Raw genomic sequence first — 55,675 nt, 5'->3', positions numbered from 1 at the left:
GCGGCTGATGACCTTGGCTGTATAATCCACAAGCGGGATGATCCGGGCATAATTGATGCGGGTCGGGCCGATCACGCCGATGGCGCCGATCACCTGCTCGCGGCTGTTCTGGAACGGCGAGATGATCAGCGAACAGCCGGAATGGCCGAACAGCACATTCTCCGCGCCGATGAAGATCTGCACCCCGTCGCCCTTCCCGGTGGCGTCGAGCAGGCGCAGCATGGTCTCCTTGGTCTCCAGCGCCTCGAACAGGGCGCGCACGCGCTCCAGGTCCGACAGGGCGGTGACGTCCTCCAGCAGCTTCGCCTGGCCGCGCACGATGAGCTGGCCGCTGTTCTGCCCGCCGCTGCCCGCCCAGGTGGCGAGGCCGGCGGAGACCACACGCTGCGACAATTCGTCCAGCTCGGTCTTCTGGTCCTCGATCTCGCGCAGCACGGCCTGCCGCGCCTCGTCCAGCGTGCGGCCGACCAGCTTCGCGCTGAGGAAGTTGGAGACCATCTGCAGCGTCGCGGCGGGCACGCCGACCGGCACCTCGATGACGCGGTTCTCGACCAGCCCGTCCTCGTTGACCAGCACGACCAGCGCCCGGCCGGGGGCCAGCGAGACGAACTCGATGTGCTTCAGCGGCCGGTCGGTCTTCGGCGCCACCACCAGCCCGGCGCAGTGCGACAGGCCGGACAGCAGGGTGGAGGCCTCGCCCAGCACGTCCTGCAGCGACCGCCCGGAGGAGGCGCATTTGGCCTCGATGGAGCCGCGCTCGTCCTCGCTCAGGCTGCCGATCTCCAGCAGGCCGTTGACGAACAGGCGCAGCCCCGCCTCGGTCGGGATGCGGCCGGCGGAGGTGTGGGGGGCGTAGAGCAGCCCCTGCTCCTCCAGGTCGGCCATGACGTTGCGGATGGTCGCGGGCGACAGGGCCATGCCGAGCCTCCGCGAGATCGTGCGCGAGCCCACCGGCTCGCCGGTCGCCACATAGGCGTCGACAATCAGCCGGAAGATCTCGCGGGACCGTTGGTTCAGCTCGGTGATCATGCGGGGCGGGGACCGGACGATGCTGTTGAAGCGCGGAGGCGGCGTCCCGAATTTAGGCAGGTGTCCGCGCCGAATCAACGTGCGCCCCGGTTGCGCGCTGGACGGCGGGGGCAGCGGGCGCTAGCTTGCCGCCGATTTCAACAGATTTGCGGATCATGCCCGATGCGTCCCTCCGGCCGCGCCCACGACCAGTTGCGCACCATTTCCCTTGAGCCCCATTTCAGCAAGCACGCCGAGGGGTCCTGCCTGGTGCGTTTCGGCGACACGCACGTCCTGTGCACCGCCAGCGTGGACGAGGGCGTTCCGCGCTTCCTGAAGAACACCGGCCTCGGCTGGGTCACCGCCGAATACGGCATGCTGCCGCGCTCCACCCACAGCCGCACCGACCGCGAGGCCGCCAAGGGCAAGCAGTCGGGCCGCACCCAGGAGATCCAGCGCCTGATCGGCCGCGCGCTGCGCGCCGTCACCGACCGCGCCGCCATGGGCGAGAAGCAGATCAAGATCGACTGCGACGTCATCCAGGCCGACGGCGGCACCCGCACCGCCGCCATCACCGGCAGCTTCGTCGCCCTGCATCTCGCCTTCCAGCATCTGATGCAGATCGGCGCCCTGAAGACCATGCCGCTGACCGACCATGTCGCCGCCGTCTCCTGCGGCATCTACAAGAACACCAGCGTCCTCGACCTCGACTACGCCGAGGATTCGACCGCCCAGGCCGACGCCAACTTCGTGCTGACCGGCAATGGCGGCATCGTCGAGGTCCAGGGCACCGCCGAGGAACGTCCCTTCAGCGAGCCGCAGTTCATGGAACTGCTGGCGCTGGCCCGCAAGGGCATCAACGAGCTGGTGGCCTTGCAGAAGGCGGCGATCGCGGTGAAGTAAAGGCGCGGCTGCGCGTTGCCCCCACCCTCCCGCTTCGCGGGTCCCCCCTCCCCCGCCCAGCGGAGGAGGGTCGGGGTGGGGGCAACGGTCTGTGACAGAAGGAACTCCCATGACCACGCCTCCCCGCCGCTTCACGGGCGGCACGCTGGTGATCGCCAGCCACAACAAGGGCAAGGTCCGCGAGATCGCGGCGCTGCTCGGCCCCTACGCCGCCTCCTTCGTGTCCGCGGGCGAGCTTGGCCTGCCCGAGCCGGAGGAGACGGGAACCACCTTCGTCGCGAACGCCGAGCTGAAGGCTCTGGCCGCCGCCAAGGCCGGCCACGTCGCGCTGGCCGACGACAGCGGGATGGTGGTGCCGGCGCTGAACGGCGACCCCGGCATCTACTCCGCCCGCTGGGCCGGGCCGGCCAAGGATTTCCAGATGGCCATGGGCAAGGTCGAGGACGGGTTGAAGGGCCAGACCGACCGCCGCGCCTGGTTCGTCTGCGCCCTGTCGCTCGCCTGGCCGGACGGCCATGTCGAGACGGTGGAGGGCCGCTGCCCCGGCACGCTGGTCTGGCCGCCGCGCGGCGCGCATGGTTTCGGTTACGATCCGATGTTCAGGCCGGACGGCCACGACATCACCTTCGGCGAGATGGACCCGGCCAGGAAGCATGAGATGAGCCACCGGGCCGACGCCTTCCGCCAGCTTGTGGAGCGGTGCTTCAAGTGACCCCAATCCCTGAATCCATGGGGCCTGGCTTCGGGATCTACATCCACTGGCCCTTCTGCAAGGCGAAGTGCCCGTACTGCGACTTCAACAGCCACGTCCGCGACCGGGTCGAGCATGACCGCTGGCGCGCCGCGCTGGTGCGGGAGCTGGATCATTACGCGGACGCAACGCCCGGCCGCCGGGTCACCTCGGTCTTCTTCGGGGGTGGCACGCCGTCGCTGATGGAGCCGGCGACCGTCGGCGCCGTGCTGGAGCGCATCGCCGCCCGCTGGACGGTGGGCGACGATCTGGAGGTGTCGCTGGAGGCCAACCCGACCTCGGTCGAGGCCGACAAGTTCCGCGCCTTCCGCGCCGCCGGAGTCAACCGCCTGTCGATGGGCATCCAGGCGCTGGACGACGCCGCGCTGAAGTTCCTCGGCCGCCAGCACAGCGCGGCCGAGGCGACCGGCGCCATCGCGCTGGCCGCCCGGACCTTCCCCCGCTTCAGCTTCGACCTGATCTACGCCCGTCCCGGCCAGTCCGTCGCGGCGTGGGAGGCGGAGCTGACCCGCGCGCTGGACCACGCGGTCGGCCATCTGTCGGTCTATCAGCTGACCATCGAGGAGGGCACGGCCTTCTTCCCCCTGCACGCGCGGGGCGATCTGGTGCTGCCCGACGAGGATCTGGCCGGCGACCTCTACGAGGCGACGCAGAGCCTGCTCGACCGCGCCGGGCTGCCCGCCTACGAGATTTCCAACCACGCCCGCCCCGGCGAGGAGAGCCGCCACAACCTGACCTACTGGCGCTACGGCGATTACGTGGGCGTCGGCCCCGGCGCCCATGGCCGGCTGACCCTGGACGGCGAGAAGTTCGCCACCCGCGCCCACCGCGCCCCGGAAATCTGGCTGGAGCGGGTGGAGCGCGACGGCCACGGCGCCGCCGCCCCCGAACCGGTCGCCCGCGAGTCGCGCGGGTCGGAGCTGCTGATGATGGGGCTGCGCCTGCGCGAGGGGGTGGCCCGCGCCCGGCTGGTCGAGGAGACCGGCCGCGACCTCGACGGGCTGGTCGATCCCGCGGCGCTGGAGCGTCTGGTGACCGGCGGTTTCCTGGAGGTCGGCAAGGACACGTTGCGCGCCACCCACGAGGGACGGCAGCGGTTGAACGCCGTGCTGGGGGCTCTTCTCGCCTGACCGCAGGAATACCCGGAAACGTGGTGTGACAAAGGCGCCCACTCCCCGGCGCGCCCCGCATTCTTATACGTCCGTTTATAAGTTTCCTGTGACTGTCGGTCATCCTTGAAGTCCTGGCGAAGGACAAGGGCAAACAATCGCCGCTTGCCGGGACACAGGGCAGGGCAGACAGTTTCAGGCAGACATCCCATGATCCTCACGAGGCTTTCCATTCGGGCCAAGCTGTGGGCGCTCGTCGTCGCGGCTTCGGTCGCATCCTTCGCCATCGCCGGCGCCGGCCTTTATCTCAATTACAGCCGTATGCACGCCGACCGGCTGGAAACGCTGCACAGCATCGTGGAGACCGGGGTCACCCTGGCCGCCACGCTGGAGGCGGACGCCGCCGCCGGCAAGATCACCCGCGACGAGGCGCAGGCCCGCTTCAAGGCCGCGGTGGCCGGCATCCGCTACGCCGGCGGCAAGGAGTATCTCTTCGCCCACACCATGGACGGCTACGGCTTCGCCCACGTCAACGCCAAGCTGATCGGCGCCGACGTCAAGCCGCTGAAGTCGGCCAACGGCGTCCACATGATCGTGGAGTTCATCCGCATGGTCCGCGCCAGCGGCGACGGCCTGCTGGAATACGACTGGCCGCGCACGGTCGGCGGCAGCGATCTGGCGGTGAAGCTGGGTTATGTCCGCGGCTTCGAACCGTGGAACATCTTCATCGGCACCGGCATCTTCATCGACGACATCCGGGCCGCCTTCCTGGACCAGCTGCGGACGCTGGCCTTCGTCATCCTGGCGCTGGCGGTGCCGGCCGTCGGCCTGATCGCCTGGGTCGGCACCGACATCAGCCGGGTGCTGCGCGGGCTGGGCGCCAAGATGCGCTCGCTGGCCGACGGCGACCTGTCCACCCGCTTTCCGGAGGCCGAGCGCGGCGACGAGATCGGCGCCATGGCCAAGGCCGTGCTGGTCTTCCAGAACAACGCCCGCGACAAGCAGCGGCTGGAGGCCGAGCAGGCCGCGTCGGCCCAGCGCGCCGAGGAGGACAAGCACCGCGCCATGCTGGCGCTGGCCGCCAGTTTCGAGCAGAGCATCGGCGCCGTCGTCCGCACCGTGTCCGACGCGGCGGCGACGATGGAGGAGCGCGCGGCCGAGATGAGCCGCGCCGCCGCCCAGACCGACGAGCTGGCGACCTCGGTCGCCGCGGCGACGGAGCAGACCTCCGCCAACGTGCAGACCGTGGCCGCCGCGTCGGAGGAGCTGGCCGGCTCGATCCAGGAGATCAGCCGTCAGGTCGCCGAGTCGTCGCGCATCGCCGGCGAGGCGGTGACCCTCAGCGGCCGGGCCAACGACAAGGTCGGCGGGCTGGCCGAGGCGGTGCAGAAGATCGGCGCGGTCGTCCAGCTCATCAACGACATCGCCAGCCAGACCAACCTTTTGGCGCTCAACGCCACCATCGAGGCGGCGCGCGCCGGAGAGGCCGGCAAGGGCTTCGCCGTGGTGGCGAGCGAGGTCAAGGCGCTGGCCAACCAGACCGCCAAGGCCACGGAGGAAATCGCCGCCCAGGTCGCCAACATCCAGTCCGTGACCGGCGACGCGGTCGGCGAGATCCAGGGCGTGACCCAGGTGATCCTTCGGGTGAACGAGATCGCGACCTCCATCGCCTCGGCGGTCGAGGAGCAGGGGGCGGCCACCCGCGAGATCAGCCGCAACGTCCAGGAAGCGGCGGGCGGCACCCAGGAGGTGTCGGCCAACATCACCGGCGTCACCGGTGCGGCGACCCAGAGCGGCGCCACCGCCCGCGACGTGCTGGAGATGTCGCGCCAGCTCGGCCACCAGCTCGACACGCTGCACCGCGAGGTCGGGGGCTTCCTCCAGCAGCTTCGCGCGGCGTAAGGTGGGGTGAACGGTCCGGGAGAGGGGTTGGGATGCGCATCAGTCTGGTGGTGGCCGCCGCGCGCAACGGCGTGATCGGCCGCGACGGCACCCTGCCCTGGTCCCTGCCCGGCGACCTGAAGCGCTTCCGGGAGCTGACCATGGGCAAGCCGGTCCTGATGGGCCGGCGCACCTGGGAGTCGCTCCCCCGCAAGCCCCTGCCCGGCCGCGACAACCTCGTGGTCAGCCGCAGCGCCCCGCCGGGCGAGCGGGACGGGGCGCGCTGGTTCGGCGGCCTCGACGCGGCGCTGGACTGGTGCCGCGGCCGCGGCGTCCCGGAGGTCGCCGTGATCGGCGGCGCCGAGCTGTTCCGCGAAACCCTGCCGCTCGCCGACCTCGTCCACCTGACCCGCGTCGAGCGGGATGTGGAAGGCGACACCGTCATGCCGCCGCTGGGGCCGGAGTGGGTGGAGACGGAGCGCGGCCCGCTGCTGACCGAGAACGGGCTGGATTACCGGTACGTGGACCTCGCACGGTGCCCCATCAGCGCCGGCCCGTGACGGGTCAGGCCAGCAGCGCCCGCACCCGCTCGGCGTCCTCAGGGGTTGCCGGGTTGTAGACGAGCATCGTCAGGTCCGGCCGGCCGTCCACGGCGAAGGCCGAATATTCCAGCTCCAGGGTGCCCAGCGTGGGGTGGCGCAGACGTTTGACGCCCTCCCCGAAATGGCTCACGTCGTTCGCGGTCCACAGGGCGGCGAATTCCGGGCTCTGGCGCGACAGATCCTCGACCAGCGCCCGCACCGCGTCGTCAGCACCGGCGCGCGCCGCGTCGGCGCGGAAGGCGCCGACGACGAAGCGCGCCACGCCCTCCCAATCGAACTGGGCGGCCCGCACGCGCGGATCGCAGAAGATCAGCCGCAGGATGTTGCGCCGGGACGCCGGCAGCGCGCCGTAGTCGGTCAGCACCGCGGCGGCGGCGCGGTTCCAGGCGACGACGTCCCAGGTCGCCGTCTTGATCAGGGCCGGGCTGGGGTTCAGCGCGTCCAGCACCCGCTGCAGGCGCGGCGTGACCGCCTCCCCCACCGGACAGCGCAGCGTCGGCAAGCGGTTGAGGCCGAGGAGGAAGAGATGCTCGCGCTCGGCGTCGGTGAGCATCAGGGCGCGGGCGATGCGCTCCAGCACGTCGGCGGACGGCGCTCCGCCGCGCCCCTGCTCCAGCCAGGTGTACCAGGTGGTGCTGATGTTCGCGCGCTGGGCCACCTCCTCGCGGCGCAGGCCACGGGTGCGCCGACGCTCCGCCGAAAAGCCGAAGGCCGCGGGATCGAGCTTCGCCCGGCGATCCTTCAGATAGGCGCCCAGCCTGCTTTCCCCCGATCCGTTCTCCGCCATGGCGCGCCGGCCCGTCCTGTTGGTCATTATACCCCGATAACGTCACGACTTTACCAGGATAAGCCCCACACCGACAGTGGCCTCCAACCCTGACCGGAAGAGGTTTCCCATGCGTGTCTTCGTCACCGGCGCCACCGGCTTCGTCGGTTCGGCCATCGTCCAGGAGCTGCTCGCCAACGGGCACCGCGTTCTCGGCCTCGCCCGCTCCGACGCGGCGGCGGCATCCCTCGCCGCGGCCGGCGCGGAGGTCCACCGCGGCTCCCTCGACGACCTCGAAAGCCTGCGCGCCGGTGTGTCCGCGGCCGACGGCGTGATCCACACCGCCTTCAACCATGATTTTTCGCGCTTCGCCGACAACTGCCGGGAGGACCATCGGGCGATCCTGGCGCTGGGCGAAGCGCTGGAGGGCAGCGACCGCCCTCTGCTGGTGACGGCCGGCGCGGTCGTGGACGCGCGCGGGCCGGTGGCGGTCGAGAGCGATCCGCACCGGCCACCGTCCGACGCCCTGCCCCGCCGGACCGAACTCGCCGCCGCGGAACTGGCCGCCCGTGGCATTCGGGTCAGCGTCGTGCGCCTGCCGCCCTCGACCCACGGCGTGGGCGACCATGGCTTCGCGCGCATCCTGCACGACATCGCCCGCCGGACCGGCGTCTCGGCCTTCATCGGCGACGGTGGGAACCGCTGGGCGGCGGTGCACCGCCGGGATGCGGCGCGGCTGTACCGGCTGGCCCTGGAGGGCGGCGCCCAGGGCGGCCCGTTCCACGCCATCGCTGAGGAGGGCGTGCCGTTGCGCCGCGTCGCCGAAGCCATCGGCGCGCGGCTGGGCCTGCCGGTGGTGTCGAAGACGCCGGACGAGGCCGCCGCCCACTTCGGGTGGTTCGCCTTCTTCGCCGGCGTCGATTGCCCGACCTCCAGCGCCCACACCCGCGCCCTGCTGGGGTGGGAGCCGCGCGAGACCGGCCTCGTCGCCGACCTTGGCCAGTCCGGCTACTTCACCGAGTGACCGGCCGGCGGGGGGCGCATAGGTGCCAACTCACGGTATGAAAGCAGTTTCCGACACACGACCGCTTTGCTTTTCGTCACCCCCGCGAAGGCGGGGGTCCAGGAAACCTCGCAGACAAGTGCATGAACAGGCTGGATTCCCGCTTTCGCGGGAATGACGGGTGAAGAGAGATCACGGCGGTGGGATAATGAACGGAATCGACAAAGCCGGCGACCAGGGTGCCGGGGGCTCCGGCCCTCAGGCCTCCTTGTTCTCGCCCGTGTTCTCGCCCTTGTTCTCCCGGTGGCGGCGCTCGATGGCGTCCCACAGGGTGGCCTCCAGCGCCGACCCGTCGAGCCGGTTGATCTCCTGGATGCCGGTGGGCGAGGTCACGTTGATCTCGGTCATGTAGTCGCCGATCACGTCGATCCCGACGAAGACCAGACCCTTCGCGCGCAGCACCGGGCCGATGGCCTTGCAGATCTCCTGCTCACGCGGGGTCAGCTCGGTCTTCTTGGCGCTGCCGCCGGCGTGGAAGTTGGCGCGCGCCTCGCCCTCCTGGGGCATGCGGCTGACGGCGCCGGCGGGCTCGCCGTCGATCAGGATGATGCGCTTGTCGCCCTGGCGGATCTCCGGCAGGTACTTCTGCACGATCACCGGCTCGCGGTAGAGCTGGGTGAACAGCTCCAGCAGCGAGCCCAGATTCTCGTCGTCCGGCTTCAGGTGGAAGACGCCGGCCCCGCCGTTGCCGAACAGCGGCTTGACGATGATGTCCTTGTGCTGCGCCCGGAAGTCCAGGACGGCCTGCTTGTCGCTGGTGATCAGCGTCGGCGGCATCAGGTCGGGGAAATGGGTGACGAACAGCTTCTCCGGCGCGTTGCGCACCTCCGCCGGGTCGTTCAGCACCAGCACCTTGGGCTGGATGTGCTCCAGCATGTGGGTGGCGGTGATGTAGGCCATGTCGAAGGGCGGGTCCTGGCGCATCAGCACCACGTCCATGGTCGACAGGTCGACGATCCGCGGCTCGCCCAGCGTGTAATGGGCGCCCTTCTGGCGGACCACGGTCATCGCGCGCACACGGGCGGTCAGGACGTTGCCGGTCAGGCTGAGGTCGCGCGGGTGGTAGTGGTAGAGCGTGTGCCCGCGCTTCTGCGCCTCAAGCGCCATCATGAAGCTCGAGTCGGTGTCGATGTTGATGGACTCGATGGGGTCCATCTGGAAGGCGACGGCGAGGCTCATCCTGCGGGTCTCCGAAACGGGCTTTTGAAAGTGGGATCAGTTCAGTTGGTTCTTGAGCTGCTGGATCAGCGCGGCGACCTGATGGCGGTGCCGTTCGCTGGCGGTCAGCTCCAGGAAGCTTTCCAGCGCGGCGATGGCGGCGGCGAGGTTGCCGTTGTGGGCCTCCAGAAGGCCGGTCTCCCGCCACAGCGACGCCTCGGCCGGGGCGAACAGCCGCATCGCCTCCAGCACCTCCAGCGCGCGCGGCACGTCGCGGGCGGAGAGGTGGCGCAGCTTGATGTTGTTCTGGAGCCGCAGCAGGATCTCGCGGTTGGACACCGTCTGGTAATGGCCGGGCTCCAGCTCCGCGGCGCTGCCGGCGGTGGCCTTCAGCAGGTCGCGCAGGTCCACGGCGCTGCGCACCTGCCCCTCGTTGAAGGGGTCGAGGATGGCGCGGGCGCCGTCGGCCTCCAGCCGCACCAGGAAATGGCCGGGGAAGTTCAGCCCCAGCATCGTCCAGCCCTGCGAGCGGGCGGCGTGCAGATACAGGATGCCCAGCGCCACCGGCAGGCCGCGGCGGCGGTCGATGACGCGGAGCAGGTTGGCGTTCTGCAGGTCGTCGTAGGTTTCCTGGTCGCCGGCGTAGCCGTGCCGCTCCACGATGACCTCGTGCAGCCAGGAGATGCGGGCCTCCAGCCCGTCGAGGGTGGGCGAGACGCGCTCCGCCAGATCGTGGGCGATGTCGGCGAGGTGGCGGCGGTAGTCGGCCAGCGCGGCGCCCGGCACCTCCAGCGCGCCCAGCGCCAGGGCGGCTTCGGCCAGATCGATCTGCTCGTCCGGCTGCTGCCCCACGCGGCGCAGGATGTCACGGGCCTCGGCGCGGCTGGTCACGGGCGGCGTCCTTCCTCTTCTTCAGCCTTCGCGTCAGGCCCGCCACGCGTCCGGCACGTGGCGCGGCCAGGACCAAGGGGTAACGAGCATGACGTCGAAGCGCAAGACATAGCCGGCATACTGCGGGTTGGCCCCCAGATAGGCGTGGGCGGCGCGGGCGAGGCGGCCCCGCTGGCGGGCGTTGACCGCCTCGTTCGCGGTGTCCCAGTCGCCGCGGGCCTTGACCTCGACGATCGCCAGAGTGTCGCCCCGCCGGGCCACGATGTCGATCTCTCCCATGGGTGTGCGCAGGCGGCTTTCCAGGATGCGGTAACCCTTCAGCCGCAGCGCCAGCCGGCAGAGCTGCTCGGCATAGCGGCCGTAACTCTCCGCTCGGCGGCGCAGCGCGCCCGGCGCGCTCATGGTTTCCCCTCCCGCGCCAGCTCCAGCGCGCGGGCGTAGACGGCGCGCTTGTTCTGGCCGGTGCGGGCGGCCACGTCGGCGGCGGCGTCGCGGACCGACAGGCGGGTCAGCGCCTCGCGCAGAAGGGCGTCCACGTCGGCCTCGGTCGGGGTGGCCTCCTCGCCGGGCGGGCCGATGACCAGCACGACCTCGCCCTTCGGCGGGCCGGCCTCGGCGTAATGGGCGGCCAGCTCCGGCAGGGTGCCGCGCCGCACCTCCTCGTAGAGCTTGGTCAGTTCCCGCGCCACCGCGGCCTCCCGCGCGCCGAGGATGTCGGCGAGGTCGGCCAGCGACTCGGGCAGGCGCTGCGGCGACTCGAAGAAGACCAGCGTGGCGGGAACGGTCTTCAGTTCCCCGGCGGTGGCGCGCCGGGCGCTGCTCTTGTTGGGCAGGAAACCGGCGAACAGGAAGCGGTCGGTCGGCAGGCCGGACAGCACCAGCGCCACCAGCGGGGCGGAGGCGCCGGGCAGCGTGGTGACCGCCACCCCCTCCGCCACGCACTCCCGCACCAGCTTGTAGCCGGGGTCGGAGACCAGCGGCGTGCCGGCGTCGGTGACCAGCGCGATGGATTCGCCCGCTTTCATGCGGCCGATGAGGACCGGACGCATCTTCGCCGCGTTGTGTTCGTGATAGGAGACGAAGGGCGTGTGGATGCCATGGATGCCCATCAGCTTCGCCGTCACCCGCGTGTCCTCGCAGGCGATGGCATCGGCGCGGCGCAGCGTGTCGAGCGCGCGCAGCGTGATGTCGGCGGCGTTGCCGATGGGGGTGGCGACCACATAAAGGCCGGCGCCGAGTTTACTTGCGGCCCTCGGCTCGCTACCTTCAGCGTCACCAGAGACGCCGGGCCCGGAAACGGGCTCGGGCGCCGGACCGGATGTGGAGATCGTTGGTGGCACGCTTGACGACACCTTTCTCGCGCGCTTGGGGGCAGCAGGCTGCCGCCGCCCTGTTGGTCGTTGGCACGCTTTCGGCCTGCTCGACTGTAAAGGCCCCGGCGCCGCCGACTCAAGCGCCGCAAGCGCCCGTCGCCGCCGTTCCGGCCGCCCCGCAGACCTTGAAGGTGGCGATCCTGCTGCCGCTGTCCGGGTCCAGCGCCGCCATCGGGCAGGCCATGCTGGAGTCGGCGCAGATGGCGCTGTTCGATCTGGCCGGCGACCGCTTCGAGCTGCTGCCCCGCGACACCAAGGGCACGCCCACCGGCGCCGCCGACGCGGCGCGGCAGGCGATCGCCGAGGGGGCGAGCCTGATCCTCGGCCCGCTGTTCGCCGCCGACGTGGCGGCGGTGAAGCCGGTCGCCCAGTCCGCGGGCGTGGACGTGCTGGCCTTCACCAACGACTGGACCCAGGCCGGCAACGGCACCTATGTGCTGGGCTTCGTGCCCGCCGATCAGGTGACCCGCGTGATCGGCTTCGCCCGCTCGCGCGGTGCGACGCGCTACGTCGCGCTGGCCCCGCGCACCGCCTATGGCGACGCCGTGGTCAACGCCGTGCAGACCGCCTCGCGCCAGTTCGGCGGGCAGGTGGCGCAGGTCGAGCGCTACGACCCGGTGGTGACCGACCTCGCCCAGCCGGCCCGGCAGGTGACCCAGGCCGGCGTGCAGCCGCAGGCGGTCATGCTGGCCGAAGGCGGCCCGCGCGCCCAGGGTCTGGCGGCGGCGCTGTCGGCCAATGGGCTGAACACCCAGCAGGTCAAGCTGCTCGGCACCGGCCTGTGGGACGAGCCCGGCCTGGGCCAGGAACCCGCCCTGGCCGGCGCCTGGTTCGCCGCCCCGGCCCCGCAGAGCCGCGCCGACTTCGAAGCGCGCTTCGAGAGGACCTATGGGCGCAAGCCGCCGCGCATCGCCACCCTGTCCTACGACGCCACGGCCATCGCCGCGGTGTTGGCCAAGATGCCCGACCCGTCGGGCCGCTTCGACCGCGCGGCGCTGAACAACCCCAACGGCTTCGAAGGCATGGACGGCATCTTCCGCCTGCGCGCGGACGGCGTCGTGGAGCGCGGTCTGGCCGTTCTGGAGGTCACCCCCGGCGGCCCCCGCGTGCTCGATCCCGCCCCATCCAGCTTCGAAGTGCTGGGGCAGTGATCGCAAAGCGCTGAAACAGAAAGGTCTTTAACCACAAGGGCACAAAAGCACGAAGGAGTTCGTGTCTTTGTGCCTTCGTGGTGAACCGCAAACTATCCGTGCTGCTTCGCCAGACGACGGGCGTTGGCGCGGACGGTGCGGTAGGCGGGGGTCATGCCCGCATGGGTCAGAGCCGTGGCCGACTCGACCATGTAAAGCGCGGCGTGGATGCCGGCCTCGACCGTCTCGGTGACGGTACGGCGCTGCAGCTCCATCAAATCGGCGGGGTTGCGGCACTGGCCGAGGCCGGTCACCATCACCATGGCGGCCTGAAGCTGGCCCTGCATCAGGGTCATCCAGGCCTGCTGCATCTCGCCGATGCCCTTGGCGACGGCGTGGGTGGCCTCCACCATCGCCTCCACCTTCTCGGAGCCCATGCGGACGAACTCCGGGTTGGCGAGGTCGATGGGGTTGTTCATGGCCGCCGCCATCATCGCGGTGCGGTAGCCGATCGTCTGGGCCGCCGCCACCCCCATCTCGCCCGTCTTGACGCCGGTCCGGGTCAGATCGCCCGCCACCGTCAGAAAGCGTTGCGTCGGTTCGCCGTTGCCGGCCTTGCGTCTCGCCATTCGCTCCACCTCACCAAAGGACCCTACCGGACCAAAAGCCCCGGCCGGGTCGAAAAAACCGTGACCCGGACGCCAACGCTGCACTGCAGCATTTGGTTCCGGGTCCAGTCTTTACAGGGAAGCGAGCGCGCGGTCGAGATCTTCAACGATGTCCTGGGCGTCCTCCAGCCCAACGGACAGGCGGAGCAGGTTCGGACGGATGTTCGCCGCCGCCTTCTCCTCCACCGTCAGCTTGGAATGGGTGGTGGTGTCGGGGTGGGTGACCAGGCTCTTGGAGTCGCCCAGATTGTTGGAGATCAGCACCATCCGCAGGTCGTTCAGGGCGCGGAAGGCCTCCTCCTTGCCGCCCTTCAGGAAGATCGACAGCATGGTGCCGCCGCCGGTCATCTGGCTGCGGCAAAGGTCATGCTGCGGGTGGCTGGCCAGACCCGGATAGAGCACCCGCTCCACCTTCGCGTGGCCTTCCAGGAACTCCGCCACCGTCAGGGCCGACGCGCTCTGCGCCGACACGCGCAGTTCCAGCGTCTCCAGCCCCTTCAGGAGAAGCCAGGCGTTGAAGGGGGAAATGGTCGGGCCGGTGTGGCGCAGGTAGGGGTGGATCACGTCCGACCCGTACTGCTTGTCGCTGGTCAGGATGATGCCGCCCAGACAGCGGCCCTGGCCGTCGATGTGCTTGGTCGCCGAATAGACGACGACGTCGGCCCCCATCTCGAACGGGCGCTGCAGCACCGGCGTGGCGAAGGCGTTGTCCACCACCACCTTGGCCCCGGCCTTGTGGGCGAGGGCGCTGACCGCGCGCAGGTCGACGACCTCCAGCCCCGGATTGCTGGGCGTCTCCAGGAAGACGACCTTGGTCGGCTTGGCCAGCGCCTCTTCCCACTGGGACAGGTCGGTGCCGTCGACGAAGACCGCCTCGACCCCGAAGCGGGCCGACAGCTCCTTGATCACCCAGTAGCAGGAGATGAACAGCGAGCGCGGCGCCACGATGCGGTCGCCGGTGCGCAGGTTCGACCACAGGGCGGCGTGCACCGCGGCCATGCCGCTGGTGGTGGCGTAGGCCCAGGCGGCCCCCTCGTACTCGCACAGCCGGTCCTCGAACATCGCCGTGGTCGGGTTGCGGAAGCGCGAATAGACGTGGCGGGAGCCGTCGTTGACGAAGGCGCTCTCCGCCTCTTCCGCCGAGCCGTAGACGAAGCCGGAGGTCTGGTAGAGCGCCTCGCAGGTCTCGTCGAAGGACGAGCGGCGGACGCCGCCATGGACCAGACGGGAACGCGGGCGAAGCCCCGCGACGTTCGGATTGCGATGATCGGTGCGCGCCATGGCCGCTTTGTCTCCTCTGTCCGCCGGCGGGGCAGACCGGCACAACAAAAAACGCCCCGACCGATCGGGTCGAGGCGCGGACGCGGCTCGGACCTTTTTAGCGGGTTGTTTTACGTGGCCCGCAAGCCGGTCGACCAAATCACCACGTGCCCTCGCTTTTAGGACCGCCGCGGCGCGCCGTCAAGGGACAAGGAAGCCGTGACAAAAAGAGGCCGCCCTGCGTCAACATCGCGCAGCACCCGATGCCGCCGCCCGCTTGCCCCGCGAAGCCCCGGCACCGGATCATGGCCGCAAGGCGTCGGGAAGGGGGGTAGGGGTCGTGCAGTATCGCAAGGAGCAGGAGCGGCACTTCGCCCGTCTGGTGCTCACCGGCCGCTTCACCAGCCAGGACGCCGCTCCGGTGCGGCAGGCGATCGCCGACGTGAAGGGCGGGACGGAGCGCCGTCATCTCCTCGACCTGACCGGGCTGGAGTTCATCGACAGCGCCGGCATCGGCCTGCTGCTGGTGATGAACGGCGAGGCCCTGTCGGCGGGCAAGGCGCTGTCCCTGCTCTGCGCGTCCGGGCAGGTGCGCAAGGTGGTGGACCTGACCCGCATCGCCATGATCATCCCGGTGCACGAGACCGTGGCTGACTATCTCGCAGCCAGCGTGCCCGAGGCCCTGCTGGCCGCCACCCATCCCTGCGCGCCGGGCGAGGACCCGATGGCCGTCGCCGTCCGCGCGCTTCACGCCAAACCGGTCCTGCCGCCCGCGATCGTACCGCCGGACTCGCTCGGTCGGGGCGGCGCTTCCGGGTAGGCCGCTCGCAGCGCGGGCGCAGGCTTCCCATCTGAAGCACCGGACAGAGTCCGTTCCGCGTTGGGGAGGCACCGAATGGTTCATCTGCACAAGTCGCTGGAATCCGAAGCGTCGAAGGCCGCCGAGCGGGAGGGCCGTTCGCTCGACCAATTCGTGAACGAGGCGGTGGAGGAGAAGCTGCGCCACGCGCAACGCCCCGCCACCCAACGCCACGTTACCCCTATCCATGACCGCGGCGCCCCGCTGGACGAGGACGCCGTGGAACGGGCGTGATCCTGACCGGTGGGATCAACGCCATCGCATTTGGCGTCCCAACCCTCTCCCGCCCCGGGAGAGGGTGCCCGCGCAGCGGGCTCTCGCGCTGGCTGAAAGCCAGCGCTGACGCGGCAGGCGGACCTTCGGTCCGCCGAGAGCGGGTGAGGGTCGCACGAGGATCAGCGCACCAATCCTTGGCAGCACCCTCACCCTTCCCACGCTTCGCGCGGGCCCCTTCCCTCTCCCGGGGCGGGAGAGGGGGTATCGTTTCCGTTCAGAGAAGCAGGCCTCTCAGACGGTACAACTCGTCGAGCGCCTGACGCGGCGTCAGGCTGTCCGGGTCGATGGACTTCAGCGCCTCCTCCACCCGCGACGGTTCCAGCGGAGCGGCGGGCGCCGACACCGCGGGGGCCGGCGGCGGGCGCTTCAGGGCGGCGCTGAACAGCGGCAGGTCCTCGGCCAGACGGTGGATGGCCGCGTTCTGGTCGCCCGATTCCAGGATGGTCAGCACCTCCTCGGCGCGGCCCACCACGGCGCCGGGCAGGCCGGCGAGCTTCGCCACATGGATGCCGTAGCTGCGGTCCGCCGCCCCCGCCGTCACCTCGTGCAGGAAGACGACGTCGCCCTGCCATTCCTTGATGCGCATGGTGTGGCAGGACAGGCCCGGCAGCTTGCCGGCCAGCATGGTCAGCTCGTGGTAGTGGGTGGCGAACAGCGCGCGGCAGCGGTTGACGTCGTGCAGATGCTCAACGCAGGCCCAGGCGATCGACAGGCCGTCGAAGGTCGCGGTGCCGCGCCCGATCTCGTCCAGGATGACCAGCGCGCGGTCGCCGGACTGGTTCAGGATGGCCGCCGTCTCCACCATCTCCACCATGAAGGTGGAGCGGCCGCGCGCCAGATCGTCGGCGGCACCCACGCGGCTGTAGAGCCGGTCCACCACCCCGATGTGCGCGCTCTCCGCCGGTACGAAGCCGCCCATCTGGGCCAGCACGGCGATCAGCGCGTTCTGGCGCAGGAAGGTGGACTTACCCGCCATGTTCGGGCCGGTCAGCAGCCACAGCCGGTTGTCCGGGGCGAGGTCGCAGTCGTTGGCGACGAAGGGCCCGGCGTTGCCGGCGTCGAGCACCGCCTCCACCACCGGGTGCCGCCCGCCCTTGATCGAGAAGGCGAGGCTGCCGTCCACCACCGGCCGGCGGTAGCGCCGCTCCGCCGCCAGCTCGGCCAACGAGGCGGCGACGTCGAGCGCGGCCAGCGCGTGGGCGGCCTGGGCGATGGCCTCGGCGCGGCTGGTCACCTCCTCCACGAGGTCGTTGAACAGCTCCAGCTCCACGGCCAGCGCCTTGTCGGCCGCCTCGGAGATGCGGCGCTCCAGGTCCGACAGCTCCACCGTGCCGAAGCGCACGGCGTTCGCCATGGTCTGGCGGTGCAGGAAGACCTCGCGCCCCTTCTCGGACATCAGCTTGTCCGCGTGGGTCGCCGTCACCTCGATGTGATAGCCCAGCACGTTGTTGTGCTTGATTTTCAGCGCCGGCACCCCGGCGATGCCGGCGTATTTGACCTGAAGCCCGGCGATCAGCCGCCGGCTCTCGTCGCGCAGGGTCACCAGCTCGTCAAGCGCGTAGGAATAGTCGCGCGCGATGAAGCCGCCGTCGCGGGCGAGCAGCGGCAGCTCCGGCGCCAGCGCCTGGGTCAACTGATTGACCAGCTCGCTGTGCTCGCCCAGCCCCTTGGTCACGGCGCCCAGCCCGTCGGGCAGCGGGCCGCCGGGATGGCCGTTGAGCAGCAGGCGGATGGCCGAGGCCTGGGCCAGACCGTCGCGCACGGCCGCGAGGTCGCGCGGGCCGCCGCGCCCCAGCGTCAGGCGGGACAGGGCACGCTCCAGGTCCGGGCAGCGGCGCAGCGCCTCGCGCAGGTCGCCACGCAGCCGCTCCTCGTTCAGCGCGAACTCGACCATGTCGAGCCGCTTGGCGATGGCCGCGGGGTTGGTCAGCGGCGCCGAGAGCTGGGCGGCGAGCAGACGCGCCCCCGCCCCGGTCACCGTGCGGTCGATGGTGGCGAGCAGGCTGCCGCGCCGGTCGCCGGTCAGGGTGCGGGTCAGCTCCAGGTTGCGGCGGGTCGCCGCGTCGATCTCCATGACGGCGCCGGGGCCGAGTCGGCGCGGCGGCGACAGGCGCGGCACGCGGCCCTTCTGCGTCAGCTCCACATAGGCGACCAGGGCGCCGGCCGCCGCCACCTCGGCGCGGGAGAATTGCCCATAGGCGTCCAGCGTGCCGACGCCGTAGAGGGTGAGCAGCCGCTGCCGCCCGTTCTCGCTGTCGAAACGCGGGGTCGGCTGCACGGTCAGGCGCGATTTCCATTCGCCCCACAGCTCGTACAGGTCGGGGCTCTGGCACAGCTTCTCGGAGACCAGCACCTCCTGCGGGTCGAGGCGTCCGAGCGCGGCGCCCAGCCCGGCGCGCTCCACCGGCTGCACGACCAGTTCGCCGGTGGACAGCTCCAGCCAGGCCAGCCCGAGGCCGCCCGCCGCCTCCGCCACCGCGGCCAGCCAGTTGGAGGCGCGGGAGTCGAGCAGGCTGTCCTCGGTCAGCGTGCCGGGGGTGACGATGCGGATGACGCCGCGCTTCACCACCGACTTGGAACCGCGCTTCTTGGCCTCCGCCGGGTCCTCCATCTGCTCGCAGATGGCGACGCGGAAGCCCTGGCGGATCAGGCGCTGGAGGTAGGATTCATGGCTGTGGACCGGGACGCCGCACATCGGGATGTCCTCGCCCAGATGCTGGCCGCGCTTGGTCAGCGCGATGTCCAGCGTCCGGGCGGCGTTCACCGCGTCCTCGAAGAACATCTCGTAGAAATCGCCCATCCGGTAGAACAGCAGGCAGTCGGGATGGGCCTGCTTGATCTCCAGATACTGCGCCATCATCGGGGTGGCGTCCGGGGGAATGGTGGCGGGTGAAATGGCGGCGGGCGCGTCGGACACAGGTCTTCAACCGGTTGCGTTGTGGCGGGCAAGGTCGGGCCGGCACCCTAGCACGCCCGCGCTGGTGCCGCGATGACCGCTTCGTTAGACTGTTCGATGCCCGTAGAACGAGCAAGCCGAAGCCGAAGGAGACCGCCGTGACGCAAGCGCCCGAGAACACAGATGGCCCGACCACGAACGGCCAGGACACCGTCCGGGAGGTGCGCGAGGTCGTTGCCCTGTTCAAGACCCGCGAGGCCTTCGACAAGGCCGTGTCCGCCCTTCTGGACGCCGGATTTGACCGCGACGACCTGTCGGTGCTGGCCAGCCACACCTCGCTGGAGGCCGCCGACCAGCGCCCGCAGGCCCCGACGGACGAGGCCCTGACCGGTCTGGTGGGTGAGCTGAAATACGCCTTCCCCCTGACCACCGCCGGGCTTCTCGCCATCGTCGGCGGCCCGATCGCCGCGCCGCTGGCGGCCATCGTCGCCGCCGGCCTGGGCGGCGTCGCCATCAAGGACTACCTGGACGAACTGACCAGCCACCCCGACACCGACGAGTTCGGCCGCGCGCTGGAGGCCGGTGGCGTCATCCTGTGGGTGCGCACCGCCGAGGTGGAGGACGAGGTGGAGGCCGCCGAGATCCTGGAGCGCAACGGCGGCGCCAACATCCACCTGTCGGTGCGCGAGGAGTAAGACGGGAAGAAACGCCGTGCGTCAGGCGGCGCGGGCGCGCCTCTCGCCGCCGCCGCCCACCACGGTCAGGCCGCGCAGGCGGAACTGCGCCCGCACCACCGCGGCCCAGCCCTTGCGGATCTGGGCGATCTTGTCGGCGTCGGAAGCCCTGGCGTCGGTGGCGGTGCCACAGATCTCGAACAGAAGCGCGTCGCCGATGGAGCCGGGGCACAGCGCCAGGGCGTGCACCAGCCAGGCCATCAGCTCGGCCGGGGTGTGACGCGGCAGGCCGCGCTCCGCCAGGGTCAGGGCGTTCCCGAGGTTCGCCAGCTCCCGCCGTGCCGTTCCGGGGTTCGGGATCATCAATGGCCTCCCTCGCGCGTGTCTCACGGATGACTCCTTATCTCTTCGGAACGGAGCGCGTCAGTGACGGCCATCACAGCAGCGTTCCAAGGGGATCATGCAGGAAACAGACGGCAGCCTCTTTTGGTGTGCCGCGTGCGAATTATCCTCTTTCCCGTTATAGTCGGGACGCCGCACGGTTCGTCGCACCCCATCGCATTCCTGGGAAGGCTCACGTTTTGTCGATGCTCTCCACCCGCGCCGCCTCCGCCGACGCGTCCGACACCAAGGACGCCGGCACCGCCAACATCCCCAACAAGCGCGCCATCTTGTCCCGGCGCAAGCTGGCGGAGGACCTGGAGAAGCTGGTGGCGGAGCATGGGACCGGCGACAAGCTGCGCCCCGCCCTGATCGCCCGGCTGCGCGGCGCGCTGAACGACGGACGGGCGGAGGTGCGCGCCCGCTTCGAGGCCAAGGGATCGGGCGAGGACTGCGTGCGGCAGAACTGCTACCTCGCCGACGGGGTGGTGCGCTCGCTGGCCGACCTCACGGTCACCCACATCTTTCCAACCCCCAACCCGACCGCCGGCGAGGTGTTCGACATCGTCGCCACCGGCGGCTACGGCCGGGGCGAGCTGGCGCCCTTCTCCGACATCGACCTGCTGTTCCTGCTGCCCTACAAGCGCACCCCGCGGGTGGAGCAGGTCGTGGAGTACATGCTCTACATCCTGTGGGATCTCGGGCTGAAGGTCGGCCACGCGGTGCGCAGCGTCGACGACTGCATCCGCCAGTCCAAGGCCGACGTGACCATCCGCACGGCCATCCTGGAATCGCGCTACCTCTGGGGTCCGCGCAAGCTGTTCACCGAGCTGCGCCGCCGCTTCGACCGCGAGGTGGTGGCCGGCTCCGGGCCGGAGTTCGTCGAGGCCAAGCTGGCCGAGCGCGACAACCGCCACCTGAAGCTGGGCGACAGCCGCTATGTGCTGGAACCCAACCTGAAGGACGGCAAGGGGGGCCTGCGCGATCTGCAGACCCTGTTCTGGATCGCCAAGTATCTGTACCGGGTCGAGGACGTCGACGATCTGGTCGGCAAGAAGGTGCTGCTGCCGGAGGAGGCGCAGCGCTTCGCCAAGGCGCAGAACTTCCTGTGGACCGCGCGCTGCCACCTGCACTACCTGACCGGTCGCATGGAGGACCGGATGACCTTCGACGTGCAGACGTCGATCGGCAACCGCATGGGCTACACCGACCACGCCGGGACCAAGGGCGTGGAGCGCTTCATGAAGCATTATTTCCTGGTCGCCAAGGACGTCGGCGACCTGACCCGCATCTTCTGCGCGGCGCTGGAGGCGGAATCGAAGCGCCCGCCCAAGTTCAACATCCTGCGGCTGGCGGCACTGGCCCGCCGCAAGGACGTGGACGGCTTCGTGGTGGACGGCGAGCGGCTGAACGTCCGCAGCGACCGCCAGTTCAAGGACGAACCGCTGGACATGATCCGGCTGTTCCACACCGCCCAGCAGAACGACATCGACATCCACCCCAACGCGCTGCGCGCCATCACGCGCTCGCTGTCGGTGGTGGGGCCGAAGCTGCGCGCCGACCTGGAGGCCAACCGGCTGTTCCTGGAGATCCTGACCGGCCGCAAGGACCCGGAGATCACGCTGCGCCGCATGAACGAGGCCGGCGTGCTGGCCCGCTTCATCCCCGACTTCGGGCGGGTGGTCGCGCAGATGCAGTACGACATGTACCACGTCTACACGGTGGACGAGCACACGCTGTTCGCGCTGGGCATCCTGCACAAGATCGAGATGGGCGAGCTGACCGAAGAGCTGCCGCTGTCGTCGGAGGTGATCCACAAGGTGGTGTCGCGGCGCGCGCTCTATGTCGCCGTGCTGCTGCACGACATCGCCAAGGGCCGCGGCGGCGACCATTCCATCCTCGGCGCGCGGGTGGCGGAGAAGCTGTGCCCGCGGCTCGGCCTGACGGCGGAGGAGACGGAGACGGTGGCTTGGCTGGTGCGCTGGCACCTCGCCATGTCCTACACCGCCTTCAAGCGCGACCTGGAGGACGACAAGACGGTGCGCGACTTCGTCTCGCTCGTCCAGTCGCCGGAGCGGCTGCGCCTGCTGCTGGTGCTGACGGTGGCGGACATCCGGGCGGTCGGGCCGCAGCGCTGGAACAACTGGAAGGCCACACTGCTGCGCGAACTCTACAACCGCTCGGAGGAGGTGATGTCCGGCGGCCTGTCGGTCGAAGGGCGCGGGCGCCGCATCCAGGCCGCCCAGGCGGCGCTGCGGGACGAGCTGTCCGACTTCGACGACGCCGATTTCGAGCGGCACCTCGCGCTCGGCTACCCCGCCTATTGGCTGGCTTTCGACGCGGAGACGCTGGGCCGGCAGGCGCGGCTGGTTCGCGAGGCGCTGCGCGACGAACGGCCGCTGACCGTCAACACGCGCATCGACCGCGGCCGGGCGATCACCGAGGTGACGATCTTCGCCACCGACCACCACGGCCTGTTCTCCCGCCTCGCCGGGGCGCTGGCGGCGGCGGGGGCGGACATCGTGGACGCCCGCATCTTCACCATGACCAACGGCATGGCGCTGGACGTCTTCACCGTGCAGGACGCGGCGGGCGGCGGCGCCTTCGAGAGCGGCGACAAGCTCGCGAAGCTGTCGGTGATGATCGAGAAGGTGCTGTCCGGCCAGTTGAAGCCGCTGCACGACCTGACCAAGCGCAAGGCCCCGCACGCCAGCCGCACCCGCGTCTTCCACGTGCCGCCGCGCGTGCTGATCGACAACAACGCCTCGACCACCCACACGGTGATCGAGGTCAACGGGCGCGACCGTCCCGGCCTGCTCTACGACCTGACCCGCGCGCTGACCAACCTGACGCTTCAGATCTCGTCGGCGAAGATCTCGACCTATGGCGAGAAGGCCATCGACGTCTTCTATGTAAAGGACGTCTTCGGCCTGAAGGTCACCCACGAGAGCAAGCTGGCCCAGATCCGCGAGCGGCTGCTGCACGCGCTCGCCGATCCGGCGGGGTGAGGACGGGCCGGGAACTCCGGCTTCAGGACAGCCGGTCCTCCGCCCAGCCGTCGAGCGCCTTGGCGGCCAGACCGGCCAGCACGCCGGTCGCCATGCCGGCGGCGTAGTCGGACGCCCAGTGCCGTTCGGTGGCGAGGCTCGACCAGCCCACCGCCGCGGCGAAGCCCAGGCTGACCATGGTCGCCGGGGACAAGCCGCGGTTCAGCCCGACCGCGGTGGTCAGCGCCGACACGTTGATGGCGTGGCCGGAGGGGAAGGAGGCGTGCTTGCCGTCGGCCTTGCCCCAGCGGCTGGGGTCGCGACCCTCGTTCGGGCGGACGCGGCAGACGACGCGCTTGATCCCCTTGCCGGCCACCGTCCCCAGCGCGATGGCGAGCAGCCCCTGCCGGGCGAGGCGCGACCAGCCCGGCTTCTCCATGCCCAGCCCGGCGGCCCACAGCGCCCCCAGGGCCGGCATCAGCACCATGCGGGAACTGGGCACCTGGAGCCCGTCGCGCAGGGCCGGCGCCTCCGCGCCCAGGGCGACGGCCTTGCGGTGGGCGGTTCCGTCCAGCCCGTTCACGCCGTCCAGCACGCGGCCCGTGAAACCCTCGTCGCTCATGTCGCGGATCTCCCAAAGCACGCCCCCGTCGCCGCGGAGGCCAAGCGTAAAACAGCCGCGCTGCCGTTTCGTGCCCGCATGGTCCCGCAAGGCAGGGGTGCCGCCTTGGCAACCTTGGCAATCGCCGACCGTTTCAACGTCCCTCTCCCGCCCCGGGAGAGGGTGGCGCCAAAGGCGCCGGGTGAGGGTCGCACGAGAAGCCAAAGGCTGACCCTCAGCGACACCCTCACCCTTCCCACGCTGCGCGTGGGCCCCTTCCCTCTCTCATCCCGGGAGAGGGTGGAGTCGGCGATTGCCAAACCGGCCCACCGCGGCGCCTTGGCAATCGCCGACCACCGGCCCAGACATTGGCCAGACATCGCCAAGACCACCCCAAGAAATGCCGAGTCGCGACTCGCCCAGCCCGCCCGGCCTTGGCAATCGCCGACCAATGCCCGAGTCGCCTTAAGTCTGGGCCGAGTCACCGATGATTCCCACAAGGTCCCTTGGCGAACGCCGACGAGTCTTCTGGCAATCGCCGACGCACCCCCGAGTCGTCCCCAGGCAATCGCCGACCTAGCAAATAGACTCCAGCAATTAGGTCTCAATTAGCCTCGTCGGCGATCGCCAAATGGACTCTCCCGGCGGTGCATGATCGACTGCAGGCAGAATGGACGGGGGGACCTATGGGCGACGTGCACCAACTCATCATGACGCATGGCCGGCGCGAGGCGCGGAACCTCGTGGACCCGAAGCGGGCCAGCGTCGTCGATGTCGCGGCGGCGGTGCTGGAGGACGAGTCCAACGCGCTGGGCATCACCTATTCCGGTTTCTGCCTGACCAGCCTGCCCCACCGCAAGCTGGCGCCGGACGCCGAATGGCGCCGCGACCAGGGCCGCGTCACCCTGCTGGTCGAGCCGGGCAAGGAGCGCAAGCGCGACGGCAGCCTGATGCCGGTCGGCGTCCCCTACGGCGCCAAGGCGCGGCTGATCCTGCTCTATCTCCAGACCCGCGCCATCCAGGACAACAGCCGCGAGATCGAGCTGGGCCGCTCGATGAACGACTGGCTCGACCGCATGGGCGTGTCGGCCGGCGGCTCGACCTACAAGGCGGTGCAGGAGCAGGCGACCCGCATCAACCTGTGCCGCCTGACCTTCTTCTGGGACAAGGACGGCGCGGAGGGCTTCGCCAAGGAGAACATCGTCAACGGCGGCATCCGCCTGCGCGACGACGACGGCCAGGGCACGCTGTGGCGCGAGACGGTGCAGTTGTCGGAAACCTTCTTCGCCGCGCTGAAGCGCTCCCCCGTGCCGATCTGGGAGCCGGCGATCCGCCACATCGGCGGCTGCTCCATGGCGATCGACGTCTATGTCTGGCTGGCCTACCGGCTGCACGTGCTGCGCGACCCGATTCCGGTGACCTGGAAGGCGCTCTTCACGCAGTTCGGCGGCGGCTACAAGGAGTTGAAGCACTTCAAGCCGGAGTTCCGGGTGGCGCTGGATCTGGCGCTGGCCGTCTACGAGGCCGCGCGGGTGGAGTTCTCCGACACCGGCGTCCTGCTCTACCCGTCGCCACCGCCGATTCCGGAGCGCAAGATCCTGCCCGCCGCGCGCGGGTAAGTCGGCGATTGCCAACCCGCCCGGCTCCGGAATCGGAGTCGGCGATTGCCAGGGGCCGAAGCGCCATCCTCCCCAGGCAGACGAGCGGGGCTTTGCCTAACCCGCCTTGAAGGCCTGCAGACTGCCGCCTTCCCGCGCGTAGATCTGCATCGGACGGCACGTCTCGTCCGTATTGATGATGAGCACGCCGGGTTTGTCCCGCGAATACAGCCAGATCTCGTATTGCGACACCCGCCCGCCCGGTCCGGTGCGCAATTCGCTGTAGACCGCGGCCCGGAACTGCTCCACCGGAATCCCCTCACCCGCCAGGACGGACGCGACCTGACGATTGCAGGCGCCCCGCACCAAGCCGTTCAGCGCCTCCACCGCCCCGGGGGCGGGCTCCGTGCTGCGCGGCGGAGCGAGGCCGGCGCAGGCGCCGAGGCCGAGCAGGCCGGCGCACAGGATGACCCCGGCGGTCCTGCGATTGCGCGAACGGCGTCCGGCGTGGCGATGCATCGCGGCCTCCCTGCCCAATGGCGGTGTTCGTGGCGGTGTTCGGTTACCTCTGCCCAAACACGGGAACGGGCAAAAGGTTCGCACCCAGCCCTTGGCAATCACCGACCATCCCGAATCCGCCGGGCAGAAAAAAGGCAGACAGAAAAAAGGCGGGGCGCAACGGCCCCGCCTTTCTTCCTTGGAATCGGCCGGATGAACTCAGTCCACCTGGACCTTCTCGCCGTTCTTCCAGGCCCAGAACACGTAGCCCGGCTGCTTCAGGTCGCCCTTCTCGTCGAAGGACAGCGAACCGACCACCGTGTCGAAGGACGGGCCGGCGCGCAGCGCCTTCGCCACGGCGTCGGACTTGGCGCTGTTGGCCTTCTGCACGGCCTCGGCGTAGGTCTGCACCGCGGCGTAGGCGAACAGGGTGAAGCCGTCGGTGCGGATGTTCTTGGCCTGCAGGGCCTCCACCACCGGCTTGGCGGCGGGGTTGCGCTGCGGGTCGGGGGAGAAGGTGAACAGCGTGCCTTCCGCCGTGTCGCCGGCGATGTTCCAGTAGGACTGCGGCTGGATGCCGTCGGCGCCGATGATCTGCGGGCGGAACTGCTGGTCGGCCGCCTGGCGGGCGATCAGGCCCAGTTCCTGGTCGTAGCCGCCGTAATAGAGCACGTCCACCCCGTCCGACTTCAGGCGGGTGATGAGAGCGGAATAGTCCTTCTCCCCCGCGGTGATGCTGGTGAAGGCGGCCTCGGTGATGCCGGCGGCGTTCAGCCGGCGCTTCACGTCGTCGGCAAGGCCCTGGCCGTAGGCCTGCTTGTCGTGGACGATGGCGACCTTCTTGCCCTTGTAGCGGTCGGCGATCAGCTTCGCCGCCACCTCGCCCTGCTGGTCGTCGCGGCCGCAGACGCGGAAGACGTTCTTCAGGCCGCGGTCGGTGAGCTGCGGGCTGGTCGCGGTGGGGGAGATCATCACGATCCCCTCCTCGCCATAGACGTTGGAGGCGGCGATCGAGGCGCCGGAGCAGACATGGCCGATCACCGCGGCCACGTTCTGGCTCACCAGCTTGTTGGCGGCGGCCACCGCCTGCTTGGCGTCGCAGGCGTCGTCGGCGATGGTCAGCACCAGCTTCTGGCCCAGCAGCCCGCCCTTGGCGTTGATGTCGGCCACGGCGGCCTCGACGCCGGCCCGGGTCTGCTCGCCATAGGCGGCGGCGGCGCCGGTCATCGGACCGGCCAGCGCGATGGTGATGTCGGCCTGGGCGGCCCCGGCCCACAAGCCGGCCCCCAGGGCGACGGCGGCGGCGGTCACAGCCAGCTTCGCACGGATCATGGGTGGATTCCTCTCTCCGGGAACGGGTTCTTTTTATCGAACGCTTTTGGGTCGGAGACCGCGGACGCCGCCTCCGAAACAGGCAAACAAGCAAAGGGACGGGTTTGGCGCAATGGGCAAACAGGCACAGGCTGCCGCACGCCCGGCGCATGACACGGCCTTCGGGATGGCGATGTACCGGTTCAGTCGACCAGTTCGCGCTGCGCGGGGCCGGGCGACGGCTCGTTCAGGGCCAGAGCCGTCGGAGCCAGAGCCGTCGGAGCCAGGGCCAGGGCGATGGCCCGGTGCAGATCGTCGGCCAGAACAGGCTTGTGCAGGATGCTGAACTGGCCGGCCTCGGCCTCCGCCAGACGCTCCGGGGCGGTGTCGCCGGTCACCAGGATGCCGGGGATCGGGCGCTTCGACCGCCGGCGCACCTCGCGGATGGTCTCGGTGCCGGTGTGCCCCTCGCCCAGCCGGTAGTCGGCGACGATCACGTCCGGATCGGGGTGGCGGCGCAGCGCCTCCACCGCCTCGCCGAAGCTGGCGGTGGGAAACGCCTCGTGCCCCCATTGCCGGATCATCGCGCACAGCCCCTCGCGGACGATGGGGTCGTCCTCGACCACCAGCACGCGGGCGCCGGCCCGCATGCGGGCGGTCACGGGAAAGTCCCCCGGCAGCGTCTCGGCCGGGGCGGGAGGAGCGGCGAGCGGCACCTCCACCCGGAAGACCGATCCCCGCCCCGGTTCGGAGCGCAGGCTGACCGGGTGATCGAGCATGCGGGCCAGCCGGCGCACGACGGCGAGCCCCAGCCCGAGCCCCTGGTCGCGGTCGCGGCTGGCGTTCCCGACCTGCACGAACTCGTGGAAGATGTCCTCCTGCCGGTCGGTCGGGATGCCGATGCCGGTGTCCCACACCTCGATCCGCAGCACCGCGCCGCGCCGCCGGCAACCGACCAGGATGCGCCCGCGGTTGGTGTAGCGCAGCGCGTTTTCAACGAGGTTCTGAAGGATGCGGCCCAGCAGCATCGGGTCGCTGTCCACATGGGCCCCGCAGGGCATGATGTGCAGCAGCAGACCCTTGCGCACCGCCACCGGCCGGCTGTTGGCGGCGATGCGGTCCAGCAGATCCGTCACCGGGAAGACCATACGCTTCGGCTCCACCGCCCCGGCCTCCAGCCGCGACACGTCCAGCAGCCCGTCGAGCAGCATCTTCAGGGCGCCCAGCGCGCGGTCCATGGTGGTCAGGATCTTGCGCATGGCGGGGTCGGTGGCGCGGGTGGACAGCGCCTCCATCAGCAGCATCAGCGACTGCACGGGCTGGCGCAGGTCGTGGCTGGCCGCCGCCAGGAACTTCGACTTGCCGATGTTGGCCCGGTCGGCCTCCCGCCGCGCCTCGGCCAGCGCGGCCTGGGCGGTCTTGTGCTCGGTGATGTCGCGGACGGTGGCGATCACGCTGACCAGCCGCCCGCCGGCGCCGCGCACCGGCGAAGCGCGCAACTCCAGCCAGACCTCCGGCGCGTCGCCTTCCAGACCCGTGCCTGGACGCAGGAACTCCGCCCGCATGTCCCCGGCGTCCTCAGCGCCGTCGCACAGCGGGGACAGGCCCATCTCATCCCCCATCAGGCCAGCCAGCACGTCCCGCGCGGCGCGCCCGTCGGCGGCGCCCGGAGCGATCCCCATCAGCCGGGCGAAGGCGGGGTTGGTGTAGACCACCGGCGAGCCGGGGCGGGTGGCGTCGGCGATCAGGATGCCGTCGCCGCTCCATTCCATGGCGCGGTTGCGGATGCGCAGCGCCCGGTCGCCGTGGCGGCGGCGCTGAAGCTCCACCAGGAAGGCGGTGGTGAACAGCAGGATCACCGCGGTGGTGGCGGCGGCCCAGATGATGGAATAGAAGCGGTTCTGCCGCCACGCGCCGAACACCGTCTCCACCGACTCGCCGACCACCGTCATGAGCGGGTAATCGGCGGAGGCGCGGAAGGCGTAGATGCGCTCCACCCCGTCCACCGGGCTGACGACGCGATGGTGCCGGACCGTTCCGCTGCCGGCCTCCGGCCAGAGACCGGAGCTGCGGAAGCTGCGCCCGAACACCTGATCCTGAAGGGCTTGGCGGGCCAGCAGGGGGCCGTCCGCCCGGGCGATGGCGACCGAGCTGTCGCGCGGCAGGTCCAGCCGCCCGTAGAAGCGGGAGAAGATCTCCGCCGGGACGTCGATCACGGCGACGCCGCGGAACGTCCCGTCCGCCCCGTCCAGCCGGCGCGACACCGGGATGAACACGTCCGATGTGCCCGGGCTGACGAAGGGCAGGCCGATGACGAAGCCCTTCTGGTTCCCCTTCCGGTGGACGCCGGACTTGTGCCGGGCGAACTCCTCCCACTCCAGCACGGGATTGCGGGTGGTGGTCCGTCCCAAGCCCATGGACAGCCAGCCGTTCCCATCGTAAATCCGGATGGAGGCGGCCAAGCCTTCCTCGAACGACCGCCGGGTGGGAATCAGGAGCGGAATGTCCTTTTCGACATGGGAGGCGACGTCGATCAGAAGATCGTCCAGCCGGCGGAAGGTGGCGATGGCCTGTTCCTCGACCAGCTGCGCCATCGCCGCCGTGTGCTGGCGGGTCGTCTGGTCGAGGAAGCGTTCCTCGCGGTCGATGCGGGTCAGCAGCGTCCACCAGAGCGCCGCGATGGCGACGGCGACCGCAACGGCGGGAAGAACGAGACGGGCCTCCATCCCCCGTGGAAAAGCGATCCATCGTCGCACTGCCGACCTCAAACACTGCCTCACGGACATTATGCGCCAGCCGAACTCCTCCTTCAATGGACAAGCCAGCGACCAATGATACAAAAAGTAGAGGATAATCAAACTTTTGCGGGTTTTTCGCACCGGTCGGCGCGGGGTTGGGCGGCCAATCGGGCCTTTGCCGGATGAGTTTCGCCCGCGCCATCGCCACCGTCGGCAGCCTGACCCTGCTGAGCCGGCTGGCCGGTTTCGCCCGCGACATATTGACCGCGGCGGTGCTCGGCGCCGGGCCGGTGGCCGACGCCTTCTTCGTGGCGCTGAAGCTGCCGAACTTCTTCCGCCGCCTGTTCGCGGAGGGGGCCTTCAGCGTCGCCTTCGTCCCGCTGTTCGCGGCGGAGCTTCAGCGCAACGGCCGCGCCGCCGCGGTGGCCTTCGCCGAGCAGGCGCTGGCGGTCCTGCTGACGGTGCTGCTGCCCTTCACCGCCCTGGCCATCCTGGCGATGCCCGCGCTGATGCACGTCCTGGCGCCGGGCTTCGTGGACGAGCCGGCGAAGTTCGCGCTGGCCGTCGACATGGCGCGGCTGACCTTCCCCTATCTGACGCTGATTTCCCTGGTGGCGCTGCTGGGCGGCGTGCTGAACGCGCTGGACCGCTTCGGCCCCTTCGCCGCCGCCCCCATCGCCTTCAATCTGACGCTGATCGCCGCCCTGCTGACCGCGCCGCGTCTGGGGCTGGAGCCGGGGCGGGCGATGGCTGCGGCGGTGACGCTGTCGGGCGTGGTTCAGCTGGTCTGGATGGGCTGGGCCTGCCGGGCGGCGGGGGTGACGCTGCGCCTGACGTGGCCGCGGATGACCGAGGGGATGCGCCGCCTGTTCCGGCTGGTCGGGCCGGGGGCCATCGGCGCCGGGGTCATGCAGATCAACCTGTTCCTGAACGTCGTGCTGGCCTCGCTGCTGCCGTCGGGCGCGGTGTCCTTCCTCTATTACGCCGACCGGCTGAACCAGATGCCGCTGGGCGTCATCGGCATCGCCATCGGCACCGCGCTGCTGCCCGTGCTCGCCCGCCACGCCGCGGCGGGGGACGAGCGGATGGTCCGCCACTACCTCAGCCGTGCCTTGGAGTTCAGCCTGCTGCTCGGCCTGCCGGCGGCGGTGGCGCTGGGCGTCGCCGGGGCGCCCATCGTGTCGGTGCTGTTCGAGCGCGGCGCCTTCGGCCCGGCGGAGGCGCAGGCGACGGCCTGGGCGCTGGCCGCCTACGCCATCGGCATCCCCGCCCATGTCATCGTCAAGGCGCTGAACGCCGCCTTCTTCGCCCGCCAGGACACGGCGACCCCGGTGCGCGTCGCCGTGGTGGTGACGCTCGCCAACCTGGCGCTGGGCATCGCGCTGATGCCGGTGCTGGGCCATGTCGGGATCGCACTGGCCACCGGGCTGACCGCCTGGCTGAACCTCGCCCTGCTGGCCGGGGCGCTGCGCCGCCGCGGGTTCCTGCAGCTGGACGAGCGCTTCCTCGGCCGCGCGCCGCGCATCGCCGCGGCGGCGCTGGGCATGGGGGCGGCGCTGCTGGCCGGCGCGTCGGCCCTGGCGCCGGGGCTGGAGGCGGCGTCCACGCTGGTCCGCTTCGGCGCCCTGGCCCTGCTGGTCGGCGGCGGCGTGGCGGTGTTCGGAACACTGGCGCAGCTGACCGGGGCCACCGATCTGGCCGACCTGAAGGGCTTCCTGCGCAAGGACACTCCGGAATTGGAGCCGCCCGTGTCTTGACCCCGCCCGGTTCCGGGGCGATAACAGCCGCCTTCCAGAAGTTTCGAGCGAGAGTCCTCCCGTGAACCGCATCTTCTCCGGCATGCAGCCGACCCGGCAGCTTCACCTCGGCAACTATCTGGGGGCGCTGCGGAACTGGGTCGAGCTGCAGAACAGCTACGAGTGCATCTTCTGCGTCGTCGACCTGCACGCGCTGACCATCGACCAGGACGCGGAGGTCCTGCGCAACAACATCCGCGAGGTCACCGCGGCCTACATCGCCGCCGGCATCGACCCGGAGAAGAACATCCTCTTCAACCAGTCCTTCGTCCCGGCCCATTCGGAGCTGGCCTGGATTCTCTCCTGCCACACGCCGCTCGGCTGGCTGAACCGCATGACGCAGTTCAAGGAGAAGGCCGGCAAGCAGAAGGACATGGCGAACCTCGGCCTCTATTCCTACCCGGTGCTGATGGCCGCCGACATTCTGCTCTACAAGGCCACCCACGTCCCGGTGGGCGAGGACCAGAAGCAGCATCTGGAGCTGGCCCGCGACATCGCCGGCGCCTTCAACCGCCGCTACGACACCGAGTTCTTCCCGCTGCCCGAGCCGCAGATCCTGGGCGAGGCGACGCGCGTGATGTCCTTGCGCGACGGCACCAAGAAGATGAGCAAGTCGGACGAGTCCGAATATTCGCGCATCAACATGACCGACGACGCCGACACCATCGCGACGAAGATCCGCAAGGCCAAGACCGATCCGGAGCCGCTGCCGGACAACGTCGCCGACCTGGAGAAGCGTCCGGAGGCCGACAACCTCGTGACCATCTACGCCGCCCTGTCCAGCCAGACGCGCGAGCAGACGGTGCAGCAGTTCGCGGGCGCCCAATTCTCCGGCTTCAAGGCGGCGCTGGTCGATCTGTCGGTCGCCAAGCTGGCGCCGATGACCACCCGCATGAAGGAGCTTCTCGACGACAAGGCCGAGATCGACCGCCTGCTGCGCCGCGGCGGCGAGCGCGCGGCGGCCATCGCCGAGACGAACCTGAACGGCGTGAAGGACATCATCGGTCTTCTGCGTCCCTGAACCAAAGTGATCGGGTTCAGCCTTCTTAGCCCTCTCCCCTCTGGGGAGAGGGGATTTGGAACGCGATAGTTTTGGTCTCTGTCCCACCGACCGAAAGGCGTCCGCCGTGACGGCTCCCATCCTGCTCACCGGGTTCCAGCCCTTTGGGGATCACGCCGTCAACCCGGCGGCGCTCCTCATGGAGCGGCTGGCCGGCGAGCCGGGGGTCGTCACCGCGATCCTGCCCGTCGAATACGACGCCTGCGGCGCCGCCTTCGCCGCCCTGCTGGAGGAGCACCAGCCCGCCGCCGCCCTGTGCTTCGGGCTGGCCGCCGGGTCCGAATACATCAAGATCGAGCGGCTGGCCTGGAACCGCGACGAGAGCGAGCAGGCCGACAACGCCGGGGTGGTGCGCACCGACGACGCCATCGAGCCGGACGGACCGACCGCCTACGGCTCCACCCTGCCGGTCCCCACGCTGGTCCGCGAGCTGGCCATCGCCGGGCTGCCGGTGACCTTCAGCGACCACGCCGGCGGCTTCGTCTGCAACCACCTGTTCTACCGCGCCCGCCACGCGATCGAGACGGCGGACCTCGACGTTCCCATGGGCTTCGTCCACCTGCCGCCGCTGCCGGAACAGGTCGCCGGCCAAACGGGCCGCTCCGGCCTGCCGCTGGACCTTCAGGAGCGGGCGGTGCGCGTGCTGGTCGGGCTGCTGCGCCAGGGGCTGGGGATCGCCGCCTGATCCGCCAGCATCACCCCGCGATCAGGGGCGCTGCGCCAGCCGCTCCATCTCCTTCGCCCAGCCTGCGTAGTTCTTGTGGAACTCCGCCAGCGCCGGATCGTTCCGGGTGCGCTCGGCCATCGCCTGCATCAGCGGCGCCTGGGCCGCCGCCAGCTCCCGCGCGTCGGTCCGCCGGGTCGCCGTGAGGAAGGAGGACAGGCTGGTCACCAGCTTTCCCCCCGCCGGGGCCGCCGCCATCTTCGCCAGATCGTTGACGATCCACGGCATGTATTTCAGCACATAGTCGGCGTAGGTGCGCATGACCGGTGCCTGCTCCAGCAACTCGGCGCGCTCCCGGTCGAAGTCCGCACGGTCGAGGATGGCGTGGTTGCGGTAGACGACCGGCGCCTCCGCCGAGACGTCGCACTCCCAGCCCTTGCGCGGGACCAGCAGGTCGGCCTGATCCTTCTCCTCGCGGTAGGGGTAGAAGGGCATGGTCCGGCAGCGCGACGGCTTGTCGGCGTGAACACCGCAAAGATTGTCCGGCTGGAGCGCCGGGCAGGGAAAGTGGTTCGGCAGATAGGCGCTGGGCTGGATCAGCACCGCCACCGTCTTGCGGTTGGGCAGGCGCACGGTCGTGCCCAGCCGGGTGGCGAGGTCGTAGGATTTCGCGTTCGACCGCACCACCGTCCAGACCAGCGCCAGCGGGAAGCGCACGGCGTGGGCCACCGCGTCCGTGAGCGTCAGCGGCAGCAGCCCGTGGCAGCATTTTCCGCAGGCGGTGCAGGCGAAGCGCGGTTCCATGATCCGGGTCCGCCCTCAGCGGCCGCAGCAGGCCTTGAACTTCTTCCCCGACCCGCAGGGGCAGGGCTCGTTGCGGCCCACCTTGACGACCCGGCGCGGCTCGCCCTTCGGGTTCACCTCGCCGGCGCTGTAGAGCCACTGGCCGTCGATACGGCGGAACGAGGCCCGCTCGTGGTGGCGCATGTCCTGGCCGTCGCGACGGAACTGGATCAGGAACTCGACGGTCCCCTCGTCGCCCTCCTCCGTCGCGCGCAGCACCTCCAGCCGCTGCCAGTCGCACTCGTCGGCCACCCGCTCCGCCTCGGCGCGGTTGAAGTCCTCGCGGATCTCCGGCGCGTGGGTGCGCTCCACATGGTCGAGGTCGTGGCGCACGAAGGCGGTGTAGCGCGACCGCATCAGCGCCTCGGCCGTCGCGGCGGGCGCGCCGGCCAGGATCGGGCCGCAGCAGGTCTCGAAGGAAAGGCCGGAACAGCAGGGGCAGGCGGAGGAGGTCATGGCGCGCGGGTCCGTCGGTGGGTCCGGGGCTGGTGTGGCAGGACAGGCCACCCCGGTCAAGCGCTGCGGACCAAACACAACGGACGGACAGGGTAACTCAGGCCGAACGGGCGCGGCGCGGTTCGGACGGGGTGTGGACCGTCGGTGTCACGATGGCGCGCAGTTGCTCAAGGAACGCGCGGCCGGTGTCGGTGAGCGTGACGATCTTGCGGCGGCGTTCGCGCGGGTCTTCCTGGGCCTGGACGAGGTCGAGTCCGGCCTTCCCGAAGCTGTGCCAGCGGCTGAGTGCCGCGACGTTGCGCGACGCGGAGGATTGAGCGATGCCCAGGCGTTCCGCAAGCTCGCCGATGGAAATCCCTTCGTTCTGCGCGATCGTCATGAAGGACAGCGCGTACTGGATCGGCAGGTCGGGATCGAGCTTGCGAAACGCCTCGAGCACATGGACGACGGTGGTCACCTCGTCAGGGCGAACCTCGTCAGGGCAAATATGGGCCGGCATCAGCGACCCTCCCCGAGCGAGGACCCCATCGGGCCGGTGTGTAGATGATGTTCAGGCGTCCAAGCCATATCACGAATTCCCCGTTATCCCGCCGGGCGTCGAAAAAACGATCCGGAGAGGCCCAGTGGGCGTGCTCAACGAAGACCGAACGACCGCAAAACCCCAAAAAGACACACATGGCTTCCTCTCGATATCCGGAATTCGCGTTCCAATGCGCTGGGTTGAAGAAGGGAGCCGTTAGCTCGCCGGGTGGTATGGGCGGACCAATCGCCCTGTCGGCGATTCGGGGTGGTGGGTACGATGGCTTTCATCGTGGTCTCCGTGGGTTGAAGGAAGGCATGGGTTGAAGGAAGGCGCGGCCCCGAAGGGAAACCGCAGGATCGGGTATCGCCTGTCAGCGATACGCTTGCAACGTCAAAAATGACCGGGCATCCGAAAGGTTCCGCTCCCGGATGTGTTGAGCCGGACTGTAGCCCGCTTCGGTTCCGTCCAGCCCGCCATCAAATCCAATGTCGCGCCGCAGATGGGCGCTCAGCGTCTCCACGCCGGCATCGTCGCCGTCGCGGTCCAGCCACTGCCGCAGCAGGGCGTTCCACAAGGTCTGCATGACTCCTCTCCTTGGTGCAGAGGAGCAATTAATCCGCTATCGGATGATTTCCGTCAAGTCCGATTACCGCCCGCCGGACCAAGCGGTCGGGCTGCTCCGCCTTCCCCCCTTGGCGATCCGCATTTTCCGCCCTATAGAGTCACGTCATGAAGGCGACCCCAAGTACCACCCGCATCGCGCTCTGACGCGTCCGACGCGCAGAGCCTGAACGCGCGCGACCCGGAGGGGAGCGCGCGGTGTCCGTCTGCGCCCGCGCGCAGGCGAAAAGCCGCCGGATCGGCGGCTCACAGGCCGTGAGTGGTTTGATGGAAAACGTCTTCGAAAGCCCGTTCAAGGGCATCGTGCTGGACAAGCAGGTCACCAACCCGAACATCGTCGTTGGCCGCTACAGCTATTATTCCGGCTATTACCATGGCCACAGCTTCGACGACTGCGCCCGGTTTCTTCCTCCGGACGAGGGCGTCGACAAGCTGGTGATCGGCAGCTTCTGCTCGATCGGGTCCGGCGCGGCCTTCATCATGGCGGGCAACCAAGGCCACCGGAACGATTGGATCAGCACCTTTCCCTTCTTCTGGATGCCCGAGGTGCCGGCCTTCGCCGGCGCGCGGAACGGCTATCAACCGGCCGGCGACACGGTGATCGGCAACGACGTCTGGATCGGTTCGGAGGCCATCGTCATGCCCGGCGTCACCATCGGCGACGGCGCCGTGATCGGCACGAGGGCGCTGGTGACGCGCGACGTCGAGCCTTACGCGATCGTCGGCGGCAACCCCGCCCGGGTGATCCGCAAGCGCTTCGACGACGCTCTCATCGCGCTGCTGCTTGAGATGAGGTGGTGGGATTGGTCCGACGACCAGTTGCAGGGCGCCATGCCGATCCTGACCAGCGGCGACGTCGCGCTCCTGCACCGCCATTGGCGCGATGTGATCGAACGCGACTGACGGCCACCGGACCGCTTCGCCTGTTCACCCCGGAACAGGCGAAGCGGCTCAGGAGGCGGGTTGGGGGGCCGGGCGGCCGCCGACGCGGGCGTCCCAGCCCTGCATCGCGACCTCGGCCACGGCCTCCAGTTCGGCGCGCTCAGCGCCGTCGCGGGCGAGGATCGACATGCCGGCCTGCACCGTCTGCACGAAGCGGGCGAGCGCGTGGAGATCGACCGAGGCCGGGATCTCGCCCTCGGCCACGGCGCGTGTCAAACGCTCCGTCAGGATGCCGACCGCCGAGGCGCGCGCCGACCGCAACACTTCACCCAGTTCGGCGTGCCCCTCGCTGCCGACCGCGGAGAGCGTCACCATGCAGCCGCGCGGGATATCCCCGCGGCAGCCGGTGAGCGCCGCGGCCGAGTCCATCAGCAGGCCCATGACCGCCTCGCGGGCGGTGCCGGCGGTGAAGAAGCGCCCCCAGACCAGCCCCTCGTAGCTTTTGCGGTAATGGTTCACCGCTTCGAGATAGAGCGCCTCCTTCGAGCCGAAGGCGGCGTAGAGGCTGGGCGAGCCGATCCCCATGGCCTCCGTCAGGTCGGCGATGGAGGTCGCCTCGTAGCCCTTGCTCCAGAACAGGCGGGTCGCCTGGGTCAGGGCAGCCTCGCGGTCGAAGGCGCGCGGCCGTCCGCGCCCGCGGGCGGGCGGCGTGCCGGCCGTCTGGACGGTCCTGTCGTCGGTGGGCGGGGTCGGGCGTGATTTCTGCATCGATCACTATTTAATCCCGCCGCCGCGTGAGGACAATGCCTCGGACAGCGTCGTTCTATTTTTGTGTCGATCAATACAAAAAACATTGACCGAGGCGCCGAACGGTTCTAGCTGTTTCTGTATCGAACGACACAGAAAGGCTGGATCATGGTTGAGCCGATTGGCGAATTGGTTGGCAAGCGCGCCCTGGTGACCGGCGGTTCGCGGGGCATCGGCGCCGCCATCGCGCTGGCGCTCGCCGACAAGGGCGCGGAGGTGGCGATCTCCTACGAGCGGTCGGCCGAGCGCGCCGCCGAGGTGGTCCGGGCGATCGAGGCGAAGGGGCGGCGCGCGGTCGCCATCCAGGCCGACAGCGCCGATCCGGCGGCCATGGCGGCCCTGGTCGGCCGGACGGTGGAGGCGCTTGGCGGCCTCGACATCCTGGTCAACAACGCCGGCATCGCCCGCCAGGGCATGGTCGCCGAGATGAGCCTCGCCGACATCGACGCGCTTCTGAACGTCAACGTGCGCGCGGCGGTGCTGGTGGCGCAGGCGGCCATCCCGCATCTCAAGGGCGGGGGGCGCATCGTTTTCATCGGGTCGTGCCTCGCCGACCGCATCACCGCCCCGGGCGTCACCGTCTATTCGATGACCAAGTCGGCGCAGATCGCCCTGACGCACGGCCTCGCCCGCGAACTCGGCCCGCGCGACATCACGGTCAATCTGGTCCAGCCGGGGGCGACCGACACCGACATGAATCCGGCGAACGGCGATCATGCCGAAATCCTGCGCTCGCAGACGCCGCTCGGCCGCTACGGCAAGCCGGAGGACGTGGCGGCGGCCGTCGCCTTCCTGGCCAGCCCGGCGGCCCGCCAGATCTCCGGGGCCACCCTGACGGTGGACGGCGGCCTGAACGCCTGACGCCGCAATCGGTTCGGGGAAGCCTTTGTTCGAAAAGGCGCCCCGGACGGCACCGGCCAAGGAATAACCATTCGTTAACGACGAATATGGGGCGACCCGAGGAGCGCCAACACCGACGCCAGCAACGGAGACGCCTCAGATGCGGCACGCACCGATGAGAACGGCCGATTCCCCCGCCACCCGGCCGTCGCCGCGGGGTGGCGCCCGATGAGCCGTTCCGCGACGCTCGACGGGTTGCGGGGGTATTTCCTCGTCTTCATGATGGTGAACCATGTGGTGCTCGCCGGCGGCGTGCTGCTCGCCAAGGTCAACCACGCCGAACTCGGCTATGTTCAGGACGCTCAGGGCTTCGTGCTGCTGTCGGGAATCGTCGCCGGGATGTACTACACCCGCGTCTGGACCCAGCGCTCCCCCGAGGCGGCGCGGCGGCGCTTGTTCGCCCGCGCCCGCGAGTTGTACGTGTCGACCATGCTGGTGATCGCGCTGGTCACCGCCATGGTGGTGCTGGTCCCCGGCGCGCGGGAGCCGCTGGGCGGCTTCCTCGGGCATCTGGCCGGACTGGAGCCCGGCACCCTGCTGGCGAGCGCGCTCCTTCTGCACTCCCCGACCTTCACGGATCTGCTGATCCAGTACATCCTCTACCTCGCGGCGACACCGCTGCTGCTCCGCCTGATCCTCGACGGCCACGCCCGCAAGGTCGCGCTGGGCAGCGCCGCGCTGTGGGCCGCCGTGCAGATGGGCTTGCATGTCCCGGTGCTGAGCGCGCTCGACGCCGGGCTGGGGCGGCTCAGCGACGGGCTGGCAGTGCGCGGGCCGTTCAACCCGCTCGCTTGGCAGGTGCTCTACGTCGCGGGTCTGCTGATCGGCAGCGCCGTGCAGCGGGGCCGCTTCGACGCCGACCGCTGGTTCCCGGTCGAGCGGCCGCCCTGGCTGGTTCCGGCGCTGGTCACCGTGGTGGTCTGCGCGGCTTGGCATCTGTCCTTCGTCCATGAGCTGGTCGGCCCGATCGTCGGCGAGCGTTTCCTGCGCTACGTCGACCGCACCGAGTTCAGCCTCGTCTACCTCGCGAACTTCGCGGCGCTGGCCTATGCCGTGTCCTGGCTGCTCATCGCCGGCCCGCGGTCGTCCCACCCGGTCGCCGCCGGCACCGCCCGGCTGCTCACCGCGCTGTTCACCCTGCCCTTCCTCCGGCTGCTGGGGCGGCACTCGCTGCAGGTCTATCTGTTCCACGTGCTGGTGGCCTACGCGATCCTGCTGATCGACCTGTTCGGCGGCCCGTTCAACCAGCTCACCAAGGCGGTCCTGCTGCTCGCCGGCGTCGCCAGCCTCGCCATCCCCGCCCTGTGGCGCGAGCGGAGCCGCGGCAAGCCGGCGGAGCGGGGCGCCGTCCGGATGGGCCCGTCGCGAAGCTGAGGGTGCGAGGGCGCGGACGGACAGGACCCGTCTTGTCCTGGACAAGCCCGCCCCGCTGGGTCAAAGAGAAAGCATCAAAAGTGGTGGGACCGGTGGAAGGGCCATCGCCCGGCCGATCCCGGCCCGCCCTTGCGCTGCTGAGGACGATCGACCCGCGTGACGAGACGCGCCCATCATCGGTGGTTCGGAACACTGGCTGCCGCCCTGTTGGCGGTGGCGCTGGCTCCACTGCCAGCCAAGGCCGACCCCCGCTTCGTGCCCGGCCCCTGCTGGTTCTCCGTGCCGGAGGGCGAGGCCGCGCTGTGCGGGACCGTCGGTGTGCCCGACCGGCGCGACCGGCCGGCGACGCGGGCCTTCCGCCTGCCGGTCGTCGTCCTGCTGTCCACCGCCAAGCAGCCATCGCCCGACCCGGTCCTGTTCCTGGAGGGCGGCCCCGGCGCCTCCCCCTTCGGCAGCGGCGAGGCGGTGGAGGAGCGGATGGAGGTGTGGTGGTCGCTGACCGCCGGGTTCCGCCGGTCGCGCCACGTCGTGCTGTTCGACCCGCGCGGCGCCGGGCGGGCCGAGCCGGACACCGACTGCCCGGAGCTGGACGTGCTCGGCGCATCGCCCCGCCTGCGCCCGGTGTCGCGGGACCGCCGCGCCGCGCTGGAGCGCACGGCCATCGCCGCCTGCCGCGACCGCTTCACCGCCGCCGGGCTGGACGGCGCCATGTTCACCACCCCCATCGCCGCCGACGACGCCATGGACGTCGCCGCGGCGCTGGGCGCGCCGCGGGTCAACCTGTTCGCCGTGTCCTACGGCACACGGGTGGCCCTGGAGATCCTGCGGCGCCATGGCGGGCGGGTGCGCGCGGCGGTGCTCGATTCCATCTACCCGCCCGACGTCAACGCGACGGAGGAGGCGCCCTGGCTCGCGCACCGGGCGTTCAAGCGGCTGTTCGACGATTGCGCGGCCAACCGCGTGTGCCGCGCCGCCTATCCGGACCTGGAGCGCCATCTGCTGGAGCTGGTCGAGCGGTTGGGCAAGGCCCCGGTGGACGTGCCGGTGGGCGATCCGGAGATCCCGCGCTGGGCGCGGTTGGACAGCGCCGCTGTCCTGTCGGCCCTGCTGGAGGCGATGGCCGAGGGCGAGAGCGTGCCCCGCCTCCCCGCCCTGATCGAACGGGCGTGGCGCGGCCGGTACGACCGCCTGACCGACTGGGTCCCCGCCCCCTGGCTGGGCGACCCCGACTCGGCGGAGGGCATGGCTTTTTCCATCGAATGCCGGGAGACGGTGACCCCCGCCGACCCGTTGCGGCTGGCCGACGCCGCCCGCCGCTTCGCCCCCTACGGCGCTGTCACCGCCGACGATCCCGGCCGGCGCGTCTGCGCCCAATGGCCCGCCGCCGCGCAGGAGGCGGCGGAGCGGCTGCCGGTGGCCAGCCCGGTGCCGGTGCTTCTGCTGTCCGGCGCCTACGACCCGCTGACCCCGCCGGACTGGGCGGAGCGCGCCGCGGCGACCCTGCCGAAAAGCCGGCATCTCGTCTTCCGCAGCGCCGGGCATCTGGTCACCGCGTCGGACGACTGCGCCGTCGCCGTCGCCACACAGTTCGTGGATTCGGAAGCCCTGCCCGCCAACGCCTGCCCGGCAGCGGCCAAGCCGCCGGGGTTCCAGCCACCCTAAACCCTACTTCAGCGCGTCCAGCATAAAGGCCGGAAGGGCGAAGCTGGCGACGTGGATGTCGGGCGTGTAGTAGCGGGTGGCCAGCCCCGCCGCCGCGAAGCGCGGGCGGATCGCCTCCGCCGTCTGGCGGCGCAGCGCCGCGTCGTCGGTGGCCCAGCCGAAGGCCATGAAGCCCCCGTAGTAGCTGGGCACCGGCGCCACGAAGAAGCCGGCGTCGCCGAACAGCCGGCCCAGCCGCCGATGGCTGTCCTTCAGCTCGCCCGGCTGGAGGAACGGCACGCCGTTCTGGGTGACCAGCACGCCGCCGGGGGTCAGCCGCGCCTTGCAGTCGGCGTAGAAGTCCTCGGTGAAGAGGACGGCGCCCGGCCCGTGGGGGTCGGTGGAATCGACGATGATGACGTCGAACCGCTCCGCCGTCTCCTTGATGAAGGCGCAGCCGTCGGCGATCACCAGATCGGCGCGCGGATCGTCGAAGGCGCCGGCGCTGATGGACGGCAGATGGGCGATGGACAGGTCGACCACCGAGCGGTCGATCTCCACCATCGTCACCCGCTCCACCGCCTTGTGCTCCAGGCAACGGCGCAGCATGCCGCCGTCGCCGCCACCGACGATCAGGACGCGGCGGACCCGCCCATGCGCCAGGATCGGTACATGGGTCAGCATCTCGTGATAGACGAACTCGTCGCCTTCGGTGGTCTGGACGACCCCGTCGAGCGCCATCACGCGGCCCAGGACCGGGTTCTCGAAGATCACCAGGTCCTGGAGGCCGGTGCGGTCGCGGTGCAGGACGCGGCCCATGCGCAGGCGCTGGGCCACGTCCGTATGCAACGTCTCGTCGTACCAGCCGGAGCCGGAGTCGCTCATGACCCGGTTTCGCCGCGCAGCAGCTCGTCGCACTTCACGCCCGTGGGCTTGAAGGCGCGCTCCAGCACCGGGATGGCCTTCGTGGGCTGGGCGTCGCCGCACATGAAGATGTCCAGGGCGGCGTAGCCGCGTTCCGGCCAGGTGTGGATGCTGATGTGCGACTCGGCGAGCACCGCCACGCCGGAGATGCCGCCGTTCGGCGTGAAATGGTGAAGGTGGATGTGCAGGAGCGTCGCCCCCGCCACTTCCACGGACTCGATCAGCGTGGAACGGACATGGTCCAGCTCGTCCAGACGTTCGGCGCCCCACAGATCGACGATCAGGTGCGTGCCGGCGCAGACCTTGCCATCGCGGACGATGAAATGGTCCTTGCTGTCGTCTTGAGATTCTCTCCAGGGACCAGAAGTCACGTTGGTCCGGTTGGAGATTTGACCTTCCGTTTGGGCTTTCCTTGGATCGCTTCCCAAGTCCATCCCCAATTGGAAGAGAGAAGCGGTCTTCGCCATCGTTCTCCCCCATCAGCAGATGTTCCGCGCAAATGGCGCGGAGGAGGGGGGCATATGGGACAAATTCGCATGCGAATCAACACAATTCTGTCCCTGCATCCCCTTTGTGCTTGGCCGCGGCGCTCTGGCGCGGCGCGCGGCGCGGGCGCATAATCGCCTGTCCGCCGCCGTCCGGAGCGGTTCGAAGGGTCCTTCTGGAGTTCATTGCCATGAACCGCAAACCGCTGATCGGCGTTCCCGCCTGCACCCGCATGATGGGCGAGCATCCCTTCCACGTCGTCGGCGACAAGTATGTGCGCGCGGTGTCGGACGGGGCCGGCGGCATGCCGCTGCTGATCCCGGCGCTGGGGACGGCGCTGGACATGGACGAGGTGGCGGGACGGCTCGACGGGCTGCTGGTCACCGGAAGCCCGTCGAACGTCGAGCCGCACCGCTACGGCGGCTCGCTCAGCGCGCCGGGCACTCTGCACGACCCCGAGCGCGACGACACCACCCTGCCGCTGATCCGCGCCGCGCTGGAGATGGGCGTGCCGTTGCTGGGCATCTGCCGCGGCTTTCAGGAGTTGAACGTGGCGCTGGGCGGCACGCTGCACCAGCGGGTGCACGAGGTGCCGGGCTATGCCAACCACCGCGAGGACAAGGAGGCGCCGCTGGCCGTGCAGTACGGGCCGTCGCACAGCGTGAGGCTGACCCCCGGCGGCGTTCTGGAAAGGCTGGCCGGCGGCGAGGCTGCGGTGACCGTCAACTCCCTGCACGGGCAGGGCATCGACCGGCTGGCCGACGGGCTGATCGTGGAGGCGATGGCCGAGGACGGGCTGGTCGAGGCGGTGCGGGTGGCGGGGGCGCCGGCCTTCGCGCTGGCCGTGCAATGGCACCCGGAATGGCGGTTCTGGGAGAACCCGTTGTCGGCGGCGATCCTGCGCGCCTTCGGAAGCGCCGCCGCCGACCGGGCGCGGCGGCGTCTTTCCTGAAAGATGGTTTCAGGACAATAGATTAGGTCAACAATCGGCGAGTGCCGCGTGCCCAGGATTTGGGCACGCCGCCCTTACCCCAACGGCGTCAGCCGGCCCGCGAGATGCGGCGGAGGAAGTCGATGAGCTGCGCCTGCTCCTCGGCCGAGAGATCCTTCACCATGGCCTTGTCATGGGCCTGGATGCGCGGAATCAGCTCGTCCAGCAGCTTCTCCCCTTCCGGGGACAGGCGGAGCGCGTAGGAGCGGCGGTCGTTGGGCGAGGGCGCCCGGATGACGAGGCCGCGCGACTCGAGCCGGTCGATGACCGCGACCATGGTCGAACGGTCGATGCCCACCGCCGAGCCCAGGTCGGACTGCGACAAGCCCTCGTTCTCCTTGATCATGATCAGGACGCCGAATTGCCCCGGCGTCATGTCGTGGGGCGCCACGGCGTTCTGGAAGCTCTGGAACACGGCCACCTGCGCCTTGCGCAGATTGTAGCCGACGAGCTCCGGCAGAGGGCCGAGGGCCATCTTTCCGGACTTGCTCGGACGCTGGCGGGTGCGCCGGTCCGAGGGGGTGGGGCGGTCGATGTCGGTCAACGTGAAAGCCGTCGTTTATTGACTAGTCTATTGGTCGTGTAAAATGCAGGCAGGTGCCGATTTTGTCAGCAAGAACCACACAATCCGCATCATATGCATGGCACCCATTCCCGCTACGCATTGGTTCCGCCCGGAAGCGGCTCCACCTCTAGCCCTATGAAGTGATCGCGCTCCTGACCCCGGCCCCCCCGGAAACAGGCATGCCGGCGCGGTTGCCCGCCGACGGTTCATTCCCCTGCCGCAGACGGGTTCCGAAAACGGAGCTTCCGACGCCCGGTCCCCCCCAGGCCGGGCGTCTTCGCGCCAAAGCCCCGGCCCGACGGCTGGGGCTTTTTTCTGGTGCTCTTTCCGGTAGGGTGGGTGCCCGAACCGCACCCCACCGAAAAGAAAGGCGCGCCATGGCCTACGCCATTCCCCTGTGGCCCCAGCCCACCGTTCCGGTCGCCGGCGGCGATCCGTTCCCGGTCCGCCGCATCTACTGCGTCGGCCGCAACTACGCCGCCCACGCGCGCGAGATGGGCGCCGATCCGGACCGCGAGCCGCCATTCTTCTTCATGAAGCCCGCCGACGCCATCGTCGCCGACGGCACCGCCATCCCCTACCCGCCCCGGACCGCCAACCTGCACCATGAGATCGAGCTGGTCGTGGCCATCGGCACCGGCGGGCGCGACATCGCGGTGGAGCGCGCGCTGGACCATGTCTACGGCTATGGCGTGGGGCTGGACATGACCCGCCGCGACCTGCAGAACGCGGCGAAGAAGGAAGGCAAGCCCTGGGACATGGGCAAGGGCTTCGACCAGTCCGCCCCCTGCGGCACGCTGCGCCGCGCCGCCGACATCGGGCACCCCGACACGGGGTCGGTGACGCTGTCGGTCAACGGCGAACTGCGCCAGAAGGGCGACCTGTCGGACCTGATCTGGTCCGTGTCCGAAACGATTTCCTACCTGTCGGGTCTGGTCGAGCTGCAGCCGGGCGACCTGATCTACACCGGCACGCCGGAGGGCGTCGGCCCGGTGGTCGCCGGCGACCGGCTGGAGGGCGCGGTCGAGGGCGTCGGCTCCATCGCCGTCACCATCGCCTGACGACGCCATTACGGATCACCGGACGATGCGCATCGCCACCTGGAACATCAATTCCGTCCGCATGCGGATGGACCTGCTGCTGCGCCTCATCGACGAGGCGCAGCCGGACGTCATCTGCCTGCAGGAGACCAAGGTCGTCGACACCGACTTCCCCATGGCCCCGCTGGCCGAGAAGGGCTACGTCCACGCCCACATCCACGGGATGAAGAGCTACAACGGCGTCGCCATCCTGTCGAAGCTGCCCTTCGCGTCGCGCGACGTGCAGCACTGGTGCGGCAAGCAGGACTGCCGCCACGTCTTCGCCGAACTGCCCGGCGGGATCGAGCTGCACAGCGTCTACATCCCGGCGGGCGGGGACATTCCGGACCCGGAACAGAACGACAAGTTCGCCCACAAGCTCCAGTTCGTGGACGAAATGACCGAATGGTGGACGACCCGGCGCAGCCCGGACCGCCGCATGGTCATGGTCGGCGACCTGAACATCGCGCCGCTGGAGAACGACGTCTGGAGCCACAAGGAGCTTCTGAAGATCGTTTCCCACACCCCGGTGGAGGTGGCGAAGCTGACGGCGATGCAGGCGTCCATCGGCTGGGTCGACGCGCTGCGCCATTTCGTTCCGCCCACGGAAAAGCTCTACACCTGGTGGAGCTACCGCGCGAAGGACTGGGCGGCCTCCGACCGCGGCCGGCGGCTCGACCACATCTGGGTCACCCCGCCGCTGAAGGACGCGCTGACCGGCCACCGCGTCCTTCGCGAAGCCCGCGGCTGGGAGCCGAAGCCGTCCGACCATGTGCCGGTGATGGTCGATCTCGCATTGTGATTGGGTGGGGGTAGTGAGAAGGATTTCACCACAGAGACACGGAGACACAGAGATTTCTTGAAGGGTCTCTTTGTGATTATCTCTGAGTCTTTGTGTCTCTGTGGTGAAACACCATCACATTTCGACCAGCGGCACGTTCATCGCAACCACCACCGGGGTCCCGTCCTCCGCCACCCGGAAACGGTGGGCGCAGCCGTCGGTCAGGCGGTGGGCCGGCTTGCCCACCATGTCCCAGCCGGTGGCCAGCGCGTAGAGCGCCCGCATCACCCCGTTGTGGGCCACCGCCCCGGTCGGCACGCCCCCGGCCCCCACCTCGGCCAGCCAGGGAATCAGCCGCTTCTGCACGTCGCGCGGGCTTTCCCCGCCCGGCGCGCGGAAGTCGAGGCCCATCCGCTCGCGATCCGCGGTCAGGGCGCCGCTCGACCGCAGTTCCTCCAGCAGACGGCCTTCCCACTCGCCCCAGGACATCTCGACGAGGCGCGGTTCCGGCGCCGGGTCGAGGCCGAGCAGCCGGGCGGTCTCCCACGCCCGCCGCTTCGGGCTGGCGACCCAGCGGTGGCCCAGCACGTCCGGCGGCAGCCTCCAGGTCGCGACTCGGGCGCGGCCCTCGTCGGACAGCGGCTCGTCGATGCCGCCCTGGAGACGGTGCGCGGCGTTCCAGGCGGTCGGCCCGTGGCGCAGGATGATGAGGTCGGTCATGGGCTCCCTTTCCGCGCGGCGCCCCGGACGACTCCGTCCAGGACCGCCACCGCGTTGCTCAGATCATGCTCCGCCGCGGCGATGCGGCGCGCGGCCTCGCCGAAGCGATGGCGTTTCCCCGGGTCGTCGAGCAGCGCCCGGACCGCGGCGGCGAAGGCCTCCGCGTCGCCCACCGGCGGCAGCAGGCCGGTCACCCCGTCGCGCACCACGTCCGGCACCCCCCCGGTCCGCCCCGCCACCACCGGCAGACCGGCGGCCTGGGCCTCCAGCAAGGCCATGCCGTAGGCCTCGTTCACCGCCGGCCAGACCAACAGGTCGGCAGCGGCATAGAGCGCGGTGAGATCGGACGAATCCTGCTGGCCGAGGAACAAGACTCCCTCCCCTGCGAAGCGGGGGAGGGTTGGGGTGGGGGCAAGTGCGCCTCTCCCGAACAATGTCTCGATCCGCAGGCGAGCGGGACCGTCGCCGGCGATCAGCAGATGCGGACTCGCCCCCACCCCGGCCCTCCCCCGCTGGGCGGGGAAGGGAGAGAGGGCTTGCGCCAAAATCTCGTAGGAGCGCTCCTTGTCGCCGCCGCGCATCATGCCGACGGCCAGCAGCCACGGAACATCCGGGTTCAGGCCGTAACGCTCGGTCAATGTTGCCCGGTGCCGGTCGCGCTCCGCGGCCGCCGTCGCAAAGGGGCGCGTGTCGAGGAAGGGCCGCAGCCGCACCAGCCGGTCCGGCGAGGCGAGCAGCGGCAGCACCCCCTCGGCGTCGTGGCCGGCGAGGTTGACGACGGCCGCCGCCTGCCGGATCGCCGCCTCGGCGGCGCGGTGGCCGGCGACAAAGGGGCCGGCGGCGCGCTTGGCCGCGAAGGACGCCTCCGCCACCACATAGGGGATACCGAAGCGGCGGCTGACCGCCGGTCCGATCCAGTCCGGCGCCTTGTGGTACAGGTGGTAGGTGAACCAGAGGTCCGGCGGGTCGTCCCGCCAGCGCGCCGTCAGGCGGTCGGCGCAGCGCGCGCCCAGCGCCGCCAGACGCTCCGCCCGGCCCGGACGGCGCCCATCGTCCCAGCTGCGCAGGGTGCTGGCCAGGGTCACCACGTGCCCGGCCCCCTCCAAGGCGGCCATCAGCAGCCGGGCCATGCGCCGGTCGCCCGAGGGCACCGGGTGGGTCGGGGATTTCAGCGGGGCGTAGAAGGCGATGCGCATCGCGGCCCCGGTGTCGTGAAGAAAAGGACGCTCAGAACGGGGTCGGTTCCCGCGCGCAGACGACCCGGTTCCGTCCGGCGGCCTTGGCGCGGTACAGCGCCTCGTCCGCGCTGGACAGCATGGCGTCCACGTCGCGCGTCCCGGCGGCGCAGCAGGCCACGCCGATCGACACGGTGAAGCGCACCGTCTCGACTCCCGATGATACCTTCAGTTCTGCCGTGCGGCGGCGGATGCGCTCCGCCACCATGCGCGCCCCGGCGATGTCGGTTTCCGGCAGCAGGATGGCAAACTCCTCGCCGCCGGTGCGGCCCAACAGGTCGTTCTCGCGCAGCAGGGCGCGGCAGGCGGCGGTGAAGGTCCGCAGCGCCTCGTCTCCCACAGCGTGGCCGTGGGTGTCGTTGATGCTCTTGAAATGGTCGAGGTCGAGCATCAGCAGCGTGACCGGCCGGCCGTGGCGGCGGGCGCGGGCCAGCTCCTGCTCCGCCGCCTCGACGAAGTGGCGGCGGTTGGACACGCCGGTCAGCGAGTCGGTGATGGAAAGCCGGCGCAGCCGCTCCTCCGACTCCTTCAGCGCCGTCACGTCGTTGATCAGCACGTAGATGACCGGCAGGCCGTCCCAGGGCAGAGGCGACATGCTGACTTGGACACAGGTGCGCTGACCGTCGGCGGACATCATCACCCCGTCCTGGGACCGCACCAGCTCCCGCTCGCGCAGGCAGCGCAGGAAGGCATCCCGCTGGTCGTCGATGCCCGATTCCTCGACGAAGTCCAGGAAATGGCGCCCGACCAGGGCGTCGCCGCTTTGGCCGAGGATGCGCGCCGCCTCCTGGTTGGCGAAGACGATGCCCATTTCCTGATGGATCAGCAGCCCGGCGGGCAGCAGGTCGAGCATGTCGCCCAGCTTGCTGCGCGTCAGCGACAGCTCGTGGCTGGTCGCCACGGCGTCGCTGTCGTCGTCGAAGTCGATGAAGGAAAGGATTTCCGGTTCGGGAAAGGCGGCTAGACTCGACATGACGTCGCAAAGGTGGAGCAAAGCCGCACTCTATCCCGTTGTCAGCCGCCGTGCAACGCACAGCATCCCCCAAATGGCATAAAGGACGACTGTCCATTTCCGGTTGTGAAACGGTCATGCAGCCGGTCGATGCCCAAGTCGCTGCCGAAGTCCCGCCGCACCCGCGCGGCACCCGCCGCCCCCAGCGCCGCGCGGCGGGCCGGATCGCGGAGCAGCGACTCGAGCGCGCCGGCCAGCGCGGCGGGATCCTCGGGGTCCACCAGCGTGCCGGTAACGCCATCCTCGATCAGTTCGGCCACCGCGGCGGCACGGGTGGACAGGCAGGCCAACCCCTGGCTCTGCGCCTCCATCAGCACGTTGGGCAGGCCGTCGCGGTCGCCGTCGCGCGCGGTGCGGCAGGGCAGGACGAACAGGTCGGCGCGGCGGTACTGGGCGATCACCGCGTCCTGGGCCTTCGCCCCCTGCCAGTCGATCCGCCCCTCCAGACCCAGCGCCGCCGCCTGCGCCTTCAGCGCGGACAGCCGGTCGCCGCCGCCGATGTGGGTCCAGCGCCAGTGCAGCCCGGCGGGCAGGCGGGCCAGCGCGTCGAGCAGCAGGTCGAAGCCCTTCTTCTCCACCGCCCGACCGACCGACAGCAGCCGCACCGGGTCGGCGGGGTCGGACCCGTCGCGCGCCGGGCGCGCGTCCGGCGGGGCGGGGAAGCGGCTGAAGTCCAGACCGTGGTAGAGCAGGTCCACCCGCTCCGGCTCCGGGGCCAGGGCGCGCAGGCGGGCGAGGCCGAGCGCGGTGCAGGTGACGCCCCAGCGCGCCTCGGCCAGCTTGTCCCGCAGGTCCCAGTCCGGCGAGGTCCAGATGTCCTTGGCGTGGGCGGAAAAGCTCCAGGGCAGGCCGGTCAGCAGGGCCGCGTAGCGCGCCACGCTGGCCGGGGTGTGCAGGAAATGGGTGTGCAGCCAGGTGACGTCCGCCGGCAGTTCCGCCGCCAGCACACAGGCTTGGCCGAAGCGGCGCACGCGGTTGCGGCTGGGGTCGCGCCGCAGGTCGGCCAGCCAGGCGGCCCGCGCCGCCGGCCAGCCGGGGCGCCGCCGCGCCGCGGCCAGCGCGCGCAGCACGCGGGCGGGCGCGTCGTGCAGATATTCGGGCAGATAGGTCACCGGGGCGGTGACGCGGCGGTTCAGCTCGTGCACCGCCTTGTCGGTCGGTTGACGCAGGCTGACGATCCGTTGACGCAACCCCCGCCGCTCCAGCCCCAGAATCTCCTGCGCGATGAAGGTTTCCGACAGGCGGGGCCAGCCCTTCACGATGACGGCAACGGTCACGCGGCGTCCCCGGCGGCCATCTGACGTTCGGGCGCGCAAGGGAACGGCGACGGGGCCGAGGCCGAATCCGGCAGGTAGCGGGCCGACAGGCGGTTGACGCTCTCCAGCCCGCCGAGCAGGCCCGGCACCACCACCGAGGAGGGCGGCGCCTGCCAGGGCAGCCGGCGCAGCGCCGCCGCCATCGCCGCGGCGTCGCGCACCCCGTCGTCCATCAGGACGGAGACCAGACCCAGCTCCTGCGCGCGGGCGGCGCGGATGGTCTGCTCGCGCCGCGGCACCTCGCGCGGGACGATCAGCGCCTTCTTGTCGAAGGACAGGATCTCGCAGAAGGTGTTGTAGCCGCCCATGGCGACCACCCCCACCGCCCCCTGCATCAGCCGCTCGATCCGCGCCTCGAAGGCGGTGGCCTCGACGTTGGGCAGGGCTTCCGCCCGGGCCAGGAACTCGGCCTGGAGGTCCGGCTGCATGAAGGGGCCGAACACCAGAACGGCGCGGTAGGGGATGCCGGGATCGCTCTCGTAGGCGCGCAGCACCCAGTCGACCAGCGCTTCGCCGTCGCCGCCGCCGCCGGGAGTGACCAGGATGTAGGGTTCGTCCGGCAGGCCGGGACCGTGCGGGACCGCCGGGGGCACGGTGCGGTGCAGATAGCCGGTGTAGACCATCTTGTCGCGCACCGACTGCGGGACCTCGATCCCCTCCAGCGGGTCGCAGATCTGCGGCAGGCCGTAGGCCCAGATCTCGTCGTACAGGTTCTCCAGCGCCGGCAGGACCTTCTTGCGCTCCCACTCCGGGGCGAGCAGGGCCGGCTCGTCCATCACGTCGCGCAGCCCCAGCACCAACGGCACGCCGCGGCCCTTCAGAAGCTCCAGCGTCTCCCGCACCTCGCCGCGCAGGCCGAGCGGTTCCTTGTCCACGATGAACAGGTCGGGCTGGTAGATCTCCGCCGTGTGGCGGATCAGCGAGGCCCGCATGGACAGGATCTCGTCGATGTCCAGATGCAGGTTCAGCGCCGTGTATTCCCCGTTGCGCAGCTTGATGACGCCGGGGATGCGCACGAAGTCCACCCGCGTGCGGAAGTCGAAGCTGCCGACGATGGGCGAGCCGGACAGGATCAGCACGGACAGGTTGCTGTAGCGTTCCACCAGCGCATGGGCGATGGCCCGGCAGCGGCGCAGATGGCCGAGGCCGAACGTGTCATGGCTGTAGATGAGCACGCGGCCCGAGGTCGGACGTTCGCTCATGGAGTTCCTACCTCTCCCGATTGGCCTCTTGTGTCCGGCCGCGGCTTGGCCGATGAACGGGTGTGCGTCATGCCGCCGTCACGCCGGCGGCAGACCGCGTGCAGGCGAACCATAGTCCCAGCGGCCAGACGGCAGAGGGGGTAAGGTTTCTGCCTGCTCCCGGCACCGGCGTCCCCTTGCGTAGAATGGCGCTATGGAATCCAGCATTTTCCGATTCATCCTTCGGCACAGCGTCCGTCAGCAGATCGTGCTGACCCTGATGACCCTGGCGTCCTTTCCGTTCCTCTACGCCTCGCTCGACCTACCGAAGCGGATCGTCAACGAGGCGATCGCCGGGAAGAAGCTGCCTGAATCCTTCCTCGGCTTCCATCTCGATCAGGTGAGTTACCTGTTCGTCCTATGCGGACTGTTCCTGACTTTGGTGCTGGTCAACGGCGCGTTCAAGTACGTCATCAACACCTACAAGGGCCGCCTGGGCGAGCGGATGCTGCGCCGGCTGCGGTACGAGCTGTACGTGCGCGTCCTGCGCTTCCCCCTGCCCCGCTTCCGCAAGATGTCGCCCGGGGAGATCATCCCCATGATCACGGCGGAGGTGGAGCCGCTGGGCGGCTTCATCGGGGACGCCATCGCCATCCCGGTGTTCCAGGGCGGCACCCTGCTGGTCTACATCGCCTTCATCTTCGTCCAGGACCCGGTGCTGGGGGCAGCGGCGGTGTCGCTGTACCCGTTCCAAGGCTGGCTCATCCCACGGCTTCAGCGCAAGGTCAATCAGCTTGGCAAACAGCGCGTACGTGCCATGCGCCAGATCGCCGACCGCATCGGTGAGACGGTGTCCGGCATCCAGGAGGTGCACACCCACAACACCGCATCCTGGCATCTCGCCGATCTCAGTCACCGCCTGGGCGACGTGTACCGCATCCGTTTCGAGATTTACCAAAGAAAGTTTTTCGTCAAATTTCTGAACAATTTCATAAACCAGCTGACCCCGTTCTTCTTCTACTCGATCGGCGGTTATCTGGTGATCCATGGTCAGCTGTCCTTCGGCGCGCTGGTCGCGGTTCTGGCGGCCTACAAGGACTTGGCCGCCCCTTGGAAGGAGCTTCTCGACTGGTACCAGCAGAAGGAGGACAACCGGATCAAGTACGAGCAGGTGGTGGAGCAGTTCCACGTCCCCGACCTGCTGGCCGAACGCCTGCTGCGCGAGGAGGAGGACGTCCCGTTCAAGGGCAGCCTGTCCTTCCGCAACGTCGCGTTCGGAGAGGACGGCGGGTCGCCCATCCTGGAGGGGGTGACCTGCGACATCCCGCTGGACGGCCACACCGCGCTGATCGGCGTCGGCTCCGGGCGGGACGAGCTGGCGCAGCTTGCCGCCCGCGTGCTGCTGCCCTCGTCGGGCCAGATCCGGCTGGGCGAGCGCGACTATGCGGAGCTGCCGGAGAGCGTGACCGGACGGCGCGCCGCCTATGTCGGTGCCACCCCCTACCTGTTCTCGGCCTCGCTCTACGACAACCTCGTCTACGGGCTGCGCCACCGGCCGCTGCGCGAGAACGGCGACGGTGAGGAAGCGGCGGCGCGGCGCAAGAGCCGGATGACCGAGTCGGTGCTGTCCGGCAACGCCACCGACGACGTGGACGCCGACTGGATCGACTACGCCGCCGCCGGCTGCGACGGGCCGGAGGATCTGAAGGCCCGCATCCTGCGCGTGGTGACCATGGTTTCGCTTCAGGACGACGTGTACGGCATGGGCCTCAACCGCACCGTCGACCCGGAGCGGCGCCCCGACGTGGCCACCCGCGTGCTGGAGGCGCGCGACGCCATGCGCGCCACGATGCTGAACAACCCGGACCTGGGGCGGCTGGTCGAACGCTTCGACCCCGACCGCTACACCGTGAACGCCACGCTGGCGGAGAATCTGCTGTTCGGCACGCCGGTCGGCCCGATTTTCCAGACCGACGCGCTGGCCTCGAATCCCTATATGCTGCATGTGCTCGACAAGGTGGGGCTGACCGACACCATCCTGGAGACCGGCCACAAGGTGGCGGAAACCATGGTCGAGCTGTTCGCCGGCCTGCCGCCCGGCCACGAGTTCTTCGAGCGCTTCTCCTTCATCGGCTTCGCCGAGCTGCCGGAGTATCAGGGCATCCTGGCGCGCACCGCGAAGGAGGGGCTGGGCGCGCTGCGGCCCGAGGAGCGGACGCGGCTGATGACCCTGCCCTTCAAGCTGATCGGCGCCCGCCACCGTCTGGGCCTGATGACCCCGGACCTGGAGAAGAAGCTCCTGCAGGCGCGGCACCTCTTCGCCAGCGACCTGCCGGCGGACCTGAAGCACGCCGTCGCCTTCTTCGACCCGGAGGCCTACAACGCCGCGGCCAGCATCCAGGACAACATCCTGTTCGGCAAGATGGTCTACGGGCAGGCGCAGGTGCAATCCAAGGTGGGCCGCATCGTGGCGGAGCTGGTGGACCAGCTTCACCTGCGCGACACCATCGTCGAGGTCGGGCTGGACCATCCCGTGGGGGTCGCCGGGTCGCGCCTGTCCGCCGCCCAGCGCCAGAAGGCGGCGCTGGCCCGCGCCCTGCTGAAGCGGCCGGACCTGCTGGTGCTGAGCGAGGCGACCAGCGGCCTGGACACCAGCAGCCAGACCAAGGTGCATTCCGCCATCATGGGGGAACGCAAAGGATGTGGTCTTGTGTGGGTTCTGCACCGCGCCGGCTTGGCACGGGCGTTCGAGCGAGTCATTGTGATGAAGGACGGGCGAATCGCCGAACATGGGCGCTTCGACGAGTTGAACAGGCCCGGAACGTTGTTGCATGAATTGGTGTCCGCCGAATAAAGCCGGCGGCGTTGAGGAGGCAGACGGCATGAGCATCGCCGAAGAAGTCAATTGCCTGCGCAGGATTCCCCTGTTCGCCAACATCGACACTGCCAAGCTCAAGCTTCTGGCCTTCACCAGCGAGCGGTTGAGCTTCCGCTCGGGCGACATCCTGTTCGAGCAGGACGAGATGGGCACCTGCGCCTACATCCTGCTGCGCGGGGAGGCCGAGGTGATCGTGACCGGCCCCGGCGGGCCGCTGGCCGTCGCGACGCTGGGGTCCAACGAGATCGTCGGCGAGATCGCCATCCTGTGCGACGTGCCGCGCACCGCCACCGTCCGCGCCAGGACCGATCTGGAAGCGCTGTGCGTGCCGAAGGACCACTTCCTTCAGATGATCGCCGACTTCCCGCAAATGGGGCTGGAGATCATGCGCTCCCTGGCCCACCGGCTTGAATTGACGACCATGCGCCTGCGCGAGGTCTTGGCCGCCCAGGCGGTCTGACAGCTCATGCGTGTTCTTTTCCATGTCCAGCATCTGCTGGGCATCGGCCACGACCGGCGCGCCGCGCTGATCACCCGCGGGCTGGCCGAGGCCGGCGTCGCCGTCACGGTGCTGCGCGGCGGGCATCCGGTGCCGGGGATTGATTACGGCACGGCGGCGGAGATCGTCCAGCTTCCCCCCGCCCGCGCCGCCGACGGCAGCTTCAAGACCCTGCTGGACGGGCACGACCGGCCCATCGACGATGACTGGCGCGCCCGGCGCCGCGCGGCGGTTCTGGAGGTCCATGAGCGGGTGCGGCCCGACGCGCTTCTGGTCGAATCCTTCCCCTTCGGGCGCCGCGCCTTCCGGTTCGAGCTTCTGCCGCTGCTGGAGGCCGCCAAGGCCGGCGGGGCGGTCACCGCCTGCTCGGTGCGCGACATCCTGGTGGCCAAGGCCAAGCCGGAACGGCTGGAGGAAACCGTTTCGACCGTGGAACGGCTGGTCGACCATGTGCTGGTCCATGGCGACCCGGCGCTGATCCCCTTCGCGGCGACCTTCCCCGCCGCCGCGCGGCTCGCCGACCGCATCCGCTACACCGGCTATGTCGCCGCCCCGCAAGGCGGGGACACCGAATCGACGGACGGCACCGGCGAGGTGATCGTGTCGGTGGGCGGCGGGGCGGTCGGCCTGCCGCTGCTGCGGGCGGCGCTGGCGGTGCGTGCGTCAACTCTCCCCGGACTTGACGCACCATGGCGCCTGCTGGCCGGGCCGGACGTGCCGGAGGCGGATGTCCGCGGGCTCGCCGCCGCTGCCCCGCCGGGCACCATCGTGGAGCGGGCGCGGCCCGACTTCCCCGCCCTGCTCCGCCGCTGCCGCCTGTCGATCAGCCAGGCCGGTTACAACACCGTGCTCGATGTGCTCCAGGCCGGCTGCCGAGCGGTCGTCGTCCCCTTCGCTGTGGGCAGCGAGACTGAGCAGGCCACCCGCGCTCGTCTGCTGGAGGAGCGGGGCCGGCTGGCCGTGGTCGACGAAGCCACCCTGACACCGGACACCCTGGCCGCGGGCGTTGCCAAGGCGCTCGCCCTGCCCCCGCCGCCGGCCATCCCGCTGCGCTTGGAC

Annotated in this window: 52 protein-coding genes and 1 riboswitch (2 of these 53 only partly in view); of the genes, 25 read left to right on the top strand and 27 right to left on the bottom strand. The window is 70.0% G+C overall.

The window, feature by feature from the left end:
- A protein-coding gene (gene hrcA, locus DS837_RS14905; RefSeq protein WP_035670634.1) for a heat-inducible transcriptional repressor HrcA crosses the window boundary here: on the bottom strand, positions 1-1,029 show its 5' portion. 12 nt of this gene lie to the left of the window's left edge; 1,029 of the gene's 1,041 nt are visible here — the first part of the coding sequence; it begins with the start codon at positions 1,027-1,029; its stop codon lies off the left edge, out of view.
- Positions 1,030-1,191: 162 nt separating this feature from the next.
- On the opposite strand from hrcA, the gene rph reads away from it, so the two are divergent.
- The 5 genes from rph (at position 1,192) to DS837_RS14880 (ending at position 6,212) form a co-directional block, all read left to right on the top strand.
- A complete protein-coding gene (gene rph, locus DS837_RS14900) occupies positions 1,192-1,911 on the top strand; it encodes a ribonuclease PH (RefSeq protein WP_149165472.1) in 720 nt (239 codons plus the stop codon).
- A 109-nt stretch (positions 1,912-2,020) separates the two neighbouring features.
- Positions 2,021-2,623, top strand: coding sequence for an RdgB/HAM1 family non-canonical purine NTP pyrophosphatase (rdgB, locus tag DS837_RS14895; RefSeq protein WP_149165471.1), 603 nt, complete (start codon positions 2,021-2,023; stop codon positions 2,621-2,623).
- A gap of 17 nt (positions 2,624-2,640) precedes the next feature.
- Positions 2,641-3,792: a radical SAM family heme chaperone HemW gene (hemW, locus tag DS837_RS14890; RefSeq protein WP_211102236.1), complete on the top strand. Its 1,152-nt coding sequence runs from the start codon at positions 2,641-2,643 to the stop codon at positions 3,790-3,792.
- Positions 3,793-3,981: 189 nt separating this feature from the next.
- The gene (locus DS837_RS14885) at positions 3,982-5,673 is read left to right on the top strand and encodes a methyl-accepting chemotaxis protein (RefSeq protein WP_149165469.1); all 1,692 of its coding nucleotides are present in this window, start codon (positions 3,982-3,984) and stop codon (positions 5,671-5,673) included.
- Positions 5,674-5,705: 32 nt separating this feature from the next.
- Positions 5,706-6,212: a dihydrofolate reductase gene (locus tag DS837_RS14880; protein ID WP_149165468.1), complete on the top strand. Its 507-nt coding sequence runs from the start codon at positions 5,706-5,708 to the stop codon at positions 6,210-6,212.
- Between the two features lie 4 nt (positions 6,213-6,216).
- Here the strand turns inward: DS837_RS14880 and DS837_RS14875 are convergent, their stop codons facing one another.
- The gene (locus tag DS837_RS14875) at positions 6,217-7,068 is read right to left on the bottom strand and encodes a helix-turn-helix transcriptional regulator (protein ID WP_425599254.1); all 852 of its coding nucleotides are present in this window, start codon (positions 7,066-7,068) and stop codon (positions 6,217-6,219) included.
- A gap of 82 nt (positions 7,069-7,150) precedes the next feature.
- Here DS837_RS14875 and DS837_RS14870 point away from each other — a divergent pair, with 82 nt between their 5' ends.
- Positions 7,151-8,044 (top strand): SDR family oxidoreductase, encoded by an 894-nt coding sequence (locus tag DS837_RS14870; protein ID WP_149165467.1) that lies wholly within the window; start codon positions 7,151-7,153, stop codon positions 8,042-8,044.
- A 237-nt stretch (positions 8,045-8,281) separates the two neighbouring features.
- On the opposite strand, the gene gshB is transcribed toward DS837_RS14870, so the two are convergent.
- The 4 genes from gshB to rsmI are packed head-to-tail and all read right to left on the bottom strand — an operon-like array spanning position 8,282 to position 11,472.
- Positions 8,282-9,262: a glutathione synthase gene (gshB, locus tag DS837_RS14865; RefSeq protein WP_149165466.1), complete on the bottom strand. Its 981-nt coding sequence runs from the start codon at positions 9,260-9,262 to the stop codon at positions 8,282-8,284.
- Between the two features lie 36 nt (positions 9,263-9,298).
- Positions 9,299-10,132, bottom strand: a complete 834-nt coding sequence (locus DS837_RS14860) for a SirB1 family protein (RefSeq protein WP_149165465.1) — start codon at positions 10,130-10,132, stop codon at positions 9,299-9,301.
- 33 nt (positions 10,133-10,165) lie between these two features.
- On the bottom strand, positions 10,166-10,534 hold the full coding sequence (locus tag DS837_RS14855) for a YraN family protein (RefSeq protein ID WP_149165464.1): 369 nt from the start codon (positions 10,532-10,534) through the stop codon (positions 10,166-10,168).
- Positions 10,531-11,472 carry a 16S rRNA (cytidine(1402)-2'-O)-methyltransferase gene (rsmI, locus tag DS837_RS14850; RefSeq protein ID WP_425599253.1) on the bottom strand — a complete coding sequence of 314 codons (942 nt, stop codon included), beginning with the start codon at positions 11,470-11,472 and terminating at the stop codon, positions 10,531-10,533. The genes DS837_RS14855 and rsmI overlap by 4 nt, the downstream gene beginning before the upstream one ends.
- On the opposite strand from rsmI, the gene DS837_RS14845 reads away from it, so the two are divergent.
- A complete protein-coding gene (locus tag DS837_RS14845; protein ID WP_149165462.1) occupies positions 11,466-12,656 on the top strand; it encodes a penicillin-binding protein activator in 1,191 nt (396 codons plus the stop codon). The genes rsmI and DS837_RS14845 overlap by 7 nt on opposite strands.
- A gap of 92 nt (positions 12,657-12,748) precedes the next feature.
- On the opposite strand, the gene DS837_RS14840 is transcribed toward DS837_RS14845, so the two are convergent.
- On the bottom strand, positions 12,749-13,264 hold the full coding sequence (locus DS837_RS14840; RefSeq protein WP_149165461.1) for a phasin family protein: 516 nt from the start codon (positions 13,262-13,264) through the stop codon (positions 12,749-12,751).
- A gap of 111 nt (positions 13,265-13,375) precedes the next feature.
- Positions 13,376-14,584 (bottom strand): O-succinylhomoserine sulfhydrylase, encoded by a 1,209-nt coding sequence (metZ, locus tag DS837_RS14835; protein WP_149165460.1) that lies wholly within the window; start codon positions 14,582-14,584, stop codon positions 13,376-13,378.
- A gap of 76 nt (positions 14,585-14,660) precedes the next feature.
- A riboswitch (SAM riboswitch) is annotated at positions 14,661-14,740 on the bottom strand.
- 163 nt (positions 14,741-14,903) lie between these two features.
- Between metZ and DS837_RS14830 the strand changes: the two genes are divergently transcribed.
- Positions 14,904-15,383: an STAS domain-containing protein gene (locus DS837_RS14830; RefSeq protein ID WP_149165459.1), complete on the top strand. Its 480-nt coding sequence runs from the start codon at positions 14,904-14,906 to the stop codon at positions 15,381-15,383.
- A 75-nt stretch (positions 15,384-15,458) separates the two neighbouring features.
- Positions 15,459-15,656 carry a hypothetical protein gene (locus DS837_RS14825; RefSeq protein WP_094301330.1) on the top strand — a complete coding sequence of 66 codons (198 nt, stop codon included), beginning with the start codon at positions 15,459-15,461 and terminating at the stop codon, positions 15,654-15,656.
- Positions 15,657-15,912: 256 nt separating this feature from the next.
- Here DS837_RS14825 and mutS read toward each other — a convergent pair whose 3' ends face one another.
- The gene (mutS, locus tag DS837_RS14820) at positions 15,913-18,558 is read right to left on the bottom strand and encodes a DNA mismatch repair protein MutS (protein WP_149165540.1); all 2,646 of its coding nucleotides are present in this window, start codon (positions 18,556-18,558) and stop codon (positions 15,913-15,915) included.
- Between the two features lie 194 nt (positions 18,559-18,752).
- Between mutS and DS837_RS14815 the strand changes: the two genes are divergently transcribed.
- On the top strand, positions 18,753-19,289 hold the full coding sequence (locus DS837_RS14815; RefSeq protein WP_149165458.1) for a vWA domain-containing protein: 537 nt from the start codon (positions 18,753-18,755) through the stop codon (positions 19,287-19,289).
- A 21-nt stretch (positions 19,290-19,310) separates the two neighbouring features.
- On the opposite strand, the gene DS837_RS14810 is transcribed toward DS837_RS14815, so the two are convergent.
- Complete coding sequence (locus tag DS837_RS14810; RefSeq protein WP_149165457.1) at positions 19,311-19,631, bottom strand: hypothetical protein; 321 nt, start codon at positions 19,629-19,631, stop codon at positions 19,311-19,313.
- Between the two features lie 224 nt (positions 19,632-19,855).
- On the opposite strand from DS837_RS14810, the gene DS837_RS14805 reads away from it, so the two are divergent.
- Complete coding sequence (locus tag DS837_RS14805) at positions 19,856-22,657, top strand: [protein-PII] uridylyltransferase (RefSeq protein ID WP_149165456.1); 2,802 nt, start codon at positions 19,856-19,858, stop codon at positions 22,655-22,657.
- Between the two features lie 22 nt (positions 22,658-22,679).
- On the opposite strand, the gene DS837_RS14800 is transcribed toward DS837_RS14805, so the two are convergent.
- On the bottom strand, positions 22,680-23,258 hold the full coding sequence (locus DS837_RS14800) for a phosphatase PAP2 family protein (protein WP_149165455.1): 579 nt from the start codon (positions 23,256-23,258) through the stop codon (positions 22,680-22,682).
- A 665-nt stretch (positions 23,259-23,923) separates the two neighbouring features.
- On the opposite strand from DS837_RS14800, the gene DS837_RS14795 reads away from it, so the two are divergent.
- Positions 23,924-24,856 carry a replication protein RepA gene (locus DS837_RS14795; protein ID WP_014238998.1) on the top strand — a complete coding sequence of 311 codons (933 nt, stop codon included), beginning with the start codon at positions 23,924-23,926 and terminating at the stop codon, positions 24,854-24,856.
- A gap of 96 nt (positions 24,857-24,952) precedes the next feature.
- On the opposite strand, the gene DS837_RS14790 is transcribed toward DS837_RS14795, so the two are convergent.
- The 3 genes from DS837_RS14790 to DS837_RS14780 all read right to left on the bottom strand — a co-directional run bounded on the left by DS837_RS14790 (position 24,953) and on the right by DS837_RS14780 (position 29,370).
- The gene (locus DS837_RS14790; RefSeq protein ID WP_149165454.1) at positions 24,953-25,354 is read right to left on the bottom strand and encodes a hypothetical protein; all 402 of its coding nucleotides are present in this window, start codon (positions 25,352-25,354) and stop codon (positions 24,953-24,955) included.
- Between the two features lie 198 nt (positions 25,355-25,552).
- On the bottom strand, positions 25,553-26,665 hold the full coding sequence (locus DS837_RS14785) for an ABC transporter substrate-binding protein (protein WP_149165453.1): 1,113 nt from the start codon (positions 26,663-26,665) through the stop codon (positions 25,553-25,555).
- A 182-nt stretch (positions 26,666-26,847) separates the two neighbouring features.
- Positions 26,848-29,370, bottom strand: coding sequence for an ATP-binding protein (locus tag DS837_RS14780; RefSeq protein WP_149165452.1), 2,523 nt, complete (start codon positions 29,368-29,370; stop codon positions 26,848-26,850).
- Positions 29,371-29,564: 194 nt separating this feature from the next.
- Between DS837_RS14780 and murJ the strand changes: the two genes are divergently transcribed.
- From murJ to DS837_RS14765, 3 genes are all read left to right on the top strand, one after another.
- A complete protein-coding gene (gene murJ / locus DS837_RS14775) occupies positions 29,565-31,139 on the top strand; it encodes a murein biosynthesis integral membrane protein MurJ (RefSeq protein WP_149165451.1) in 1,575 nt (524 codons plus the stop codon).
- Between the two features lie 61 nt (positions 31,140-31,200).
- Positions 31,201-32,199 carry a tryptophan--tRNA ligase gene (gene trpS, locus DS837_RS14770; protein WP_149165450.1) on the top strand — a complete coding sequence of 333 codons (999 nt, stop codon included), beginning with the start codon at positions 31,201-31,203 and terminating at the stop codon, positions 32,197-32,199.
- 106 nt (positions 32,200-32,305) lie between these two features.
- A complete protein-coding gene (locus DS837_RS14765; RefSeq protein WP_149165449.1) occupies positions 32,306-32,923 on the top strand; it encodes a pyroglutamyl-peptidase I in 618 nt (205 codons plus the stop codon).
- A 21-nt stretch (positions 32,924-32,944) separates the two neighbouring features.
- On the opposite strand, the gene DS837_RS14760 is transcribed toward DS837_RS14765, so the two are convergent.
- The 4 genes from DS837_RS14760 to DS837_RS14745 all read right to left on the bottom strand — a co-directional run bounded on the left by DS837_RS14760 (position 32,945) and on the right by DS837_RS14745 (position 35,307).
- Positions 32,945-33,706 (bottom strand): YkgJ family cysteine cluster protein, encoded by a 762-nt coding sequence (locus DS837_RS14760; RefSeq protein ID WP_149165448.1) that lies wholly within the window; start codon positions 33,704-33,706, stop codon positions 32,945-32,947.
- A 15-nt stretch (positions 33,707-33,721) separates the two neighbouring features.
- Positions 33,722-34,201 carry a YchJ family protein gene (locus DS837_RS14755; protein ID WP_149165447.1) on the bottom strand — a complete coding sequence of 160 codons (480 nt, stop codon included), beginning with the start codon at positions 34,199-34,201 and terminating at the stop codon, positions 33,722-33,724.
- A 97-nt stretch (positions 34,202-34,298) separates the two neighbouring features.
- Entirely contained in the window at positions 34,299-34,700 is a 402-nt protein-coding gene (locus tag DS837_RS14750) for a MarR family winged helix-turn-helix transcriptional regulator (RefSeq protein WP_149165446.1), read from the bottom strand.
- Between the two features lie 394 nt (positions 34,701-35,094).
- Positions 35,095-35,307, bottom strand: coding sequence for a hypothetical protein (locus DS837_RS14745; protein ID WP_149165445.1), 213 nt, complete (start codon positions 35,305-35,307; stop codon positions 35,095-35,097).
- A 305-nt stretch (positions 35,308-35,612) separates the two neighbouring features.
- On the opposite strand from DS837_RS14745, the gene catB reads away from it, so the two are divergent.
- Entirely contained in the window at positions 35,613-36,248 is a 636-nt protein-coding gene (catB, locus tag DS837_RS14740) for a type B chloramphenicol O-acetyltransferase (RefSeq protein WP_149165444.1), read from the top strand.
- 48 nt (positions 36,249-36,296) lie between these two features.
- Here catB and DS837_RS14735 read toward each other — a convergent pair whose 3' ends face one another.
- On the bottom strand, positions 36,297-36,995 hold the full coding sequence (locus DS837_RS14735) for a TetR/AcrR family transcriptional regulator (protein WP_149165443.1): 699 nt from the start codon (positions 36,993-36,995) through the stop codon (positions 36,297-36,299).
- Positions 36,996-37,142: 147 nt separating this feature from the next.
- Here DS837_RS14735 and DS837_RS14730 point away from each other — a divergent pair, with 147 nt between their 5' ends.
- The 3 genes from DS837_RS14730 to DS837_RS14720 all read left to right on the top strand — a co-directional run bounded on the left by DS837_RS14730 (position 37,143) and on the right by DS837_RS14720 (position 40,970).
- A complete protein-coding gene (locus tag DS837_RS14730) occupies positions 37,143-37,895 on the top strand; it encodes an SDR family oxidoreductase (protein WP_211102234.1) in 753 nt (250 codons plus the stop codon).
- Positions 37,896-38,102: 207 nt separating this feature from the next.
- Positions 38,103-39,308 carry an OpgC family protein gene (locus tag DS837_RS14725; protein WP_149165442.1) on the top strand — a complete coding sequence of 402 codons (1,206 nt, stop codon included), beginning with the start codon at positions 38,103-38,105 and terminating at the stop codon, positions 39,306-39,308.
- A 156-nt stretch (positions 39,309-39,464) separates the two neighbouring features.
- On the top strand, positions 39,465-40,970 hold the full coding sequence (locus DS837_RS14720) for an alpha/beta hydrolase (RefSeq protein ID WP_149165441.1): 1,506 nt from the start codon (positions 39,465-39,467) through the stop codon (positions 40,968-40,970).
- Between the two features lie 3 nt (positions 40,971-40,973).
- On the opposite strand, the gene speE is transcribed toward DS837_RS14720, so the two are convergent.
- Positions 40,974-41,834, bottom strand: a complete 861-nt coding sequence (gene speE / locus DS837_RS14715; protein WP_149165440.1) for a polyamine aminopropyltransferase — start codon at positions 41,832-41,834, stop codon at positions 40,974-40,976.
- Positions 41,831-42,244, bottom strand: a complete 414-nt coding sequence (gene speD, locus DS837_RS14710) for an adenosylmethionine decarboxylase (RefSeq protein ID WP_425599252.1) — start codon at positions 42,242-42,244, stop codon at positions 41,831-41,833. Before speD ends, speE begins: the two co-directional genes overlap by 4 nt.
- A gap of 305 nt (positions 42,245-42,549) precedes the next feature.
- Between speD and DS837_RS14705 the strand changes: the two genes are divergently transcribed.
- Complete coding sequence (locus tag DS837_RS14705; RefSeq protein ID WP_149165438.1) at positions 42,550-43,311, top strand: gamma-glutamyl-gamma-aminobutyrate hydrolase family protein; 762 nt, start codon at positions 42,550-42,552, stop codon at positions 43,309-43,311.
- An 88-nt stretch (positions 43,312-43,399) separates the two neighbouring features.
- On the opposite strand, the gene DS837_RS14700 is transcribed toward DS837_RS14705, so the two are convergent.
- Positions 43,400-43,894, bottom strand: a complete 495-nt coding sequence (locus tag DS837_RS14700) for a MarR family winged helix-turn-helix transcriptional regulator (RefSeq protein ID WP_145676155.1) — start codon at positions 43,892-43,894, stop codon at positions 43,400-43,402.
- 398 nt (positions 43,895-44,292) lie between these two features.
- Here DS837_RS14700 and DS837_RS14695 point away from each other — a divergent pair, with 398 nt between their 5' ends.
- Positions 44,293-44,976, top strand: a complete 684-nt coding sequence (locus DS837_RS14695) for a fumarylacetoacetate hydrolase family protein (RefSeq protein WP_149165437.1) — start codon at positions 44,293-44,295, stop codon at positions 44,974-44,976.
- 25 nt (positions 44,977-45,001) lie between these two features.
- Complete coding sequence (gene xth / locus DS837_RS14690; RefSeq protein WP_149165436.1) at positions 45,002-45,796, top strand: exodeoxyribonuclease III; 795 nt, start codon at positions 45,002-45,004, stop codon at positions 45,794-45,796.
- A 114-nt stretch (positions 45,797-45,910) separates the two neighbouring features.
- Here xth and DS837_RS14685 read toward each other — a convergent pair whose 3' ends face one another.
- From DS837_RS14685 to DS837_RS14665, 5 genes are read right to left on the bottom strand one after another with little or no spacing between them, the layout of a single operon-like run.
- Positions 45,911-46,495 (bottom strand): histidine phosphatase family protein, encoded by a 585-nt coding sequence (locus DS837_RS14685; RefSeq protein ID WP_149165435.1) that lies wholly within the window; start codon positions 46,493-46,495, stop codon positions 45,911-45,913.
- The gene (locus DS837_RS14680; RefSeq protein ID WP_149165434.1) at positions 46,492-47,691 is read right to left on the bottom strand and encodes a glycosyltransferase family 4 protein; all 1,200 of its coding nucleotides are present in this window, start codon (positions 47,689-47,691) and stop codon (positions 46,492-46,494) included. Before DS837_RS14680 ends, DS837_RS14685 begins: the two co-directional genes overlap by 4 nt.
- Before the next feature lie 31 nt (positions 47,692-47,722).
- Entirely contained in the window at positions 47,723-48,703 is a 981-nt protein-coding gene (locus DS837_RS14675; RefSeq protein WP_149165433.1) for a GGDEF domain-containing protein, read from the bottom strand.
- 41 nt (positions 48,704-48,744) lie between these two features.
- Positions 48,745-50,019: a glycosyltransferase gene (locus DS837_RS14670; RefSeq protein WP_149165432.1), complete on the bottom strand. Its 1,275-nt coding sequence runs from the start codon at positions 50,017-50,019 to the stop codon at positions 48,745-48,747.
- Positions 50,016-51,260, bottom strand: coding sequence for a glycosyltransferase family protein (locus DS837_RS14665; RefSeq protein ID WP_149165431.1), 1,245 nt, complete (start codon positions 51,258-51,260; stop codon positions 50,016-50,018). The genes DS837_RS14670 and DS837_RS14665 overlap by 4 nt, the downstream gene beginning before the upstream one ends.
- A gap of 193 nt (positions 51,261-51,453) precedes the next feature.
- Between DS837_RS14665 and DS837_RS14660 the strand changes: the two genes are divergently transcribed.
- The 3 genes in view from DS837_RS14660 to DS837_RS14650 are tightly spaced (at most 28 nt apart) and all read left to right on the top strand, a layout consistent with a single transcriptional unit that may run on beyond the window.
- Positions 51,454-54,093 carry an ABC transporter ATP-binding protein gene (locus DS837_RS14660; protein WP_149165430.1) on the top strand — a complete coding sequence of 880 codons (2,640 nt, stop codon included), beginning with the start codon at positions 51,454-51,456 and terminating at the stop codon, positions 54,091-54,093.
- Between the two features lie 28 nt (positions 54,094-54,121).
- On the top strand, positions 54,122-54,577 hold the full coding sequence (locus tag DS837_RS14655; protein WP_149165429.1) for a cyclic nucleotide-binding domain-containing protein: 456 nt from the start codon (positions 54,122-54,124) through the stop codon (positions 54,575-54,577).
- 6 nt (positions 54,578-54,583) lie between these two features.
- Positions 54,584-55,675 carry the 5' portion of a glycosyltransferase family protein gene (locus DS837_RS14650; RefSeq protein WP_149165428.1) on the top strand. It continues 66 nt past the right edge of the window, so only the first 1,092 of its 1,158 coding nucleotides appear in the window; the start codon lies at positions 54,584-54,586; its stop codon lies beyond the right edge, outside the window.

The sequence above is a fragment of the Azospirillum brasilense genome, from assembly GCF_008365405.1.
Lineage (GTDB): Bacteria > Pseudomonadota > Alphaproteobacteria > Azospirillales > Azospirillaceae > Azospirillum > Azospirillum brasilense_D.
The sequence above is the reverse complement of the archived record's forward strand: the minus strand, read 5'-3'. Positions and strand labels throughout refer to the sequence as shown.

Excerpts from the sequence above, each read along its gene's own strand:
- rph (WP_149165472.1), top strand. The coding sequence starts at position 1,192 with ATGCGTCCCTCCGGCCGCGCCCACGACCAGTTGCGCACCATTTCCCTT.
- rdgB (WP_149165471.1), top strand. The coding sequence starts at position 2,021 with ATGACCACGCCTCCCCGCCGCTTCACGGGCGGCACGCTGGTGATCGCC.
- hemW (WP_211102236.1), top strand. The coding sequence starts at position 2,641 with ATGGGGCCTGGCTTCGGGATCTACATCCACTGGCCCTTCTGCAAGGCG.
- DS837_RS14885 (WP_149165469.1), top strand. The coding sequence starts at position 3,982 with ATGATCCTCACGAGGCTTTCCATTCGGGCCAAGCTGTGGGCGCTCGTC.
- DS837_RS14880 (WP_149165468.1), top strand. The coding sequence starts at position 5,706 with ATGCGCATCAGTCTGGTGGTGGCCGCCGCGCGCAACGGCGTGATCGGC.
- DS837_RS14875 (WP_425599254.1), bottom strand. The coding sequence starts at position 7,068 with ATGACCAACAGGACGGGCCGGCGCGCCATGGCGGAGAACGGATCGGGG.
- DS837_RS14870 (WP_149165467.1), top strand. The coding sequence starts at position 7,151 with ATGCGTGTCTTCGTCACCGGCGCCACCGGCTTCGTCGGTTCGGCCATC.
- gshB (WP_149165466.1), bottom strand. The coding sequence starts at position 9,262 with ATGAGCCTCGCCGTCGCCTTCCAGATGGACCCCATCGAGTCCATCAAC.
- DS837_RS14855 (WP_149165464.1), bottom strand. The coding sequence starts at position 10,534 with ATGAGCGCGCCGGGCGCGCTGCGCCGCCGAGCGGAGAGTTACGGCCGC.
- DS837_RS14840 (WP_149165461.1), bottom strand. The coding sequence starts at position 13,264 with ATGGCGAGACGCAAGGCCGGCAACGGCGAACCGACGCAACGCTTTCTG.
- metZ (WP_149165460.1), bottom strand. The coding sequence starts at position 14,584 with ATGGCGCGCACCGATCATCGCAATCCGAACGTCGCGGGGCTTCGCCCG.
- DS837_RS14825 (WP_094301330.1), top strand. The coding sequence starts at position 15,459 with ATGGTTCATCTGCACAAGTCGCTGGAATCCGAAGCGTCGAAGGCCGCC.
- mutS (WP_149165540.1), bottom strand. The coding sequence starts at position 18,558 with ATGATGGCGCAGTATCTGGAGATCAAGCAGGCCCATCCCGACTGCCTG.
- DS837_RS14810 (WP_149165457.1), bottom strand. The coding sequence starts at position 19,631 with ATGATCCCGAACCCCGGAACGGCACGGCGGGAGCTGGCGAACCTCGGG.
- DS837_RS14805 (WP_149165456.1), top strand. The coding sequence starts at position 19,856 with ATGCTCTCCACCCGCGCCGCCTCCGCCGACGCGTCCGACACCAAGGAC.
- DS837_RS14800 (WP_149165455.1), bottom strand. The coding sequence starts at position 23,258 with ATGAGCGACGAGGGTTTCACGGGCCGCGTGCTGGACGGCGTGAACGGG.
- DS837_RS14795 (WP_014238998.1), top strand. The coding sequence starts at position 23,924 with ATGGGCGACGTGCACCAACTCATCATGACGCATGGCCGGCGCGAGGCG.
- DS837_RS14790 (WP_149165454.1), bottom strand. The coding sequence starts at position 25,354 with ATGCATCGCCACGCCGGACGCCGTTCGCGCAATCGCAGGACCGCCGGG.
- DS837_RS14785 (WP_149165453.1), bottom strand. The coding sequence starts at position 26,665 with ATGATCCGTGCGAAGCTGGCTGTGACCGCCGCCGCCGTCGCCCTGGGG.
- DS837_RS14780 (WP_149165452.1), bottom strand. The coding sequence starts at position 29,370 with ATGGAGGCCCGTCTCGTTCTTCCCGCCGTTGCGGTCGCCGTCGCCATC.
- murJ (WP_149165451.1), top strand. The coding sequence starts at position 29,565 with ATGAGTTTCGCCCGCGCCATCGCCACCGTCGGCAGCCTGACCCTGCTG.
- DS837_RS14760 (WP_149165448.1), bottom strand. The coding sequence starts at position 33,706 with ATGGAACCGCGCTTCGCCTGCACCGCCTGCGGAAAATGCTGCCACGGG.
- DS837_RS14755 (WP_149165447.1), bottom strand. The coding sequence starts at position 34,201 with ATGACCTCCTCCGCCTGCCCCTGCTGTTCCGGCCTTTCCTTCGAGACC.
- DS837_RS14750 (WP_149165446.1), bottom strand. The coding sequence starts at position 34,700 with ATGCCGGCCCATATTTGCCCTGACGAGGTTCGCCCTGACGAGGTGACC.
- DS837_RS14745 (WP_149165445.1), bottom strand. The coding sequence starts at position 35,307 with ATGCAGACCTTGTGGAACGCCCTGCTGCGGCAGTGGCTGGACCGCGAC.
- catB (WP_149165444.1), top strand. The coding sequence starts at position 35,613 with ATGGAAAACGTCTTCGAAAGCCCGTTCAAGGGCATCGTGCTGGACAAG.
- DS837_RS14735 (WP_149165443.1), bottom strand. The coding sequence starts at position 36,995 with ATGCAGAAATCACGCCCGACCCCGCCCACCGACGACAGGACCGTCCAG.
- DS837_RS14730 (WP_211102234.1), top strand. The coding sequence starts at position 37,143 with ATGGTTGAGCCGATTGGCGAATTGGTTGGCAAGCGCGCCCTGGTGACC.
- DS837_RS14725 (WP_149165442.1), top strand. The coding sequence starts at position 38,103 with ATGAGCCGTTCCGCGACGCTCGACGGGTTGCGGGGGTATTTCCTCGTC.
- speE (WP_149165440.1), bottom strand. The coding sequence starts at position 41,834 with ATGAGCGACTCCGGCTCCGGCTGGTACGACGAGACGTTGCATACGGAC.
- DS837_RS14705 (WP_149165438.1), top strand. The coding sequence starts at position 42,550 with ATGAACCGCAAACCGCTGATCGGCGTTCCCGCCTGCACCCGCATGATG.
- DS837_RS14695 (WP_149165437.1), top strand. The coding sequence starts at position 44,293 with ATGGCCTACGCCATTCCCCTGTGGCCCCAGCCCACCGTTCCGGTCGCC.
- xth (WP_149165436.1), top strand. The coding sequence starts at position 45,002 with ATGCGCATCGCCACCTGGAACATCAATTCCGTCCGCATGCGGATGGAC.
- DS837_RS14685 (WP_149165435.1), bottom strand. The coding sequence starts at position 46,495 with ATGACCGACCTCATCATCCTGCGCCACGGGCCGACCGCCTGGAACGCC.
- DS837_RS14680 (WP_149165434.1), bottom strand. The coding sequence starts at position 47,691 with ATGCGCATCGCCTTCTACGCCCCGCTGAAATCCCCGACCCACCCGGTG.
- DS837_RS14675 (WP_149165433.1), bottom strand. The coding sequence starts at position 48,703 with ATGTCGAGTCTAGCCGCCTTTCCCGAACCGGAAATCCTTTCCTTCATC.
- DS837_RS14665 (WP_149165431.1), bottom strand. The coding sequence starts at position 51,260 with ATGAGCGAACGTCCGACCTCGGGCCGCGTGCTCATCTACAGCCATGAC.
- DS837_RS14660 (WP_149165430.1), top strand. The coding sequence starts at position 51,454 with ATGGAATCCAGCATTTTCCGATTCATCCTTCGGCACAGCGTCCGTCAG.
- DS837_RS14655 (WP_149165429.1), top strand. The coding sequence starts at position 54,122 with ATGAGCATCGCCGAAGAAGTCAATTGCCTGCGCAGGATTCCCCTGTTC.